The sequence below is a fragment of the Mesorhizobium sp. M0854 genome, from assembly GCF_040319815.1.
Classification (GTDB): domain Bacteria; phylum Pseudomonadota; class Alphaproteobacteria; order Rhizobiales; family Rhizobiaceae; genus Mesorhizobium.
In genome coordinates, this window is record NZ_JAMYOL010000008.1 from 115,344 (window position 1) to 168,679 (window position 53,336).

66 protein-coding genes and 7 pseudogenes (1 of these 73 only partly in view) are annotated in these 53,336 nt (G+C 60.5%); 40 read left to right on the plus strand and 33 right to left on the minus strand.

Going from position 1 to position 53,336, the window contains the following annotated elements; genetic code table 11:
• Window position 1: 1 nt before the first annotated feature.
• Window positions 2-331: an ATP-dependent DNA ligase gene (locus NKH99_RS15250; RefSeq protein WP_353014545.1), complete on the minus strand. Its 330-nt coding sequence runs from the start codon at window positions 329-331 to the stop codon at window positions 2-4.
• Between the two features lie 138 nt (window positions 332-469).
• Between NKH99_RS15250 and NKH99_RS15255 the strand changes: the two genes are divergently transcribed.
• From NKH99_RS15255 to NKH99_RS15270, 4 genes are all read left to right on the plus strand, one after another.
• On the plus strand, window positions 470-787 hold the full coding sequence (locus tag NKH99_RS15255; protein ID WP_353014547.1) for a hypothetical protein: 318 nt from the start codon (window positions 470-472) through the stop codon (window positions 785-787).
• 642 nt (window positions 788-1,429) lie between these two features.
• Window positions 1,430-1,693 (plus strand): hypothetical protein, encoded by a 264-nt coding sequence (locus NKH99_RS15260; RefSeq protein ID WP_352775019.1) that lies wholly within the window; start codon window positions 1,430-1,432, stop codon window positions 1,691-1,693.
• Window positions 1,694-1,949: 256 nt separating this feature from the next.
• The gene (locus NKH99_RS15265) at window positions 1,950-2,204 is read left to right on the plus strand and encodes a DUF982 domain-containing protein (protein ID WP_352473196.1); all 255 of its coding nucleotides are present in this window, start codon (window positions 1,950-1,952) and stop codon (window positions 2,202-2,204) included.
• A gap of 104 nt (window positions 2,205-2,308) precedes the next feature.
• A complete protein-coding gene (locus NKH99_RS15270; RefSeq protein ID WP_353014549.1) occupies window positions 2,309-2,497 on the plus strand; it encodes a hypothetical protein in 189 nt (62 codons plus the stop codon).
• 41 nt (window positions 2,498-2,538) lie between these two features.
• Here the strand turns inward: NKH99_RS15270 and NKH99_RS15275 are convergent, their stop codons facing one another.
• From NKH99_RS15275 to NKH99_RS15310, 8 genes and pseudogenes are all read right to left on the minus strand, one after another.
• Window positions 2,539-2,994, minus strand: a complete 456-nt coding sequence (locus tag NKH99_RS15275; RefSeq protein WP_352775014.1) for a Ros/MucR family transcriptional regulator — start codon at window positions 2,992-2,994, stop codon at window positions 2,539-2,541.
• A gap of 168 nt (window positions 2,995-3,162) precedes the next feature.
• A pseudogene (locus NKH99_RS15280) lies at window positions 3,163-3,373 on the minus strand (biotin/lipoyl-containing protein); the annotation flags it as partial.
• A gap of 33 nt (window positions 3,374-3,406) precedes the next feature.
• Window positions 3,407-3,544, minus strand: coding sequence for a DUF982 domain-containing protein (locus NKH99_RS15285; protein ID WP_352775011.1), 138 nt, complete (start codon window positions 3,542-3,544; stop codon window positions 3,407-3,409).
• A 1,118-nt stretch (window positions 3,545-4,662) separates the two neighbouring features.
• Complete coding sequence (locus tag NKH99_RS15290; protein ID WP_502900054.1) at window positions 4,663-4,791, minus strand: DUF982 domain-containing protein; 129 nt, start codon at window positions 4,789-4,791, stop codon at window positions 4,663-4,665.
• Window positions 4,778-5,056 carry a hypothetical protein gene (locus NKH99_RS15295; protein WP_353014553.1) on the minus strand — a complete coding sequence of 93 codons (279 nt, stop codon included), beginning with the start codon at window positions 5,054-5,056 and terminating at the stop codon, window positions 4,778-4,780. Before NKH99_RS15295 ends, NKH99_RS15290 begins: the two co-directional genes overlap by 14 nt.
• 19 nt (window positions 5,057-5,075) lie before the next feature.
• Window positions 5,076-5,363 carry a hypothetical protein gene (locus tag NKH99_RS15300; protein WP_353014555.1) on the minus strand — a complete coding sequence of 96 codons (288 nt, stop codon included), beginning with the start codon at window positions 5,361-5,363 and terminating at the stop codon, window positions 5,076-5,078.
• Window positions 5,364-5,580: 217 nt separating this feature from the next.
• A complete protein-coding gene (locus NKH99_RS15305) occupies window positions 5,581-5,814 on the minus strand; it encodes a hypothetical protein (RefSeq protein WP_352772477.1) in 234 nt (77 codons plus the stop codon).
• 69 nt (window positions 5,815-5,883) lie between these two features.
• Window positions 5,884-6,144, minus strand: coding sequence for a hypothetical protein (locus tag NKH99_RS15310; RefSeq protein WP_352472936.1), 261 nt, complete (start codon window positions 6,142-6,144; stop codon window positions 5,884-5,886).
• Between the two features lie 202 nt (window positions 6,145-6,346).
• Between NKH99_RS15310 and NKH99_RS15315 the strand changes: the two genes are divergently transcribed.
• The 8 genes from NKH99_RS15315 (at window position 6,347) to NKH99_RS15350 (ending at window position 14,307) form a co-directional block, all read left to right on the plus strand.
• Window positions 6,347-6,499: a DUF6894 family protein gene (locus NKH99_RS15315; RefSeq protein WP_352472937.1), complete on the plus strand. Its 153-nt coding sequence runs from the start codon at window positions 6,347-6,349 to the stop codon at window positions 6,497-6,499.
• Window positions 6,500-6,635: 136 nt separating this feature from the next.
• On the plus strand, window positions 6,636-7,850 hold the full coding sequence (locus NKH99_RS15320) for an ROK family transcriptional regulator (RefSeq protein ID WP_353014558.1): 1,215 nt from the start codon (window positions 6,636-6,638) through the stop codon (window positions 7,848-7,850).
• Window positions 7,847-9,106, plus strand: coding sequence for a M20 family metallopeptidase (locus NKH99_RS15325; protein WP_353014560.1), 1,260 nt, complete (start codon window positions 7,847-7,849; stop codon window positions 9,104-9,106). Before NKH99_RS15320 ends, NKH99_RS15325 begins: the two co-directional genes overlap by 4 nt.
• Window positions 9,107-9,139: 33 nt before the next feature.
• Window positions 9,140-10,201 (plus strand): substrate-binding domain-containing protein, encoded by a 1,062-nt coding sequence (locus tag NKH99_RS15330; RefSeq protein WP_352472940.1) that lies wholly within the window; start codon window positions 9,140-9,142, stop codon window positions 10,199-10,201.
• Window positions 10,202-10,261: 60 nt separating this feature from the next.
• Entirely contained in the window at window positions 10,262-11,323 is a 1,062-nt protein-coding gene (locus tag NKH99_RS15335) for a substrate-binding domain-containing protein (RefSeq protein ID WP_353014562.1), read from the plus strand.
• A 35-nt stretch (window positions 11,324-11,358) separates the two neighbouring features.
• Window positions 11,359-12,333, plus strand: coding sequence for an ABC transporter permease (locus NKH99_RS15340; protein WP_352472942.1), 975 nt, complete (start codon window positions 11,359-11,361; stop codon window positions 12,331-12,333).
• A 12-nt stretch (window positions 12,334-12,345) separates the two neighbouring features.
• Window positions 12,346-13,545 (plus strand): alanine racemase, encoded by a 1,200-nt coding sequence (locus NKH99_RS15345; RefSeq protein ID WP_352472943.1) that lies wholly within the window; start codon window positions 12,346-12,348, stop codon window positions 13,543-13,545.
• Between the two features lie 9 nt (window positions 13,546-13,554).
• Window positions 13,555-14,307: an ATP-binding cassette domain-containing protein gene (locus tag NKH99_RS15350; protein WP_352458022.1), complete on the plus strand. Its 753-nt coding sequence runs from the start codon at window positions 13,555-13,557 to the stop codon at window positions 14,305-14,307.
• 104 nt (window positions 14,308-14,411) lie between these two features.
• Here NKH99_RS15350 and NKH99_RS15355 read toward each other — a convergent pair whose 3' ends face one another.
• Entirely contained in the window at window positions 14,412-16,802 is a 2,391-nt protein-coding gene (locus NKH99_RS15355) for a thiamine pyrophosphate-binding protein (protein WP_353014565.1), read from the minus strand.
• A 128-nt stretch (window positions 16,803-16,930) separates the two neighbouring features.
• Between NKH99_RS15355 and NKH99_RS15360 the strand changes: the two genes are divergently transcribed.
• Both NKH99_RS15360 and NKH99_RS15365 read left to right on the plus strand, forming a co-directional pair.
• Window positions 16,931-17,404 (plus strand): Lrp/AsnC family transcriptional regulator, encoded by a 474-nt coding sequence (locus NKH99_RS15360; RefSeq protein WP_352772505.1) that lies wholly within the window; start codon window positions 16,931-16,933, stop codon window positions 17,402-17,404.
• Window positions 17,401-17,601 carry a hypothetical protein gene (locus NKH99_RS15365; protein ID WP_353014567.1) on the plus strand — a complete coding sequence of 67 codons (201 nt, stop codon included), beginning with the start codon at window positions 17,401-17,403 and terminating at the stop codon, window positions 17,599-17,601. The genes NKH99_RS15360 and NKH99_RS15365 overlap by 4 nt, the downstream gene beginning before the upstream one ends.
• A gap of 447 nt (window positions 17,602-18,048) precedes the next feature.
• Here the strand turns inward: NKH99_RS15365 and NKH99_RS15370 are convergent, their stop codons facing one another.
• Complete coding sequence (locus NKH99_RS15370; RefSeq protein ID WP_353014675.1) at window positions 18,049-18,222, minus strand: hypothetical protein; 174 nt, start codon at window positions 18,220-18,222, stop codon at window positions 18,049-18,051.
• 265 nt (window positions 18,223-18,487) lie between these two features.
• Window positions 18,488-18,896: pseudogene (locus NKH99_RS15375) on the minus strand (ATP-binding protein); the annotation flags it as partial.
• A 68-nt stretch (window positions 18,897-18,964) separates the two neighbouring features.
• Here NKH99_RS15375 and NKH99_RS15380 point away from each other — a divergent pair.
• The 4 genes from NKH99_RS15380 to NKH99_RS15395 all read left to right on the plus strand — a co-directional run bounded on the left by NKH99_RS15380 (window position 18,965) and on the right by NKH99_RS15395 (window position 20,764).
• A complete protein-coding gene (locus NKH99_RS15380; protein ID WP_353014569.1) occupies window positions 18,965-19,261 on the plus strand; it encodes a hypothetical protein in 297 nt (98 codons plus the stop codon).
• Complete coding sequence (locus tag NKH99_RS15385; RefSeq protein ID WP_353014571.1) at window positions 19,251-19,841, plus strand: type II toxin-antitoxin system VapC family toxin; 591 nt, start codon at window positions 19,251-19,253, stop codon at window positions 19,839-19,841. Before NKH99_RS15380 ends, NKH99_RS15385 begins: the two co-directional genes overlap by 11 nt.
• Window positions 19,842-19,961: 120 nt before the next feature.
• Window positions 19,962-20,279: an ArsR/SmtB family transcription factor gene (locus NKH99_RS15390; protein ID WP_353014665.1), complete on the plus strand. Its 318-nt coding sequence runs from the start codon at window positions 19,962-19,964 to the stop codon at window positions 20,277-20,279.
• Window positions 20,276-20,764, plus strand: a complete 489-nt coding sequence (locus tag NKH99_RS15395) for an SRPBCC family protein (protein WP_353014573.1) — start codon at window positions 20,276-20,278, stop codon at window positions 20,762-20,764. Before NKH99_RS15390 ends, NKH99_RS15395 begins: the two co-directional genes overlap by 4 nt.
• A gap of 937 nt (window positions 20,765-21,701) precedes the next feature.
• Here the strand turns inward: NKH99_RS15395 and NKH99_RS15400 are convergent.
• Window positions 21,702-22,001: a DUF1236 domain-containing protein gene (locus NKH99_RS15400; protein WP_352503690.1), complete on the minus strand. Its 300-nt coding sequence runs from the start codon at window positions 21,999-22,001 to the stop codon at window positions 21,702-21,704.
• Between the two features lie 297 nt (window positions 22,002-22,298).
• Here NKH99_RS15400 and NKH99_RS15405 point away from each other — a divergent pair, with 297 nt between their 5' ends.
• Window positions 22,299-22,439 (plus strand): hypothetical protein, encoded by a 141-nt coding sequence (locus NKH99_RS15405; RefSeq protein ID WP_353014575.1) that lies wholly within the window; start codon window positions 22,299-22,301, stop codon window positions 22,437-22,439.
• A 609-nt stretch (window positions 22,440-23,048) separates the two neighbouring features.
• Entirely contained in the window at window positions 23,049-23,258 is a 210-nt protein-coding gene (locus NKH99_RS15410) for a hypothetical protein (protein ID WP_353014577.1), read from the plus strand.
• Window positions 23,259-23,759: 501 nt separating this feature from the next.
• On the opposite strand, the gene NKH99_RS15415 is transcribed toward NKH99_RS15410, so the two are convergent.
• Window positions 23,760-24,023 carry a BrnA antitoxin family protein gene (locus NKH99_RS15415; protein WP_352472951.1) on the minus strand — a complete coding sequence of 88 codons (264 nt, stop codon included), beginning with the start codon at window positions 24,021-24,023 and terminating at the stop codon, window positions 23,760-23,762.
• A 476-nt stretch (window positions 24,024-24,499) separates the two neighbouring features.
• Window positions 24,500-24,712: a cold-shock protein gene (locus tag NKH99_RS15420; RefSeq protein WP_031194806.1), complete on the minus strand. Its 213-nt coding sequence runs from the start codon at window positions 24,710-24,712 to the stop codon at window positions 24,500-24,502.
• 515 nt (window positions 24,713-25,227) lie between these two features.
• On the opposite strand from NKH99_RS15420, the gene NKH99_RS15425 reads away from it, so the two are divergent.
• Window positions 25,228-26,100: a ferritin-like domain-containing protein gene (locus NKH99_RS15425; protein ID WP_352835307.1), complete on the plus strand. Its 873-nt coding sequence runs from the start codon at window positions 25,228-25,230 to the stop codon at window positions 26,098-26,100.
• Window positions 26,101-26,462: 362 nt separating this feature from the next.
• Here NKH99_RS15425 and soxR read toward each other — a convergent pair whose 3' ends face one another.
• The gene (gene soxR, locus NKH99_RS15430; protein ID WP_352472953.1) at window positions 26,463-26,897 is read right to left on the minus strand and encodes a redox-sensitive transcriptional activator SoxR; all 435 of its coding nucleotides are present in this window, start codon (window positions 26,895-26,897) and stop codon (window positions 26,463-26,465) included.
• 85 nt (window positions 26,898-26,982) lie between these two features.
• Here soxR and NKH99_RS15435 point away from each other — a divergent pair, with 85 nt between their 5' ends.
• The 4 genes and pseudogenes from NKH99_RS15435 to NKH99_RS15450 all read left to right on the plus strand — a co-directional run.
• Window positions 26,983-27,705 carry an SDR family NAD(P)-dependent oxidoreductase gene (locus NKH99_RS15435; RefSeq protein ID WP_353014579.1) on the plus strand — a complete coding sequence of 241 codons (723 nt, stop codon included), beginning with the start codon at window positions 26,983-26,985 and terminating at the stop codon, window positions 27,703-27,705.
• Window positions 27,702-28,823 carry an S-adenosylmethionine:tRNA ribosyltransferase-isomerase gene (locus NKH99_RS15440; protein WP_353014581.1) on the plus strand — a complete coding sequence of 374 codons (1,122 nt, stop codon included), beginning with the start codon at window positions 27,702-27,704 and terminating at the stop codon, window positions 28,821-28,823. Before NKH99_RS15435 ends, NKH99_RS15440 begins: the two co-directional genes overlap by 4 nt.
• Window positions 28,772-29,305 (plus strand): annotated as a pseudogene (locus tag NKH99_RS15445) (type IV secretory system conjugative DNA transfer family protein); the annotation flags it as partial. The gene NKH99_RS15440 and the pseudogene NKH99_RS15445, both read left to right, overlap by 52 nt.
• 10 nt (window positions 29,306-29,315) lie before the next feature.
• Window positions 29,316-29,432 (plus strand): annotated as a pseudogene (locus NKH99_RS15450) (CopG family transcriptional regulator); the annotation flags it as partial.
• A gap of 432 nt (window positions 29,433-29,864) precedes the next feature.
• Here the strand turns inward: NKH99_RS15450 and NKH99_RS15455 are convergent.
• Window positions 29,865-30,509: pseudogene (locus NKH99_RS15455) on the minus strand (OB-fold nucleic acid binding domain-containing protein); the annotation flags it as partial.
• On the opposite strand from NKH99_RS15455, the pseudogene NKH99_RS15460 reads away from it, so the two are divergent.
• From NKH99_RS15460 to NKH99_RS15475, 4 genes and pseudogenes are all read left to right on the plus strand, one after another.
• A pseudogene (locus NKH99_RS15460) lies at window positions 30,510-30,623 on the plus strand (elongation factor P); the annotation flags it as partial.
• A gap of 232 nt (window positions 30,624-30,855) precedes the next feature.
• A complete protein-coding gene (locus NKH99_RS15465) occupies window positions 30,856-31,896 on the plus strand; it encodes a glycosyltransferase family 2 protein (protein WP_353014667.1) in 1,041 nt (346 codons plus the stop codon).
• Complete coding sequence (locus tag NKH99_RS15470) at window positions 31,871-32,563, plus strand: class I SAM-dependent methyltransferase (protein ID WP_353014583.1); 693 nt, start codon at window positions 31,871-31,873, stop codon at window positions 32,561-32,563. The genes NKH99_RS15465 and NKH99_RS15470 overlap by 26 nt, the downstream gene beginning before the upstream one ends.
• Window positions 32,541-32,996, plus strand: a complete 456-nt coding sequence (locus tag NKH99_RS15475; RefSeq protein ID WP_353014585.1) for a GtrA family protein — start codon at window positions 32,541-32,543, stop codon at window positions 32,994-32,996. The genes NKH99_RS15470 and NKH99_RS15475 overlap by 23 nt, the downstream gene beginning before the upstream one ends.
• On the opposite strand, the gene NKH99_RS15480 is transcribed toward NKH99_RS15475, so the two are convergent.
• The 4 genes and pseudogenes from NKH99_RS15480 to NKH99_RS15495 all read right to left on the minus strand — a co-directional run.
• Window positions 32,993-33,625 carry a hypothetical protein gene (locus NKH99_RS15480; protein ID WP_353014587.1) on the minus strand — a complete coding sequence of 211 codons (633 nt, stop codon included), beginning with the start codon at window positions 33,623-33,625 and terminating at the stop codon, window positions 32,993-32,995. The genes NKH99_RS15475 and NKH99_RS15480 overlap by 4 nt on opposite strands.
• A complete protein-coding gene (locus NKH99_RS15485; RefSeq protein WP_353014589.1) occupies window positions 33,612-34,769 on the minus strand; it encodes a putative hexosyltransferase in 1,158 nt (385 codons plus the stop codon). Before NKH99_RS15485 ends, NKH99_RS15480 begins: the two co-directional genes overlap by 14 nt.
• 101 nt (window positions 34,770-34,870) lie before the next feature.
• Window positions 34,871-34,963, minus strand: coding sequence for a hypothetical protein (locus NKH99_RS15490; RefSeq protein ID WP_353014591.1), 93 nt, complete (start codon window positions 34,961-34,963; stop codon window positions 34,871-34,873).
• Between the two features lie 2 nt (window positions 34,964-34,965).
• Window positions 34,966-35,085, minus strand: a pseudogene (locus tag NKH99_RS15495) (phosphatidate cytidylyltransferase); the annotation flags it as partial.
• Between the two features lie 25 nt (window positions 35,086-35,110).
• Between NKH99_RS15495 and NKH99_RS15500 the strand changes: the two are divergent.
• Genes NKH99_RS15500 through NKH99_RS15510 form a run of 3 tightly spaced genes read left to right on the plus strand, consistent with a single transcriptional unit; the run spans window position 35,111 to window position 36,503 of the window.
• A complete protein-coding gene (locus tag NKH99_RS15500; RefSeq protein ID WP_353014669.1) occupies window positions 35,111-35,359 on the plus strand; it encodes a DUF6074 family protein in 249 nt (82 codons plus the stop codon).
• A 60-nt stretch (window positions 35,360-35,419) separates the two neighbouring features.
• Window positions 35,420-36,025 carry a cupin domain-containing protein gene (locus NKH99_RS15505; RefSeq protein WP_353014593.1) on the plus strand — a complete coding sequence of 202 codons (606 nt, stop codon included), beginning with the start codon at window positions 35,420-35,422 and terminating at the stop codon, window positions 36,023-36,025.
• Window positions 36,015-36,503 carry a hypothetical protein gene (locus NKH99_RS15510; protein WP_352503494.1) on the plus strand — a complete coding sequence of 163 codons (489 nt, stop codon included), beginning with the start codon at window positions 36,015-36,017 and terminating at the stop codon, window positions 36,501-36,503. Before NKH99_RS15505 ends, NKH99_RS15510 begins: the two co-directional genes overlap by 11 nt.
• A 219-nt stretch (window positions 36,504-36,722) precedes the next feature.
• On the opposite strand, the gene NKH99_RS15515 is transcribed toward NKH99_RS15510, so the two are convergent.
• Together NKH99_RS15515 and NKH99_RS15520 are read right to left on the minus strand one after the other, a co-directional pair.
• The gene (locus NKH99_RS15515; RefSeq protein WP_353014595.1) at window positions 36,723-40,148 is read right to left on the minus strand and encodes an acyl-[ACP]--phospholipid O-acyltransferase; all 3,426 of its coding nucleotides are present in this window, start codon (window positions 40,146-40,148) and stop codon (window positions 36,723-36,725) included.
• Window positions 40,149-41,041: 893 nt separating this feature from the next.
• Window positions 41,042-41,386 carry a hypothetical protein gene (locus tag NKH99_RS15520; RefSeq protein WP_353014597.1) on the minus strand — a complete coding sequence of 115 codons (345 nt, stop codon included), beginning with the start codon at window positions 41,384-41,386 and terminating at the stop codon, window positions 41,042-41,044.
• 209 nt (window positions 41,387-41,595) lie between these two features.
• Between NKH99_RS15520 and NKH99_RS15525 the strand changes: the two genes are divergently transcribed.
• The 4 genes from NKH99_RS15525 (at window position 41,596) to NKH99_RS15540 (ending at window position 43,870) form a co-directional block, all read left to right on the plus strand.
• A complete protein-coding gene (locus tag NKH99_RS15525) occupies window positions 41,596-41,772 on the plus strand; it encodes a hypothetical protein (RefSeq protein ID WP_353014599.1) in 177 nt (58 codons plus the stop codon).
• A gap of 94 nt (window positions 41,773-41,866) precedes the next feature.
• Window positions 41,867-42,142, plus strand: coding sequence for a hypothetical protein (locus NKH99_RS15530; protein WP_353014601.1), 276 nt, complete (start codon window positions 41,867-41,869; stop codon window positions 42,140-42,142).
• A 275-nt stretch (window positions 42,143-42,417) separates the two neighbouring features.
• On the plus strand, window positions 42,418-42,927 hold the full coding sequence (locus NKH99_RS15535; protein WP_352612666.1) for a ferritin-like domain-containing protein: 510 nt from the start codon (window positions 42,418-42,420) through the stop codon (window positions 42,925-42,927).
• Between the two features lie 568 nt (window positions 42,928-43,495).
• A complete protein-coding gene (locus tag NKH99_RS15540) occupies window positions 43,496-43,870 on the plus strand; it encodes a hypothetical protein (protein ID WP_353014603.1) in 375 nt (124 codons plus the stop codon).
• A gap of 261 nt (window positions 43,871-44,131) precedes the next feature.
• Here the strand turns inward: NKH99_RS15540 and NKH99_RS15545 are convergent, their stop codons facing one another.
• Window positions 44,132-44,530, minus strand: a complete 399-nt coding sequence (locus NKH99_RS15545) for a hypothetical protein (RefSeq protein ID WP_353014605.1) — start codon at window positions 44,528-44,530, stop codon at window positions 44,132-44,134.
• Window positions 44,531-44,787: 257 nt separating this feature from the next.
• Between NKH99_RS15545 and NKH99_RS15550 the strand changes: the two genes are divergently transcribed.
• Window positions 44,788-46,374, plus strand: coding sequence for a serine hydrolase (locus NKH99_RS15550; protein WP_353014607.1), 1,587 nt, complete (start codon window positions 44,788-44,790; stop codon window positions 46,372-46,374).
• 627 nt (window positions 46,375-47,001) lie between these two features.
• On the opposite strand, the gene NKH99_RS15555 is transcribed toward NKH99_RS15550, so the two are convergent.
• The 8 genes from NKH99_RS15555 to NKH99_RS15590 all read right to left on the minus strand — a co-directional run bounded on the left by NKH99_RS15555 (window position 47,002) and on the right by NKH99_RS15590 (window position 51,209).
• Complete coding sequence (locus NKH99_RS15555; protein WP_353014609.1) at window positions 47,002-47,685, minus strand: XRE family transcriptional regulator; 684 nt, start codon at window positions 47,683-47,685, stop codon at window positions 47,002-47,004.
• A gap of 85 nt (window positions 47,686-47,770) precedes the next feature.
• Entirely contained in the window at window positions 47,771-47,941 is a 171-nt protein-coding gene (locus NKH99_RS15560) for a helix-turn-helix domain-containing protein (RefSeq protein WP_353014611.1), read from the minus strand.
• Window positions 47,896-48,582, minus strand: a complete 687-nt coding sequence (locus tag NKH99_RS15565; RefSeq protein ID WP_353014613.1) for a DUF1612 domain-containing protein — start codon at window positions 48,580-48,582, stop codon at window positions 47,896-47,898. Before NKH99_RS15565 ends, NKH99_RS15560 begins: the two co-directional genes overlap by 46 nt.
• A 261-nt stretch (window positions 48,583-48,843) precedes the next feature.
• Window positions 48,844-49,050 carry a hypothetical protein gene (locus NKH99_RS15570; RefSeq protein ID WP_352503486.1) on the minus strand — a complete coding sequence of 69 codons (207 nt, stop codon included), beginning with the start codon at window positions 49,048-49,050 and terminating at the stop codon, window positions 48,844-48,846.
• Window positions 49,047-49,310 (minus strand): hypothetical protein, encoded by a 264-nt coding sequence (locus NKH99_RS15575; RefSeq protein ID WP_353014615.1) that lies wholly within the window; start codon window positions 49,308-49,310, stop codon window positions 49,047-49,049. Before NKH99_RS15575 ends, NKH99_RS15570 begins: the two co-directional genes overlap by 4 nt.
• Before the next feature lie 36 nt (window positions 49,311-49,346).
• Window positions 49,347-49,574, minus strand: a complete 228-nt coding sequence (locus tag NKH99_RS15580; protein ID WP_353014616.1) for a hypothetical protein — start codon at window positions 49,572-49,574, stop codon at window positions 49,347-49,349.
• A 179-nt stretch (window positions 49,575-49,753) separates the two neighbouring features.
• A complete protein-coding gene (locus tag NKH99_RS15585) occupies window positions 49,754-50,386 on the minus strand; it encodes an acyl-homoserine-lactone synthase (protein ID WP_353014617.1) in 633 nt (210 codons plus the stop codon).
• Between the two features lie 73 nt (window positions 50,387-50,459).
• A complete protein-coding gene (locus tag NKH99_RS15590; protein ID WP_353014618.1) occupies window positions 50,460-51,209 on the minus strand; it encodes an autoinducer binding domain-containing protein in 750 nt (249 codons plus the stop codon).
• A gap of 130 nt (window positions 51,210-51,339) precedes the next feature.
• On the opposite strand from NKH99_RS15590, the gene NKH99_RS15595 reads away from it, so the two are divergent.
• On the plus strand, window positions 51,340-51,555 hold the full coding sequence (locus tag NKH99_RS15595; RefSeq protein WP_023679380.1) for a helix-turn-helix domain-containing protein: 216 nt from the start codon (window positions 51,340-51,342) through the stop codon (window positions 51,553-51,555).
• Window positions 51,556-51,583: 28 nt separating this feature from the next.
• Here NKH99_RS15595 and NKH99_RS15600 read toward each other — a convergent pair whose 3' ends face one another.
• Window positions 51,584-51,886 carry a helix-turn-helix domain-containing protein gene (locus NKH99_RS15600; protein WP_353014619.1) on the minus strand — a complete coding sequence of 101 codons (303 nt, stop codon included), beginning with the start codon at window positions 51,884-51,886 and terminating at the stop codon, window positions 51,584-51,586.
• Window positions 51,887-52,008: 122 nt separating this feature from the next.
• Between NKH99_RS15600 and NKH99_RS15605 the strand changes: the two genes are divergently transcribed.
• The gene (locus tag NKH99_RS15605) at window positions 52,009-52,782 is read left to right on the plus strand and encodes an IclR family transcriptional regulator (protein ID WP_353014620.1); all 774 of its coding nucleotides are present in this window, start codon (window positions 52,009-52,011) and stop codon (window positions 52,780-52,782) included.
• Window positions 52,772-53,336: the start of a M24 family metallopeptidase gene (locus tag NKH99_RS15610; RefSeq protein ID WP_353014621.1), read on the plus strand. 629 nt of this gene lie beyond the right edge of the window; 565 of the gene's 1,194 nt are visible here — the first part of the coding sequence; it begins with the start codon at window positions 52,772-52,774; its stop codon lies beyond the right edge, outside the window. The genes NKH99_RS15605 and NKH99_RS15610 overlap by 11 nt, the downstream gene beginning before the upstream one ends.

Genomic DNA, 53,336 nt, shown 5'->3' on the forward strand with positions numbered 1-53,336 from the left:
TTCAAAAATTCGTCCGGGTGATCGGATAATTGGGTCGCGCGAAGAACTCCGGACGCCCCGTGGTGCCAAACACTGTTGCTTCGCCGTCGATGATTGCCCGCTTTGCGTTCAATTCAGCCGCAGTCCGGACGATTGGGCTGTATCTGTCAGTCCAGTCGAAGCCGTTTCGTGTGCAGGTCTGCACCTTACCCCGTTGGATGATCAACTGCGTGCGATACCCATCATATTTGATGTCGTGAAACCACCCTTGGCCCTTGGGCGGCTTCTCGACCAGGGTGGGCATTTGGAACTCAATAAATGACAGCCGGCCAACGCCAGGCTCGGTGAGCATGCGCCGGCACTCCACACAGTATGATTTGAATCAATATCGCTGGTTCGAATCGGTTCCGAAACAAGGTGCACGCTGGCGGCGTTGGCATTTTCCACATATTAGCAATCCCTTGACTGTCGTCAAAGCCGCTCCAGAATCATGGGCATGGCTTGGGAAATTGCGGACATCAATATCGGCGATGAGGTGGCGATCACCGTGACGGTGCTGAAGCTGCTGGACGACGGAAGAGCTAGTGTCAGCATCCCGTCCTATGGTTTTCCGCATTCAGTCCCTGCTCCTAAAAGATCCAAACCAGGTGACGAGCTACAGCTGACCGGCGAGGTCACGCGGGTCGACGAGGAAAATCGAAAGGTGACGGTGAAAGCTGGCGGCCTAATCACCGTGGATGCCGATACGATCACCGACTGGACGCCTGTTCGCCGCAAAAAGATGTCGCGTAGAGATGGGGCGGATTAGCGAACGCAGATCAAAGCATGGATGCCGATGATAATCCGCAAGGCCTGGCCGCCCTGCTCTGGTGCGCATGGCATCGAGGACACCTGCCCGGCCGGCGTGCTGCCAATCGAGGAAGCTGCCTTGCCCAGCTGGCGCACTGTACGAAAATTACCAACTTCGTTAGCCGGGAACAAGCACTCTACATCAAACGTTTTTGCGAGACTGAACTCTCCTCCTCCGGCCTAGCTGTAGCGGCCCGCTGCTCTGTACGGGCAGCGGGCCTGAGGGGTCGCACATGCCGCAGCGCCTGCGTACCAATCGCACCTGCCTTAGTCCCCATGATTTAGCTATTTGCCAGCGCGTTTTCGATCGAATTTGCGCAGACGAACACCTCGACCCTTTAAGCCAACAGGGCGAAATCCTGGCGGAAACGGTAGTGGCGACTTTTCGAAATGCTCACACTGACGAGAGCGGACTGCTGAAGGCAGTCAGGTCTCGTCGCCGAAATTGAGCAGCAAAATTTCACCCGGCAACCCGCTCCACAGTGTAGATAGTGTTCCGCGACCTGACGAGTGCCACGCGCACAGACTCCTTAAAACGGTGCCCTGCACGCACACCGCCCGAGTCTCGAACGCGACTCAATCCTCGTGATAGGTTCCCCCCATGTCTGATCATATTCTGCCCGGTCAAAAGAAGCCCAAGCTAATCGTCGTCGTGGCGTTCGATCGAGGCGAGGACGGCGAACTGTTTCCCGCCTTTGGTCCGGCCGATCAGCAAAGCGAGGAACGCGCCATTCGCACCGGTCAGGCGCTCGCAGGGAAGCACGTTGGCGTAATAGCATGGAGCCGCGACGCCGACCCGGCCGTTGGCGACTACGGTCCGCCGACCGTGCTATTCACCAGCGGCGACGTGCCGGATATGGAGTAAATTCAGCCCGAGATTCCATTTCGCGGTGTTCGGCGAACTCCCCTTCACTGGGTATTCGTGGGTCATTTATTGGGTAACGCCGCTCTTGGCGATTCGCTCCTCGAAAGTCGGGGCCAAGCCCGACATGCTGAAGCACTGGGCAGCGTCCATCGCGGCGGCAGCTTCTGGCCAAGCGCATGCCTTCTGCCACTTGCCGACGTTTGATGTGGCGCAAAGGATCTGCAGAAGCTAACATAGCTTGTTCTTGGAGGCTGTCGTGCGTACGAGACGTTTCAGAAAGCCCGTCGTCGTTCAACCCGGCCGGATCGATCGCGACAGAGTTGTTGCGTCCGTATCCGACGCGGCCGAAGTTCTGCTGAGGGATTGGCCGAGGCCGGCGGGCAAGTCGCGGCTCGCCGCAATCGAAGCATGCCTTGCCGTAATCCGTGGAGAAAAACCACCAAGAATAGCGCGCCAGGCGTTCATCGCTGCTGCCAAGGAGGCTAGGATATTGCTCGCGGAAGAAATTTAGGCTTATCCAGCACCCTGAAGCACGGAGCGCTGCTGGATTCAGCGGCTTTGTTGCTTGTGGCATCGGCAGAGGGCGACGTATCGATGTAGTGGGATTTTTTCGATATGATTCGATTGTGTGTCGAGGGCGACGATGTATCGGCTTGCCTTGTCGATCGCACATTGATCGACCTCTCCTGCCCGTCAGGATACGAGGACGTGAAGACGCAAGCCGTGCTGAAGCTTGTGTTGTGGCGTGAGCGGCGCTTACTGAACCGCGAAGCCAGGCAGCTCATTCCCAGCCAGGCCACCTAGACCATCTAGACCCGACGGCATGGCCCGAACGTCGTGCACTGTCAGGCTTTGCCCTTGCGCTTTGCTGGTGCTTTTTTCGGCGGCGTTTTGTCAACCGCCTTGCGGCCGAGACCGGCAGCTTTGGCAAGTGCAGACCGCTGAGCCGCATAGCTGGGCGCTACCATAGGATAGTCCCACGCCAAACCCCACTTGGCTCTGTACTCATCAGGTGTCATGCCAAGCAAGCCCAGGTGGCGCTTCATCGACTTGAACTTGCGCCCGTTCTCAAGGCTTATAATGTATTCGGGAAAGATCGACTTCTTAGGATTTACCGCGGGCGTAAGTATTGGCGATGGTGCAGCGACCGGCTCAGCCAGGCCAGACAACGCAGAATTGACACTAGCGATCAAATTCGGCAGATCCGCCACGGGCGTTGCGTTGCTCTGGACATAGGCTGCGACGATGTCTGCTGTCATCCCTAGCAAATCAGCCCTTCGCTGCCCAATTGCTTCATCCATCAAAATCGTTCCCGTGTTGATCTCCGGCGTTCCTATTTGGAAAATTCGGCCTGCGCAATTGCAAACAACGATTATTTGACGTTAGATTACTCCAAGGCCGACTTTGCTGGTCATCCCCTGCGACATGGGTGTGTGCGGCCAATTTCCCTTCAGGTGTAGCACCCTCATTCACCCGAATGCGATCAGCAGATCGTTGGCATTATCTGGTCCCCCGGCCTTGATCTGGACTTCGGCGATGGTCCTGTCGCGCTCGGCATGCAGCGCCGTTCCATCTCATCGCTTCGATCGACACCAGCACATCGCCGGCCTTCACCGCTTGGACTGCAGCGACCGAGAGCGCCGAGACGACGCTAGGCATCGGCGCGCCGACACGCGGACACAGCCCAGGATGACAACGTGTGTTCGGGAGATGTCAGGCGTTCAAGATTTTCGCTTCCTTGGTGGCGCTGAGAAATGCCACGCGGGCAATCTCCGGGGCCTTATCGCCGCCGAGCACCTTCATGCAGGCCATGGCTGCTGGGTGCGGCGCCCAGTTTCTCCAATGGGCCAATCATAACGCATCAGCTCAGGCCGGCGTTTAGCCGCTTAACCAATTCCATAGGTATAGAGGCTGAGATTATTCAGGGGTGATCGCTGAAAATTCAGAGATACTGGCCGGCAACGCAAAGTGGCTAACTGTTGCATTTTTGGGCGGGGGCAATTGCCCCGCTTGCCAGCCTACCTTGTATGCAATTGCTAGCCTTTTTCCCACGGCTAGAGCGACCCGGCCCCCTATCTTTCGCCTGAGTTAAAGCTGAGGCAGCAACGCTTTTTTCTGCTTTCGTTGATTTGGGATTGCTAAGAATCTTGGACGCCGCGCTTGCGACGCCCGTGGTCGTGGTTTCGTTTTTTGCCATTTTTCTCCCCACCTAGTTGATGCGTGAGGACAATGATCCCGCATTTGCTCTGAGTCGATTCGGCGCTTCTTTCGCCTGCGGAGAAACTTTCATGCCCTCTGCTAGGCTTCACCAATCCGAAAGCCAGCTTCCTTCTTCAGCAGAAGGCCCCAAGCTAATTGTTGTCACCACCTTCGACCCGCGATGAGAACGGCGACTTCCACGCAGCCTATGGGCCAGCCGAGCAGCAGACCTAAGACCGAGCGATAAAGGACCGCCAAAGCTCTGGCGACGAAACATACCGTGACATTGCGGGGTCGCGTGATGCTAACCCGGCGCTGGGCGAATACGGCGAGCCAACGACACTCATTGGTTCGGGGCGACGTGCCCGACATGGAGTGACGATTAGGCCGGTATCCCAACGCTCCCCTGAAATTCTCCTCAGGGTGTAGTCGAGGGGCACAGGGACACAGGAGACCTAACCAGAGGAGCGTAACACCCCTCCTCCTTGGCAGCAGCCTCGAAAGCCTGACGGACCTCTTCCACACGGTCCTGAAGGGCTTCTACGCTTGCACAGCCTTCCTCCACTTAGGTCCCATCTTGGTCCACTTCATAAGTTCCTCGGCGGCACCCTCGACATTGTTGCACCCGTAGGTGGCCCAACGTCGGTCGGTCTTGACGTACACCGGAGGGGAGAAGCAATGGGTTGCCACGGGCGGAAATTAGAGGGGACTTCCTCAGTAACCAGCTTCCGGTCGCGAGTTTTGATAAACTTTCCAATCACCAGCTCTAATCAGAGGCGCGACCGTAACGTCCCCTCCACCTCGGCAGCAGCCAGGAATGCCTTACGAGCCTCCTCAGGTTCCCTCTCGTCGAATATCTCGGCCATACAAACGCGCACCGCGAGGTCACCAAGGGCCACGCTTCGTCCACTTCGTCAGCTCCTCGCCGGCCGTCTCGGCGTTGTTGACGTGGTGGATGATCCCGGGACGCTCGGTCTTGAGGACCGGAGGGGAGAACCAATGGGTTGTAGGGCGAGGAATTTCGTCGGCCGATTCTTGCTTCCGCAGCTCAAACTCTTCTGAAAGCTCCCGCGCCAGTGCGGCAAGCGTCGGTGTCAGAGTTGGTTCGCCCACAAACCTTAGGAGCCTGCGCAGCTTCCGGCAGTAGCCTTCCGAACTGATCATCCCCCGGAAGGCACGTCCCCTACGCAGCATGGCCATAAGGGTCACTGAAGGTTCCTTCTGGTTCGTCGAAGGCCATAGAAGCCCGCGCTGCCAAAGTGGTGGCGCTCCAATCAGCCTCGACCTGCTCTCGCCGCTCAAGCTCCTGCAACAATGCAGCAAGGGACGCCGGCAGTTTCTCGTCGACTTCGAGACCAAGCCTGTTGCGGAGCAGCTGACGATTATCTTCTGAGCTGATCAGCCGTTGAAAGGCTGTCGCTGCTGTTGGTCGTGCCGGCATAACGTCGTTCCCACATTCGGTCTGAAACACTTTCGTTGCGAAAGGGTTCCGAAGGGGATGCGAATAATTTGGTGGGTGCGCGCGCGAAGTTCCCCGCGCCCCTCTCGATCCCGGCTGCCCTCGCATTGTCGCAGCCATGCCTGTCGCCGGTTTCAGTCTTCACGAACACCGGAGGGACGAACCAATGGGTTGCCATGAGGGGTAAGTAGGGCGGCACGAACCCGCCGACCATCCGAATCATGGTAGGTCATGCTCGGTCCCTTCTCGGCAGGGAGCGGGCAACAAACCGAAGGTGTTCATAGAGAACGGCCTCGTCGAACTCGCCGTCCGAGAAGAGTGCCATTGCGCTCACGCTCAGGCGCTCCGCCTGCTCGCTTCCTACTGGAATGCCTTGCTCGGCGCATACACGATCAAAGACCTGCTTCAACAGAATCAGGTCGCCAGGATAGGCAGTACCACTAGTTGAGCTGCTGCTGGTCATAGGCTGTCACCATTGGGGCGGACGCGCGGTGGGCTCTCCTGCCAGAGCCGAATGCCCAAACCCTAACCTTCAAGTCGCGCGACTCAGAGCAGTTGAAACTACAGCCGCTTCCGTTCCCGGCAGTTCGAACAGCATGGGCAGGTGGCGACACTCGGCTTCGTCCACGATCAGCTCCTCGATAGTCGCGATGGAAAGATGGCTTTTGAGGCGCAGCCGGACAACCGCCGCCAGTTTGTGAACGGGCACTGGCACCGCCCCCGTGTGATCGTCTAGCAAACTATTGATCTCAGCAACTACCTTTGGATCGACGGCGTGGGGCAATGGCAGCATGAGAGCGTTCCTTTCGGAAGTAACTCTAGGCGGATCATGGCGATGAGTCTGGCCGCGTACGTTTTTAACCAAATGTCGCGGACATCATCGGAGGTCAGTCCACGGTCGTTAGCGGCTGCGTGCATTAGAGCGGCGGGGCGCCGGCTGCATAGCCAATCGTGAAGCAAGATGAACCTTTCCTGCGTTTATTGTGTTTGTAGGGATGCCTCGCTTTTTCTTCGACTTCACCGATACCGGGCAAGTCTTCCCCGACGTCAAAGGCACCGATCTGCCAGACCTCGAAGCTGCAAAACAAGAGGCGGTAAGAGCCTTGGTCGAAATCACCAAAGATAAGCTGCCGCAATTGGTGCGGTGACTATCAACCTCCTGCATGGCCCCGTGGCCTCGCATATGCGTCGGCGGCCCGCCGGTGAAGAGCCTAAGCGGCCAGTTGACGGCCGTCGAAAATGACTATTAAGTTCGGTCATAGAACGAATTAATCGGAGCTGCTGTTGAACGACCTGCCGCGCATTTCTCGTCAGTTCTCCCAGCGCTCCGTCATGGAGGCGATCGTGCAAGGTGGGCCGATCTCGCGCGCTTCGATCGCAAAGCAGACCGGCTTGTCCAAGCAGACAATCTCCGAGATCGTCAGGGCACTCGAGCAGGAAGGCTGGGTGCAGGAGACAGGGCGCACGAGCGGACATGTCGGACGCACGGCTGTCACTTACGAACTCGTATATGACGCGGCCTACATCGCGGCCGTCGACCTCGGCGGCGCCAAAGTCCGGGTCGCCCTCACCGATCTTGCCTGCCAGATATTCGCGGAGGAAACGGCGCCGACCGATCCTCGGGGCGGACAGTTCATCGTCGACCAGATCGTGGATCTTGCGCTTCGGGCGGCCGAGAGGAACCGAATCTCGCGCACAAAGATAAGGCTGGCGGTGATTGGTGTTCCCGGTGCACCCGACAAGAAGACGGGCCGCGTCCTGCTTGCCCCGAATGTTGCCGGCTTTGGCACGATGAATGTCGTCCGCGCTTTCGAGCAGGCATTCGGGTTTCATGTGATGATCGAGAACGATGTCAATCTGGCGGTGCTCGGCGAGAACTGGCAGGGGTGCGGCCGCGGTATCGACAATCTCGCCTTCATAGCGCTGGGTACTGGTATCGGCAGCGGCCTCATGGTTGGAGGCAATCTGGTGCGGGGCGCCAGCAATGCAGCCGGCGAGATGGGCTTTTTGCCGATTGGCGCCGATCCTTTCGCGCCGACATCGTTGCGCGCCGGCGCTTTCGAGCGCGTGGTCGCAACCAACGCCATGGTTGAACGCTACGCAACGCTGACGGGCAACATCGTCAACGTGCCGACGATTTTCCACAGTGCATCGGCTGGAGACAGGCATGCCGCGACGGTACTCGACGAAACCGCGCGCTACCTCGCACAAGGCATTGTGGCCATAGCGGCAATTGCCAATCCGCAAAAGGTCGTCCTCGGCGGCTCGATCGGGCTGCGGCCGGAAATCCTGTTGCGCGTTAGGGACCTGCTGCCGCGCTGCTTCCCCTACCCTATCGCCGTTGAGGCCAGCGAACTCGGGTCGCGGGCAGCGCTCATCGGCGCTGCCGCGATCGGGCTCGGCCAGTTGCACAACACACTGTTCGGCGTCGACGCGCCCGACGGACGCATTTCGCTTCCCCCAGCCAGTTCGGCCGTGCTGCGCGAGGCCACGCTATGACTGTCTCAAAGGACATCACCACTCGCTTGCGCGCGGCCCTCGATTGCGACGCAGCGGTTGAGCTTCTGCAGGGGGCAATCGGCCGCGAAAGCATAACCGGTCACGAAGAAAACTTTGTCGCCTTCCTTGAAGACCGGATGCGCGTGCTTGGCTTGAGCGGAATTCGGCGCGCGGAATTCGCGCCCGGCCGGCCCAACCTCTGGGGTGAGCGCAAAGGTGCCGGCACCGGCAAGCGGCTGCTCTTCATCGGCCACACCGATACGGTCCATGTCGAGGGCTGGCGCGAGCACTGGACTGGCACCGCCAAGCAGGATCCGTTTGCCGCGCCAATGATCGACGGGCAGATCTGGGGCCGCGGCGCCGGCGACCTCAAGGCCGGCATCTGCTCCGCGCTGTCGGCACTCTTTCTGCTCGACTCCGCCGACATCCAACTGGCCGGCGACGTTGCCTTTGCCTTCGTCGGCGACGAGGAGAGCGGCCAGCCTGGAACCGGCGTCTCCGCCGGCATCAAGGACTTCGTCGGCCGCATCGAGAGAGGCGAAGTCGTGGCGCCCGATTTCGTCGTCTATGTGGAGCCTACCCGCCTTTCGGTTTATCCGGCCCAAATTGGCTTCTTCATTACCGATATCACCATCACCGGACGATCAGCCTATTTCGGCGTACCCGAACTCGGCAAGGATGCCTTGCGTGCAAGCCACGCCGTCATGAGCGCGCTGTGGAAGCATTCGGAAGATGTTGCAACAAGAGCCGAGCACCCGCTGATTGGGCGTGGCTTCCTGCTGATCACCGGCCTTGCGGGCGGCGGCTACATCGCGGTGCCCGAACGCTGCACGTTGTCGCTGATCCGCAAGCTGTTACCCGGCGAGTCGCTGGACGAGGCCGCCGCCGAAATCGAGGCAGTGGTGCGCGGCGCCATCGCCGATCCCGAAATCATGTTGGCGTTCGCCTATCCGGCCGGTCGCGATCATCCGCTCGGGGGTAACGCCGCCGAGATTGCACCTGACAGGCCGGAGGTCGGCGCTCTTGCTGCCGCCATGGCCCGATCGATGGCTGGTCGCGGCGCCATCGAAGGCGCGCCATTCTGGTCAGAGTCATCATTTTTCACCAACCGGCTCGGCATCCCCGCCGTGTACTGCGCGCCAGGCGATATTCGCAACTGCCACACCTTCAACGAACACGTCGATGTCGAGGAATATCTGGCCGGCGTCATCGGCTTCGCCCGGTTCATGGTGGAGTATTGCGGCGTTACGGAATGAAGGACAACTGAGAGCGAAAATGGGAGAACTATCATGCTGATAGACAGACTTGTTGCTACAGCACTTGCAGGTAGCCTGATGCTCATGGCCGGTGGAGCCGGCGCACAGACAGTGGGACCGAGCGGCGAGACGGCGACACCCAGCGCCGAGGTTAGATTGTCGGATGCAGACCTGGCCGCAGTAAAGGAGAAGGGCTACAAGGCCGCGCTGCTGTGGCACACCTCCTCCGACTTCACCAATGCGGTCACGTCCGGTGCCAAGGATGAATTTGCCCGTGCCGGCATTCAAATCGTCGCCACCACCGACGCGGGCTTTGACGCCGCGCGCCAGCGCAGCGACATCGAAACCGCGCTCGCGGCGAAGCCAAACGTCATCCTGTCACTGCCCCTCGATCCGGTCACTTCGGCCGAGGCGTTCCGTCAGGCGCTCACCGACGGCACCAAGCTGGTATTCCTTTCCAATCTGCCGAAAGGCTACAAGCACGGAACCGACTATGCAGCCATCGTCACTGACGACCTGTTCCAGATGGGCAAGCAGGCGGCCGATGCACTGGCCAAGGCGCTCGATGGAAAGGGCAAGGTCGGCTACATCTTCCACGACGCCAGTTACTATGTGACGAACCAGCGCGACCAGGCTTTCAAGACAACGATCGAGAAGGATTATCCCGGCATCAAGATCGTCGCCGAGCAGGGGATCTCCGATCCGGCGCGGGCAGAAGAGCTGGCCAGCGCGATGCTCGTGCAGCATCCCGATCTTGACGGCATCTACGTCACCTGGGCCGAACCGGCCGACGGCGTGCTGTCGGCCTTGCGGGCAAGCGGAAACACCAAGACCAAGATTGTCACGCTCGACCTCGCCGAACCGGTGGCGCTCGATATGGTCAAGGGCGGCAATGTGACCGCACTGGTGGCCGACAAGGCCTATGAGCTCGGCCGCGCCATGGCCGCTGTCGGCGTCAAGGCGCTGCTCGGCCAGGAGACCCCGGCCTTCGTCGTTGCCCCGGCGCTTACCGTGACCAAGCAGAACGTTGCGCAGGGCTGGAAGGATTCGTTGAACCGCGACGCGCCGCAATCGGTGCTCGACGCGGCCAAATGACAGGGCAATGCCCGGCGGCCAATCAGGGCCGCCGACATCATAAAAACAAGGGGAACCGACATGCGCATAGCAATTGGAATGTTGTCGGCACTGGTAGCACTCGTCGCTGCCAACGCCTTCGCAGCCGAGGGCACCACCACGGGACCGAACGGGGAAAAGCCGACGCCGGCAAAGAGCGTCGTGCTCACACCAGCTGAGGAGCAGCAGATCAAGGACGGCAAATACACCGCCGCGCTGGTCTGGCATGAGATGAGCGAATACACCAACGCGGTGAACAGCGGCGCCCAGGACGAGTTGAAGCGGCTCAGCATCACGGTCGTCGCTCAGACCGACGCCGGCTTTGATGCGGCCCGTCAGAAATCCGACGTCGAGACAGTACTCGCCAAAAGGCCCTCTATTATACTGTCCCTACCGGTCGATCCCGCAAGTGCGGCCACCGTCTATGATCCTGCGCGCCAGGCCGGCGTGAAATTGGGATTCGTCGACAATTCGCCGGCAGGCTACGTTCACGGCAAGGATTATGTGACCATCGTTTCGGACGACCTTTTCCAGATGGGCAACAAGGCCGGGATCGCAATGGCCGACGCGCTCGGCAAGCAGGGCAAGGTCGGCTACATCTTTCACGATGCCGATTTCTACGTCACCAACCAGCGTGACGGAGCATTCAAGCACACGATCGAGCAGGACTATCCCGACATGAAGATCGTGGCCGAGGCCGGAATGGCCGACCCCGCGCGCAGCGAGGAAATCGCGCAGGCGATGATCACACAGCACCCGGACCTCGACGGTATCTACGTCACCTGGGCTGAGCCGGCGCTTAGCGTGCTGTCCACATTGCGGGCGGCCGGCAACAGCCACACCAAGATCGTCACGCTCGACCTGAACGAACCGGCGGCACTGGACATGGTGAAAGGCGGCAACGTTGCGGCACTCATCGCAGACGAAGCCTACGACATCGGCGTGACGCTGGCGCGCGCCACGGCCGCCTCGTTGATCGGCAAGAAGGCCGCGCCGTTCATCGTGGTCGATTCCCTCGCCGTCACCAAGGACACTGTCAAGGACGGGTGGAAGCGATCCCTCAACAAGGACGTGCCCGCGACCATCGCGGCCGCCCTGAAGTAGCGGCAGACGACGGCGCCCCGCCGGAGGAAGTGAGAATGTCGAGTATCAACACCAGCCCCGGCCGGGCAGCGAGCTTGGTCAGCCGCTTCAACCTGCAGCAATATGTCGTCTATCTCGGATTTCTGGCGATCTTTCTGTTCTTCGCGATCGTACTGAAGGACAGCGGTTTTCTGACGGTCCGCAACCTGTCGAACATCGTGCTGCAGACGGCACCAGTGACGATCATGGCGATCGGCCTTGTCTTTGTCATGTCGGCGGGCGAGATTGATCTTTCGATAGGTTCGATCGTTGCCGTGGCAGCCCTTGCAGCCGCGGTGGCGATAAACGCCTACGGCTTGTTGGCTGGGGTGCTGGCCGGCCTCGGCGCCGGCCTTCTGATCGGCCTGCTCAACGGCGCTCTCGTGGCTTACGTCAAGTTGCCTTCATTCCTGGTAACGCTGGCGACGCTCGGGCTGTTTGCCGGCGTATCTCGCTCCATGACCGATTTGCGGTCGATCCCGGTCACCAACGACGCCTTCACCGGTTTCTTCGGCTCGGGTTCTTTGCTGGGTGTTCCGTCTTTGATCTGGTGGACGGTAATTGCCGTTGCGATCGCGCATCTCATCTTTCGCGAGACGCGCTTCGGCGCCCATGTGCTGGCCACCGGCGACAACAGCCGTGCCGCCAGTGTTTCCGGCATCAGCGTGGCGCAGATAAGGCTTGCCGTTCTGACCACAAGCGGCGGGCTCGCCGGCCTTGCCGGGCTGCTCTATGCGGGCCGGCTGCAGGCTGCGAAATACACGCTCGGCGAAACCGACCTTATGACGGTGATAGCGGCCGTCATTGTCGGCGGAACCCTGCTTAACGGCGGCAAGGGATCGATTGTCGGTGCGCTGGTGGGCTCGCTGATGATGGGCATGCTGAACAACGGCCTCATCCTGATGGGCCTGTCCGTCTCCGACCAAATGATCGTGCGCGGCTTGATCATTCTTGCGGCCGTCGCCGTATCGCTGCGCGAAAAGTCCCGTTGAAGGAGTTTTGTCATGTTCCTCGATGTTCTGCGGCGCCGCAATCCGAGCTTTATAGAAAGCGCCATGCGCCTGCACCAGGAAGGAAAGCTGCCGGCTAATTCCTATGTGCTCGACCTCGATGCCGTCGAAAGCAATGCCCGGGTCCTGAAGCGCGAGGCCGACCGGTTCGGCCTGAAGATTTTCGCCATGACCAAGCAGGTCGGCCGCGCCAGTTCGTTCTGCCATGCGCTCAAGCGTGGCGGCATCGATCAGGCCGTCGCCGTCGACATGGCCTGCGCGCGGGCAACGCACAGAGCAGGCCTGAGGCTCGGTCATCTTGGCCACCTGCAGCAGATCGCAAGGCACGAGGCCAATGCGGCGGCCAAAACGTTCAGGCCGGACTATTGGACCGTCTTCAACGACACCAAGGCTGAAGAAGCCGCTGCCGGCGCAAGGCTCGCCGGGTACACGCAAAACCTGCTTGCCCGCATCCGCGCCGATGGTGACGTTTTCTACCGCGGCCACGAAGGTGGTTTTGAGGCGGCTGATATCGCCGCGGTCGCCGAAAAACTGGATGGTCTCGACGGCGGACGGTTCGCTGGCATCACCACCTTCCCGGCGCTGTTGTTCGACCAGACCACGCGAACGGTCCTGCCGACACACAATCTGGCGACACTGGGCAGAGCTGCCGAAGCGCTCGCCAAGTCCGGTCGCAGCGACATAGAGGTGAACGCGCCCGGCACAACGTCGAGTGTCCTGCTTGGCGCGCTGGCCGAAGCCGGCGCCACGCAATGTGAACCGGGCAATGGCTTGGCCGGCACCACTGCGCTGCACGTCATGGAAGATCTGCCGGAGCTCCCTGCCGTTCTGTATTTGACCGAGGTCTCGCATTTGTCTGGCGGCAAAGCCTACTGCCTGGGTGGCGGCTTCTATATCGATCCGATCTTTCCGGACTATGAGGTGAAGGCAATCGTGTCCGCAGAACCCACCACGGCCGCCGCCGCGCTCAGAAGCGTCGAGGTGCCGCCGCCTGCGGCAATCGACTATTACGCAATGATTGACGCTAGCGGCGCCAATGCGCCACGCTCCGGCGACACGGCGGTGTTCGGCTTTCGCGGCCAGGCGTTCGTGACCCGCGCCTACGTGGTCGGCATCTCCGGTGTCTCAAAGGGGGCGCCCCAAGTCGAAACGATCGAAAACGGTTTTGGCGAAACCGCTGCCTGGCCTGTCTAGGAGCAAGTGATGAACGCGACCACGACCGGCACGCCCCCTGTTTTGCAGCTGCGCGACATCCGCAAGAATTTCGGTGGCCTCACGGCAATCGAAAATTTCTCGCTCGAGCTCTATCCCGGCGAGATAGTGGCGTTGGTCGGCGATAACGGTGCCGGCAAGTCGACGCTGGTCAAGATCGTGACGGGGGTGCATGCTCCGACATCCGGGACGATCATCATCGAGGGGCAGGCGGTGGCAATGTCGAGCGCCACCATGGCGCGCGCGCACGGCATTGAGGTGGTCTATCAGGACTTGGCGCTCGCCGATCAGCAGACCGTCTACATGAACATGTTTCTTGGCCGCGAGCCGGTGAACCGCTTCGGCCTGCTCGACCGACGCCGGATGATCGACGACACCGAAAAGCTGGTGAAGGATCTCGACGTTCGCATTCCATCGGCTCACGCCACCATCCGCGATCTCTCGGGCGGCCAGCGCCAGGGCGTGGCGATTGCGCGCGCCACGCACTGGGCAAGCAAGCTGATCCTGCTCGACGAGCCAACCGCCGCGCTCGGCGTTGCCGAGACCGCCAAGGTCGAGACGATTGTTCTGTCGCTGAAGCAGCGCAACATTGGCGTGCTGATCATCAGCCACAGCCTCGACCAGGTGTTCAGGCTCTCAGATCGGATCTGTGTTCTGCGACGTGGCAAACAGATCGGCGTGCGCAAGACCAGCGAGACCGACAAGAACGAGATCGTCGCCATGATCACCGGGCTTCAGCACTAGCCCGGTCCGACAGAGGCGCGCCGTTCAGACATTGCGTTACCCGAGCAGCGAGTGGCATGATTTCAGATCCACGATCAGGCCTCGGCCACAGAATGTCGTCAGCATCAATCCAGCGCGCGCAGATGGCGGATGGGGCGCCCACCAGCAATCCGGTCGGCGGCTGTGGCTATGGAATTGGCGTCGATGCCGAAGTGGCGGTAAAGGTCGCCGATAGTCCCTGACTGGCCAAAATGCTCGACGCCGAGACTGCGCGTGCGATGGCCGTACACCGAACCCAGCCAGCCGAGTACCGCCGGATGACCATCGGTGACGGAGACGATGGTGCAATGCGCAGGGAGATCGGCAAACAGCCTTTCGATATGACTCCTGGCGTGAACGAGGCCGCGTTCGCGCGCGCGACTTGCCGCTGTCCAGCCTGCGTTCAAGCGATCGGCCGAAGTCACGGCCAAAAGACCGACGTCGCGACGGTCCTCTGCCATCATGCCGATAGCTTCGATGGCCTCCGGCGCAACCGCGCCGGTATAGGCAACAATCACTTCGGCATTGGGACCCGGAGCCCGCAGCCAGTAGCCCCCGTCGATGATGTCCTGCTCGAGCTGTGGCATCATGGGACGAATGATCTGCTCGACCGGGCGCGTCGAGAGCCGCAGATAGACCGAGCCGCCGGTCTCGTCGCGCAGCCAGGTGCGCTCCGACTGCACGGCGTCGCCGTCGCGCTGCATATAATCCAGCGCAAAGCGCATGATGACGGCGAGCTCGTCGACGAAGGCCGGCTCGTAGGCCGCAAGCCCGTCCTGTGCCATCCCGATCAACGGTGTGGCGATCGACTGATGCGCCCCACCTTCCGGAGCCAATGTGACCCCGGATGGCGTGGCGACCAGCAGGAAGCGCGCATCCTGATAGCAGGCATAGTTGAGCGCATCGAGACCGCGCTGGATGAACGGATCGTAGAGCGTGCCGATCGGCAGCAGCCGTTTGCCGAAAATCGAATGCGACAGCCCAAGTGCCGACAGCAGGATGAACAGATTGTTCTCGGCGATGCCGAGTTCGATGTGCTGGCCGGAGGGGCCGAATTCCCATTTCTGCGCCGAGGCGATGCGTTCGCTGCGGAAAGTGTCGGCGAGTGACTGACGCGCGAACAGGCCGCGCCGGTTGACCCAGGGGCCGAGATTGGTCGAAACCGTGACGTCGGGCGATGCCGTCACGATCGCGTCGGCGAGCGGCCCGCCAGCCCGCGCAATCTCGTCCAGAATTCTGCCGAAGCCGACCTGCGTGGAGACGCTGCCTTTGGCTTCCGCGACGAGACGACCAGGGACCACGATGCGCTGGGCGTGCCGGCGCCGCTGGCCCTTTGCCGCGAACGGAACGGCGTCGAGGAATCGTTGCAGCTCCAGATCCCCAGCAGCCAATCCCTCGAACGCGTCCCACTCCCGCCCGTCGCCGACCGACATCGAGGCACGAAGGACCGCCATCTGATCGCTGGTCATCAGGCCGGCGTGGTTGTCCTTGTGGCCGGCGAGCGGCAGGCCGAAGCCCTTGATCGTATATGCAATGAAGCATGTCGGTCGATCGTTGCCGCGTGCTGTCCCGAAGGCCTCGATCAGGCATGGCAGGTCGTGGCCGCCGAGATTGGTCATCAGCGCGGCGAGCTCGGCATCGGAGCGCCGGTCGAGAAGCGATGCCAGGCCCGGCTTGTCTCCGATGTCGGCGACCAGGCGCTTGCGCCAGGCGCCGCCGCCTTGAAACGTCAGCGCCGAATAGAGCTGGTTCGGGCAGGCCTCGATCCAGGCCTTTAGCGCCTCGCCGCCGGGTTCGGTGAAAGAGGCTTCGAGCAGCGAGCCATATTTCAGGATCACGACGTCCCAGCCGAAATTCCGGAAAATGTTTTCGAAGCGTTCCCAAAGGCCTTCGCGAATCACGGCATCGAGGCTCTGTCGGTTGTAGTCGACGATCCACCAGCAGTTGCGCAGGCCGTGTTTCCACCCTTCGAGCAGCGCCTCGAAGATGTTGCCTTCGTCCATCTCGGCATCGCCGATCAGCGCCACCATGCGGCCCTCGGGCATGCTTTCGTCGCGGGCGCCGAGATAATCCTGCACAAGCGAGGCAAACAGTGTCTGCGCGACGCCGAGGCCAACCGAGCCGGTGGAGAAATCGACGTCGTCGACATCCTTGGTCCGCGACGGATAGCTTTGCGCGCCACCGAAGGCGCGAAACCCTTCGAGCTTCTCCCTCGTCTGATTGCCCAGAAGATACTGGACGGCGTGAAACACTGGCGAGGCATGCGGCTTTACCGCGACGCGGTCGTGTGGCCTCAGCACCGAGAAATAAAGCGCGGTCATGATCGTCACCAGCGACGCCGAGGATGCCTGGTGTCCGCCAACCTTCAAGCCGTCCGTATTTTCCCGCAGGTGATTGGCGTTATGGATCATCCATGTCGACAGCCAGAGCACCTTTTTCTCCAGTGCCGAAAGTGCCTCCAGTTTTTGTTTGTCCATGCTGCAAGACTCCCGGTTGCGATGTCTCAATCATAGGGCTGAGCAAAAACCAATTGTCGCTAAACTTGCATGAGATTGGCAGCTGCGTTAGCTGATTGTGCCAATATCAGCCAATGGAGTAACGTTCGATGCCAAAAAGTCGACTGGACAATATCGACCGAAAGATCATTGCCGCGCTGCAGGTCGATGGCAGGATGACGGCGCAGCAGCTTGCCGAGCGGGTCGGCCTTTCGGCCTCGCCCTGCGCCCGCCGGGTCCGCCTGATGGAGGACATGGGGGTGATCACCGGCTATGCCGCCCTGATCGACCAGGACATGGTCGATCTGCCGATCTCGGTGTTTGCCTCGATCAAGCTTGAGCGCCAGCGCGAGAGCGAGCTGAAGCGGTTCAACGCGGCAATCGCGCGCTGGCCGGAGGTGGTCGATTGCTATCTGATGACTGGCCAGCGCGATTATCTGCTGCGTGTCGTGGTGCGCGACCTGCACGCCTATGAGCGCTTCCTGAAGGAAAAGCTGACGCGGCTCGATGGCGTCTCCTCGATCGAGTCCAGCTTCGCGCTTGCCCAGATCAAGCGATCGAACCGGTTGCCGGTAGAGGCATGATTTTTTTCGGACGGACCCGCGTGTCGCAGGTCTTGCAGCAAGTAGGCAATATGGGTTCGGTACGCCTCAACACTGGCTATGATTTCTGGTGTTTCCGCCGGCTGCAATTGGATTTTATGCGTCATGGTTGCGGCGAGAATCGACTGCCTTCCGGCGCATCAGCCGCCGCCGCGCGGATTGCTCAAGAACCTGGCTGACCGCCAAAGCCAACCAGGCCGCAATGGCGCGGGACGTCCACCATTTGGCGGTCTCTTCCGGGAAAACCGGTCAGAGGCGATCAGAAAGCGCCGGTGCCGCTCGACATAGCGCGCCATGGCACTGGAGGGGTCTGCAGATTTTGCGCAACGAAGAACGCCGTCTCTTTCCGGTGCGACGTCTGACGCTTGGCAGGAATGGTCGGCGGCACTGCGTCATTAGCATTGGATTCTCCTCGACAAACCGCGGGAGTCTGGGCGCTGTGCTTTTGCTTTGTCATCCTGGTGTACCGACCTGAACGGGTGGCGTCAGCATTAGAAGCGATACCGAGCGAACTATAAGTGACGGGTTTTGGCTGCCGCTATAAAGTTGTGTGAAATTTTGTCAGCTTTGCGCGACCGGAATAGCTGGACGACATCCGACGCCGCAGCTCGGACCATGCAGGCGAACTAACGAATTCGTTCCGGGAAAATCCCGGCTGCCGGCTGGGTCAGGCCTGCGTGACGGTACCCAACTCTGAGAAAACTGCCCCGTAGCGCAGCTGCTGGGTTGGCCAGTTCCCAGAGCGTCAAATCGCCGTCGCCGTCGGCTTTGTCGCAATGGCCGGAATGAATATTGGGCATGCCAAGACCTCCCGCGGGTTGGACCGGCGAGAGCAGCGGCGTGCGCTGCTAGGCCGAACGTTGGGAACCCACGCGGAGTGAGCCAGCCGCACAGGCTTCGCACGGGCTGCCCAGCTTGGAGCTTTCGGCTTGCCGGCGGAGGATGGGAATGCGTTCCCCGACACCGTGGCACTCGCCGTCCTTTCGCGGTGTGCTTCTGACGGCCAGGCCGTTTACTTTCAGTTTGCAGCCTCAACTCATCCCACGCCGCAGCAGCCAACTTCGTAAGCTCGTGAATTGTAACGCCGGGAACAACAGCCTTGGCGATCTCGCACAGGTGCTGGTGATGCATCAGATAAATCACCTGGCCAGCGCTTGCCATCTGACCAAACAACCTGAAAAACCTCCTCGGACCGGAAATGGTCGAAGGTCTCCACGATTTCGTCGGCAATGAATGGCGCAGAGGGTCGAAACTGGGCGAACTCGTAATATCCGGCAAGCCGCAGGGCCAGGTAGAGCTGAAAACGCGCACCCGTTGAGAGCGCGTCGGCGACCTTGGACTGCCCGTCGCTGCAATGCGATGAGGACTTCTCCGCCCTTCACGGGTTGGGTCGCAAGCCCCGAATACTGGCCCGCGTGATGAGTGCGAAAGCGTCAGACGCCCGCCTCGTCATCCCGGAGCGATGGTCCCGACGGCCAGCGGCTACTAAGCCTTGCCCTGCGTTCAACGCAATCTATATTCTGTTCAACACAGGAGGTTCTCATGGCTGCGCAGACACGGACGGCTGCAGAAAGCGAAGCAACGGTCGCATCGACCCGCAATAAACTTGTACTGGAGCAAGCGAAAGCCGCCGGCCTCCTCGGCGCCGCGAAGAATACCCGTCTTTCGGGGCGGATGCCCTCGGAGTTGATCGAGGCGGCCAAGAAGCGCGCCCATGTCACCTCGGATACGGAGCTGTTGGAACTGGCGCTGTCGCGCCTGGCCCTCGAAGATGACTTTGGCGCCCGCCTGGTCGGGCGTAAGGGCAGCATCCCGGCGGACATAGATCTTGGGGTTTGATCTTTCCGAAACCCTCCGAGCGCTAAAGCCCCAAATGCACAACGGAACGCTGAAGCGCAGGGCCGACGACGATCTCCCATGGGTTGCTGACGAACCTGCGATCGGGGGACCGCTGTTTCTGGATACGAGCGTCTATCTGGATGTCCTGCAGGGACGATCGCCGGTTGAAGTCGATACGCTGCTTACTTATCGCCGATGCCACCATTCCGCTGTCTGCCTGTTTGAGCTGACCCAAGCCTTTGGTCGGCTGGACCCTAAGCATGCCTCCACAAAAGCTGTCCTCGAGACGATTGAAGCCACGGTAGAGGACATTCCGGACCACCGACTTCATGCACCGGACGATGCGATCTGGGGACAGGCCGGGATCTTGGCTGGCTTGCTCTTCCGGCTGAGCAATCTGCCCAAGAGGGAGGGGCACGAGCGCCGCTTCCTAAATGACGCCCTCGTGTTCCTGCAGGCGCGTCAGTTGGGTGCGAGCGTGCTGACCGGCAACGTCCGCGATTTTGATTTCCTCACCCAGGTTCTGCCGACGGGACGGATCATCCTCTATCGAGCTCCGCCGGAACGGCGGTCATCATGAACGTCACGGTTGGTCCTCCTGTCGACTGTGAGCGACCATCCCTGTCCGAAAGGGATCGCTCTACGTTCACCCGGATTATCGAGGTTGACAGTGCCGGCCCATCGATTTAAGTTCGCGTTAGTGTCCACTAACGCGAAACACTGGACAGCGCTCGGAGACTCGACGAGGCGCACGATATTCGAATTGTTGGTCGAACAGCCTTGTTCGGTCAGCGGACTTGCTCGTGTGCTGCCTGTAACCAGGCCGGCGGTCTCTCAGCACTTGAAAGTACTCAAGGATGCCGGGCTTGTGGCCGACACGCGCTCAGGCAAGGAACGAATATACCGTATCGATCCGGACGGCCTAGCAAGTCTGCGCGCGGAAATCGATCAGTTCTGGAGCAAGACCCTGGCGAGCTACAAACTGGCCGTCGAGCACCCAAAGAAGGACCAGCCATGAGCAAGCTTCCTGCAACCGCGCCCGTAAGGCATTTCGTCGTTGTCGAGGCACCTATCGCGCGTGCCTTCAAGGTCTTCACCGAGGATTTCGGGAAATTCAAACCTCGCGAGCACAATCTTCTTGCCGTACCGATCGCAGAGACGATCTTCGAACCCTGGGTCGGGGGCCACGTTTACGATCGCGGCGTGGACGGCAGCGAATGCCGCTGGGCTCGTGTGTTGGCTTACAATCCCCCCAGCCGGCTGATTCTGAGCTGGGACATCAGCCCTCGGTGGCAGATTGAGAGCGACCTGAACAAAACCAGCGAATGGGAAGTCCGGTTCACGGCTGAGACGGAGAACCGAACCCGGGTTGAGATCGAGCACCGGAATCTCGAACTCCATGGCGAAGGCTGGGAGGGCGTGCGCGGGGGGGTTGATAGCGATCAAGGCTGGCCGCTGTACCTGCGGCGGTTCCAGGGCCTTTTCCCCGGTGCGGCGGCCTGACCCGTCCGCGCCCTTGCGAGCATGACTCGCAAGCACCGTCTGGTCCACTGCGATTCCAGGGAGTGGAGACAACATGGAAGTCTATTGGTTAAGTCTTCTCGGCGTGCTCGCGCTCTGCTTGCTATCGGTAGTGTTGGCAGTCTACTCGGGTTCGTCCAGAGGTTTGCAGGAGCGCTGGCAGGACCGGTAGTCCCGGCAGACGACGACAACCGGCGCTATAGGATCGACCGGGTTCACATGAATTCGGTCGAGGCACTGGCGCCCTTGATCGTGCCCGCAGTGCCAGCGATGATGGTTGGTCTTGGAGCGGCCAGTTTGGCGACATTGGTCTAGACCCACCTGGCGATACGCCTCCTCCACCTGGGAATCTACCTGCGTGGTGGAAACGCCGCCAAGGGGGTAGTGTCAGGACGATCTTGTACGTCTCTCTGGCGCGCTGCTCACGTTGGCCCTCATCGTTTTGACTGGACGGGCAGCACTCAACTGACGTTCGCCACTCCTTGGAGCCCACAGTTCACGACTCAAAGCAGCGATCCCCACCCGACCCTTAGTCTTCCGCGTGCCGATCTCAGGCGAATGCCGCCTTGCCCGCTCGGACTCGACGCCCAGCAGTTCGAACTCACTTTCGGGCCTGCAAAACTACCTCGCTCCCGGCGGGGGAATGGCCAAGTGCGCGTGCTTCTGGAAGATGCCAATCTTATCGGGATACGTAATCCGGACCTCGCGTCCGCATTCCTCGCACTTGTAATGGGAAACGACCTGAAACCAGCTGCCGTTCCTGACGACGGCGAAGTTGCAATGCGGGCATTGGAAAGTCAGACCGACGGAGGATAGACTGGGAGAGAGGGACATTGCAGCGCCTCGCATTCTGGAGAGCTCATGCTTGGCTTCCCGCCGCACCCTTCGGCACGGCGGGCGGTCTTCTCAGACGTTCAGGTTACTGGATGACTTTCACGATTTTACGTGTGCCCGGGTCAACGACAACAGTCCGGTTGTCAACGACGACGTAGCGATATTTGACGTTGGGGACTTCATGAAGCTCGACGCTGTCCGGGAGCGTCGAGCCGACATTCAACTCTACCCCAGGGACTTTCACCGAAGCGAGCGGCTGCTTTTTCACATATTCCTTGATGACGGTTTCCTGCTGCGGGTCAATGACCACGTCCTGGGCGGCGGCGGCACCGACACCGGCCAGCAGCAGAAATCCTGCCGCTGCGGTGGAAAGATGCATTCTCATAGCTATCTCCTTGTGGGCTCGTGGGCGCAAAACATAGCGCCAAAGCGCCCCAAACCTGCAGCTTCTCTAGACGTTCCAAACGGAGCCTTAAGGCTGGCCTTGCGTAGGGACCTAAGTCTGATTCGCTGCGCGCAATGGCCCCGGAACTGCGTCTGTTTGTACTCGGTGCGGTCCCTCAAGGGAGGAGCCTATGGAGAACAGTGTTCACAAAGCTCGCTGGCCGCTTGCACCGGTTTTCGCCACCTCCATCACGTTGTTGGTGATTGGAATAGTCGCGAGCTGATGGCATAGCCAGAAATGACGCTCAAACAGTCCCAGAAATTGTATCTGCGCAGCTACGGCTCCTTCCTGCGCTGGTGGGGTCCGCCCGCCAAATCGAGGAGTGGCGGGCGGATTTCTCATTCGCAGCTGCTGAGTGAACAGGAAAACGGAAATTGACTAGAACGAGGCAACCAAGCCTACGTCGACTGGGGCCTCTTTTCGATCGATGCGTTTTTGAGGTGGAACGTTTCGCGCGGGAAAATTGCATTTCGCCAAGTCAAAAGATCGGCAACGACCACCAGGCCCTCACCAAGGCAGTGAAAAGCTGCGAGATCACCATTGAAAAACCCGCCGCACTCCAACCAAGAGTTGGGGATTGCATATCCGGCCGCATGTTCGCTTTTTGCACACCGTTGACGCGTGCATCCTGACGGGCACTACATTTGATCCATCGGCTTCTACAGCGACGGTCTTCTGAAGCTTGGGGGGTTAAAATGCCTTTCAGACGAGCCGGTCTATACCCATCCGATCAGGACCTTTGCCAACGCGTTTTCGACCAACTCTGCATTGAGGAGAAGATCGCCCGGTCCTCCCAAGCTGGCCAAATGCTCGCAATGCAAATAGTTGCCGCTTTCGAGAGACAGGCTCGAACGACACCAATCTGCTCGAGCTCGTGAGAGCGAAACGTAGCATTCTTCGCCCCAAAAATTTCCCAGCCGCTACTCCATAGCGGGGGGAAAGATAAGCGTTACGAAGACGCCTCGGGACGCATATTCGCACCTCAGCTTGTTCCACGACATCACCTTGCCAGGCGCCGTTTTGCTTCTGGAGCCCCATGATCTCATGGTGCCGCTCGACGATCAGACCACGGCAGCGAGGATTCCTCCTTGCCTCGTACTTGATGTGGAGGCTGAGCCATTGGCGCTCGCGTACTTTGCCGAACGCTGGTGTTTCTCCAGCCCGGCGGATGAGGCAGCCGTTTTTCGCCGCTGGTGAGTTCATTGATGGACTTGGAGAACTCGTCAAAATGCTGACGAGCTCGAGCGAACGCCGCATGAATCCGACCTCGCGCTGCCACTAGATCGGTGTGCGGCTAGCGGCCAAAGGCTCAAACCGTGCGGCTGTGTCCGTGCTGCCAGAATCGATCTTCGCCAACCGCGATCTCGCCTCGGCCACGGGTCGTTGCGCAGCCTGTATCCTGCTGCACAGCGCGAGATTGATGCCGACACCGCAGCCTTTATCCAACATTTCATTTGCACGTTCCAAGAAGCGTTCGGCCCGGTTAACCCCGAACGCAGCGGCGAGTCGAGGTGAATGTCGGCCGTGTGTACGAATCGAAATGCCATTCGGGTCTCCGCGCGGAGCATAGAGGGGTTCGGTCGCGGCTCGATGAAAAAATTCCAGGATATGCGTTGTCAGTTGTCCAAAAGATTCGCAATCGCTTACGCTTATGCTTCCGTCCAACTCCATCTGCGTCGCCGCTATGCACCGTGCCGATCAGTAGTCGTCCGATCGTTTGTCATCGGCATTGGTCGGTTCTTTGGAGATAGCGCGCCGCAACGTGTCGTTGATCCGATCCTGCCAGCCCGGTCCATCTTCCTGGAAGTGGTCCAGCACGGCCCTATCGATCCTGATCGAAACAAGCTCTCTGATGTTTGGAGCCGACGGTTCGCGAACCGGCGCCGCCGGCTTTTTGATCGGCTTGAAGGCGGCTTCAGCGGCCGACATCGGATTTGTGGGTCGGCGTGGAGGATTTGCCATTTGATGATCCTGACTGGTCATAATGCTTGTCGAGCGGTTCAGTGCGAATGCGCATCATAATCATGTACCGCAGCCCACCGACAAAAAGCAAAAGGCCGGACTGTTGAGCCCGGCCAAGTATGAAGGCAGCTTAAACCTCCAAAGCGGAACGCGCCGGACGAATGGCAGGAGAATCCGATGCGATGTCAGGCTATCCCCAATCACATTGCTGTGGGATGCAACAAGTCTAAGTGCTCTGCGGGGCAACGCCACGTGGCCAACTCCTACGCTGGAGGACGCAAACGCGAAAAACGCAGGGGGCTTCCCGCCTTCCGTTGCCCGACAAGCTGGTTCACACGATCGTTTCTGATGCGTTGCAGCAATCTGCTGCCCAGGTCTCTCCATCACACCAAGCTCGCGCGCTTTTTACACGGCGGGGTCAGTACATTCGTGACTTGCCGCGCTCCTGCGGCTTTCGCCAGGGCGCGCGAGAGAAATCAACCTGCTTTGCGGAGATTGCCAGCAGAAGACTTGCCGGTACGTCGGTCCTGCTCGATGTCGTAGTTGATCTTTTGGCCCTCAACGAGGTTCGACAAACCAGCGCGCTCGACGGCGGAGATGTGAACAAAAACGTCCTGACCGCCATCGTCGGGTTGGATAAACCCAAACCCTTTAGTGCTGTTGAACCACTTCACGGTTCCAGTTGCCATGTGCATATACTCCTTGTGACTTCCGAGCGTGTTTGATCGACGAAGAGGCCAGACCGGTTGATAAATAGACGCAGCAAAAGCGAGAAATCGCAAGGCCCGGATGGATCGACCAGAATACCAACTTCTCTCGGATGGCCCACTCGTCTCACAAGTCGACAGGAATTTTCCTTTCCGGCCTGAAGCTCCTCCAGTCATCCTTGCTGTCCTGGGTTATCACGGCCCGCTCGTTTCCCTCCGGCCCTTAGCTTGCCGACTTGCGTTTCGAGTTCTTGGTCGACCGTGCTGACGCGGGCACTATCCGGCTCATAATGTGTCACCTCAATGTCTACAGTCGAGGCTTGGTCACAAATAGTCGATGCCAACTCCGACGTTACGCGCCCAAAAAGCCATTGATCCGGAGCACGACCCCTGCAAAGTCCGACCTTTAAAGGAACATTTCGCCTATGGCGGAGTTGGGCGCGTGGCCCGTGATCGGACGCCAACAGATGATGCCGGCGGGCTTTTGGGAGGAAGCCATGATACGTGCCATCCCTTCACTCCACCTTTCCCGTCGCCGCGCATTGCAATTTGGGCTGGGAGCCAGCCTCGCCGCCACGACGGGCCTGGCGCCGGTTTCGCGCGCCTATGCCAAGGAGGAAGTGCAGGACGAGGACATCTTCCGCTTTGCGCTCAACCTGGAATACATGGAGGCCGAATACTACCTTCGCGGCACCACCGGGAAAGGCATCGACGCCGCCGATGCCGGTTCGAAACCCGGCGATGTCGTCGGCGGAAAGAAAGTGTCCTTCGAGACACCCGCCATCGGCGAATTCATGCAAGAGGTTGCTGAAAACGAACTCGCGCATGTCCGGTTCTACCGCAAGACGCTTGCAAAGAACGCAGTCGACAGGCCGGCCATCGATTTCGATGCGGGGTTCAAGGCGGTTGCGGAGGCAGCGGGCCTCGGGCGGGACTTCGATCCCTTCGGCAACGAAACGAACTTCGTTCTCGGCGGCATGCTGTTCGAGGATGTCGGCGTCACCGCCTATGCCGGTGCCGCGACGGTTCTGAAGAACAAGGAGTTTCTCGCCGCCGCCGCCGGCATATTGGCGGTCGAGGCCTACCACATGGGAATGGCGCGCTCCACACTGTACCGGAAGGGAGAGAAAGCCTGGAAGGCCGCCAATGCCGTCTCGGACGCACGAGACAAGATCGACGGGCCGGAAGACAAGGACCAGGGCATCCAGGTGAACGGCAAGGCCAATTTCGTTCCCTCGACGCCCGACGCCATCGCGTTCACCAGGACGCCGAAGGAAGTGCTGCGGATCGTCTATCTCACCGATAAGGACGGCGTGAGCAAGGGCGGCTTCTATCCGGAAGGAATGAACGGCACCCTGAAGAGCACCTGAGCCGCTCGCGCCAGGCGATCGGATCGCCGGAAGAGATGCAGCGGGCCTGCGGCCGGCACTGCTGGTACGGCTGCGCGACGATCACGAATCAAATCCGCCGCAGGAGTCTTGCGCTCCCGGTTGTCCATCCTAATGATGCCACCCCCGCGGAGCGGGAGCCTTCCATCGCGTCGATTTTGAGCAGCTATTGTTCTGACCCCTTGTTGACCGCGATTTTGAGACAAATGCAGGAGCTGTCCGGTTCAGCGCGATTCCTGAATTAACATCAGGGCCGCCGCGCCCTGACCTTACCGGGCAGCGTCTCGCACTTGGCGAAGTCTTGCGCTGTCGAGTTCTGCAATAGCGACAGGCACGCTGCCAAATCACCCCAGCCAATACCTCGGCCCCGGCCCCTTGCGTCCTGCCATATCGGCAGGGTTCGCAAGGCTACACCGGTCCATCGACAGGCAGCCGCAACCGATGCACTCGGTAAGTCCCGACCTCAGGCGCTGCAACTCGGCGATGCGCTGGTCTATGCGCTTGGTCCACTGGCCCGACAACCGCGACCAATCCCGACGCGACGGCACGCGATCGGCTGGCAACTTGGCAAGCTCGGCGCCGATCTCCTCAAGCGTCAGCCCAATTCGCTGCGCGAAGACGATGAAGGCGATTCGGCGCAGCACGGATCGCGGGTAGCGTCTGTGTCCCGAGCCGGCCCGCTCGGACGCGATCAGCCCGCGCTCCTCGTAGAAGCGCAGGGCCGATGAGGCGACGCCGCTGCGCCGTGACACGTCGGTGATGGTCAGCATGGAATCCATGCATGAACGAAAGCACAATTCCCGCTTGACTTCAAGTTAACTTGAACTTGTAGCAAGAGGCATACGGATCAAGGGAGCACTGGCAATGCAGACGAATATCGAACTTCAGGGACTTCGCGTGGCGGTCACGGGCGGCACGTCCGGCCTCGGACTGGCGCTTGTGCGGCAGCTTGCCGCACAGAGTGCGTGCGTCGCCTTCGTCGCCCGCACCGCCGCGAACGTCGCACGCATCGCTGACGAGACGGGCGCGCACGGCATTGTCGGCGACGTCGGCAAGAAAGAGGACACTTACTCGATTGCGCTACAGGTAACCGCGAGCCTCGGCGGGCTCGACGTCCTGATCAACAATGCCTCGAGCCTCGGCCCTGTCCCTCTGGCGCTCCTCGCCGATACTGAGTGCGAGGAGCTGGAAACGGCGCTCGCGGTCAACCTGGTCGGCGCGTTCCGGCTGACGAAGGCTCTTTTCGGTGCGCTTGCGGCGTCCGCGCGCGGCGGCCGTGGCGCGCTGGTGATCAACCTTTCCAGCGACGCCGCGGTGAACGCCTATCCCGGCTGGGGAGCATACGGCGCGAGCAAGGCCGCTCTTGCCCATCTGACAGCGATTTGGGACGAGGAGGCGAAAGCAGACGGCATCCGGCTCCTCGCGCTTGACCCCGGCGATATGGACACCCCACTGCACGCGCTCGCGATCCCTGATGCTGATCCGGCGACCTTGAAGCGCCCCGAGCAGGCAGCTGCCGAGATCATCGAAAAGATGCTCGACGCGTTGCCGGTCCGCTCTACGCTTCTGGCCGGAGCACATGGATGATTGCCGCCGATCGTCCCGATCGGCGCTCCGCCAGGCTGTTCGTCGTCCAGGCGGACGGCACGATGCGCGACCTGCCGCGAGCTGGACTCGCGACGCTGTTCAACCCCGGCGATCTGGTCGTCGCCAATGACGCCGCGACCTTGCCTGCCAGCTTGCACGGCACGCATGTCCCAAGCGGTGAGGCGATCGAGATCCGCCTGGCGGGCTGGCTATCACTTCCCGATCCAACCCGATTCGTGGCGATTGCCTTCGGCTCGGGCGATCACCGCACGCGCACGGAAGACCGGCTGCCTCCACCTCCGCTGTCACTAGGCGATCGCCTCCGGCTCGGCTCGCTTGACGCCGTCGTCGAGCGCCTTCTCGACCATCCACGCCTTCTCGAGTTGCACTTCCCAGGCAATCGCGCAGCGGTGCTTGCAGGACTGGCGCAGCACGGCCGGCCGATCCAATACGCGCATGTTCCCGAGCCGTTGGCACTGTGGGATGTTTGGACGAAGATTGCCGCCGGGCCGGTCGCGTTCGAGGCGCCATCGGCAGGCTTCGCGCTCGACTGGCGCACGCTCCAAGCCTGGCGTCGGCACGATGTTGGCTTTGCAACACTCACGCATGCTGCGGGCGTCTCTTCTACCGGCGATCCCGCGCTCGACTCGCGCCTTCCCTTCGACGAGCCATACCGCATCCCTGGGCACACCGCGGCGCAGGTCGCGTGGGCGAAGCTGCGCGGCAGCCGCATCATTGCGATCGGCACGAGCGTAGTGCGCGCACTTGAGGCAGCCGCCAATCCCGGCGGCAATGTGCGTGCCGGAAATGGCATTGCGACAGGGCGCATCGCGCGGGGCACGCGGCTTCGCGTGGTCGATGCGGTTCTCACGGGCGTCCACCAGCCCGGCGAAAGCCATTTCGAGCTCCTGCGCGCCTTTGCCGACGATGCTCTGCTCGCCAAGGCCTCCGCGGCCTTCATCGCGTATCGATACCGCGCGCATGAATTCGGTGATTCCATGCTGCTCAATCGCCAACCGCTGCTTCTATCGCGCGAACGGAACCGCGCCGAGGTGCTCCCGAGAGCGCCATGCGCAACTATGCGGGCCATCGGCTCTCGCCCCGGCTTGGCCATCTGATGGTGTCGCGCTCCGAGACCGCCAGACCGTTGCTGACCCGGGCGAGATCATGCAGCTCCCGCCCGCCGACGAGATCGTCATGGTGGCGGGCACGCCGCCGATCCGCGCGAAGAAGGCACGCTACGAGGATCGCCGTTTCATCGGATCATGGCGCCGCCGGTGCTTACCAGGCCGGCACAGCCCGGGCACGGACGACTGGAGCCCGGCTGCCGCTTCGGGCCAGGCCGGCGAGCATCGTGTCGGCCGACGCAGCCGGCGCCGCAGACATCGGCGACGAAGATCCAACGGGATCGGAACGGCGTCAACAGCCCGAGCTGAACCGCGCCGCGCCGGTGGAGAAGAGGGCGCCGATCGAGAACGATTTCGACGGCGGCTTCGATGACGAGGCCGATGACGACACTGCGCGGATCAGCCGCGGCAACCAGATTATGCAGGGCATGGCCCGCCAGGTCTCGCTCGATCCGAACGAGGGCATGGAGCTGCGAGGCGCCCGTGGCCAATCCGTCGAAGAAGCAGCGCCTGTCGGTCTGTCTCGAACCCGAGGTGATGAAGGCGCTCGCGGCCCACGCGGCACGACGTGACCAATCGCGCACGCTGATTGCAGAGGCGGCCGCGCATGGCGCAGTTTCGAGGATTAATCTTGTGCCTCGGCCGATCTTCGCCCTGATGCGCGCCGCAGGACGGCTCGGGCCTGCAATCCCCGACAGCTGTGCGGAGTGGCGGGCCGAGCGCACCGCCACACTCGACGCAAAATTGAAAGGCCGATGGCGATGCGACCAGTCAAGGCCCGTCCGGGTCAGCAATCGGATGTCGCTCCCCTCGATGCGCGCATGCATCCGGTACCCGTCATACTTGATCTCGTGAAGCCAATCGGGGCCGTCGGGCGCTTCGTCGACCAGGCGCGTCAGCTGAGGCTCGATCCATTTCGGCGGATGCGTTTTATTCGGCCTGAGGGATCCACCGTCTTCCGCGTCAAATGGAGGTAAAGCGTCGTCATGCGGGCCAGACTACCACATGATGACGATATATCCGCTGCAGCTTCTATCGGAAATCCCGCGTCTTCACCTTGATGCCGTCGATGTGCTCGTATGGATCGACGATGTTTCGGCCCTTCGGCAGGCTCCGCGGATCGACACCCGGCGCGCCGTGATGGGCTTCGTCACCGCGGCCATGCGGCACGGGAAACGGCGTCTCGCGGTTTCCCAGGCTGGCCAGCTCGGCTGACAGGTCGGTCAACTGATGGGAGACGAGATGCACCACCTCCCCTTCCCGCTGGATGCGGCCGCGCACGCCGAGCATGGCCGACGAAAGAAGCACGCGACGGAATTTCTCGAATACCTTGACCCAGACGACGACGTTGGCGGCGCCCGTCTCATCCTCCACGGTGAGGAACATGAGGCCTTTGGCCGAGCCTGGCCGTTGCCGGACCAGAACCAGGCCGGCAGCCTCGAGCCAGCTTCTGTCTCGCCTGCATGGCCTCCTGACAGGTCACGATGCTGCGCCGGCGAAGATCGGCACGCAGAAACGCCGGATGGCTGCGCAAGGTCAGCCCGACATGGCCATAATCCTCGACAACGTCGCGGCCGGCCGTCATGGGCCTGAGCGCAACAACACGCTGGTGGATCTCGGGCAAGTCTTCTTCTCACGGCAAGCAGCGGCCGCAAACAGCGGCAGAGGTTCGTCGCGAAACCGGCAACGCTGTCCAACGGCGTGCGCACCCTGGTACCGCTATACATCAGCGCCGGCACCCGCGTCGTGCTGATGACTGCCGATGGCGCCTACGTGGAGCGCGCGAAGGAGGGCGTGCAGCGATCTTCAGGGCGGTCAAACAGCTTTGTGCTGGCGTATCGCCAGACGAACCTCGCTGGCGACCTATCGAGTTCGCGCCTCGGTGCGGACGCTCATCTCTCACTGAGAACCGGCATTTAATCAAGAACTCGCTAAATTAGCAGTTTCTTGCACACCTTTGGAACTTTGTAGCTTTCGTTACATTTTCAACCGCATGCGAGACTCTGTGGTCCACGGCCCTGGAATGACGGTGAACAGATCACCGCCTCGCTACTCGCTCGTCCTGCCCATATACAATGAAGAACAGGTGCTGCCTCGGCTGATCGAGCGGATCAGTTCGCTTATCGACCGGCTGGACGGCGAAACCGAGACCATCTTCGTCGATGACGGAAGCCTCGATGGAAGCGTCGAATACCTCCAAAAAGTGGTTGCCGCCGAGCCGCGCTTTCGGCTGATCGAATTTTCCCGCAATTTCGGCCACCAAGTGGCGATTACCGCCGGTATGGATGCCGCTGCGGGCGATGCCGTCATCGTCATGGATGCCGACCTGCAGGATCCGCCGGAAGTCGTTCTCGATCTGGTGGCCAAGTGGAAGGAAGGCTTCGAGATCGTCTATGCCCGCCGGGTCAAGCGCGAGGGCGAATCCTGGTTCAAGCGCTTTACGGCAAGTCTTTTCTATCGCCTGCTGGAGAAAATGACGTCGGTCGATATTCCGCGCGACGTCGGCGACTTCCGCCTGGTCGGCCGCAAGCCGCTGGAAACCTTCAAGCGTATGCCCGAACATGACCGCTTCGTCAGGGGCATGTTCGGCTGGATGGGCTTCAAGCAAACGACCGTGCCATTTGAGCGCCACGCGCGAACCCTGGGCCAGACCAAATACCCATTCTGGAAGATGGTGCACCTTGCGGTTCACGGCATCGTCAGTTTCTCCGAGAAGCCCTTACGCCTGGCGCTCTGGGGCGGATTGGCCATTTCCGCGCTTGCGGTGATCTTTGGCGCCTATGCCATCTTTGCCTCGTTTTTTGAAACCGGCATCATTGCCGAGTGGACATCCACGGTGGTGATCGTGTCGCTCCTGTGCGGCATCAATCTTTTCATGACCGGTGTGGTCGGGCTCTACGTTGGCAGCATCCACGCCGAGGTGAAACGCCGCCCGCTTTATGTGATTAATCGGCTCACCGGCTTCGACGAGGCGATGCGTACCGTCTCTGGTGAGCGCCGCCTATCGTTTCACAAGCCCAGGAGTGGAGTCCCCGCCAATGGCCGAACTCTTCGACAGCTATAATTCCAACTATGGCGAGGCGGTCGAAGGGTCCATCCGGTTTTCCGGACTCAGGCACGACTTCTTCCTTGTCGCCAAGGCGGACCTGCTGCGGCGTCTGGTGGTCGAGCGAAAGCTTCGGCAGGATGGGTCGGCTGTAAGGGCGCTGGATGTCGGCTGCGGCGTCGGTTCGCTCCACCGCTATCTCGACGGCGCTTTCGACAGCCTCGATGGCTGCGACGTCTCGCAAGACTCGATTTTGCGCGCCAGCCAACACAATCCGCGTGTGGCCTACAGGACCTGCAGCACGCAGGGGCTGCCTTATGAGGACGGCACGTTCGATCTGGCTTTCGCCAGTTGCGTCGTCCATCACGTTCCGCCCTCCTCCTGGCTCGATTTCTTCCTGAAAATGCGGCGCGTCGTGCGGCCAGGCGGGGTCGCCTGCATCATCGAGCACAATCCCTATAATCCCCTGACGCGTCTTGCGGTGTTGCGGTGTCCGTTCGACCACGACGCGGTCCTCCTCAACGCTGCCAACGCAGCGTCCCTCTTTCGGGAGACCGGGTTCCGGGACATCCGATCCGAGCATTTCCTGCTGCTGCCGTCGGCAAGGCCTTTCGCCAGAAGAGTCGAGCGCGCGCTCGCGTCGCTGCCGCTTGGAGCGCAGTATGCCTGCAGTGCGCAAGTCTGAGGGCCCCTCGACCAGCGACGCCGGCCTGAAACTGCTGGTGCGTTTCGGGTCGGTCGGCATCGCTGCAACGATCCTATATGCAGTGATGGCCACCGCTTTGGTCGAATGGCAACGGTTCGGCCTCTCGCCGGTCGGTGCCTCGCTCGCAGCTTATACCGCTGCCGCCCTGTTTTCTTATCTCGCGCATAAGTTCGTGACCTTCGCGTCGAGCGGATCGCATCGATCGGAGGCTCCGCGTTTTCTCTTGCTGACGGCAACCGGCTTCGTGGTGGCTTACGCGGCGCCGGCGCTTTTGACTGCGAAACTCAGTCTGCCGCCGACCATTGCCATCCTGGTTACATGCTTGCTTGTTCCAGCGGTCAATCTCCTCATGCTCGACCGCTGGGTTTTTGCGCAGCGAAGACGCGGCCAGCAGCGTGATCGCCCGCCCTAATCCGCGTCAATGGAATCGAGCCGGAGCGACAACAATTTGATGGAGCGCTTATAGATGTTGCTGGCGGCAGGAGTTTGCGGAATGCCGTCGAGGTAGTCGAAGGCGATGTCAAGTGTCTTGGCCTTGGCGAGGGCCGCCGGTGGAATGACGAACGATACCGTGCGTGGCTCTTTGCCGGACAGCGTCACCGCATGCACCCGAACGCCGTTCACCGAGATCACAACCCTTTGCATGATCTGGGGCGGACGAATGACGGCGGCCATTTGCAGCGTGGCAGTCAGACCGTCGCGAAGCGGCGGTATGTCCAGGCGAAGCCGCGAGGTCTCGCCCAGCGAATGGGTGCCGTCGGCTACCGGCCCCGACCAGCCACAGACCATCATGCCGGTTGCCTTTTTGGCTCCGTCGGACCGGAACGACACCGTCTCGCCAAGTGTGTAGCTGCCGACCGCATCGCGATTGAGGCAGGTCGTCGTCCGGCCGATGTAATAGGCGCGATAGTCGGAATTGACGTCTGGATTGAGAGCAAGCGCAAGGATGATGATTTCTGCCCCGGCCAGAACCGCCGCCAGCGTGTAGCCGCCAAGCGAGGCCGCGCGCCGATGCGGGCCCGGAGTGCTAGACCAGGGCAAGATAGCCCCCGATCCACGCGACGGTCATGAAATAGCAGGCGCCCAGGAAGAGACCCAGAGCCGCAAGAAAAGTCAGCTTCGACGCCGACAACAACGTGGTCAGCAACATTGTCAGAGGCGCAAGCCCAATGACGTATCTGACCATCGAGGCCAGGTTGGTGATCAGCGGCAGGATGATGCAGCAGGCGCAGAACAACGCGGCGCCATATTGCCTGCGAACCGCCAGAACCGCCGATAGCGCCAGTCCTATGAGTGCGGCGAGCGCGCTCCATTGCGGCGCCGTAGGCAGCCATCCAGTCGTCGGAACGGCCGAGAGTCCATCCCATATGAAGGCGAGCGGATTGCCCGCCACACGTCCAAACGCGCGCTGGACGTGCAGGAAGGCAAAGCCGTCCCCGACCGTCAGATAGAGGAACAGGATGTAGGCGAACAAGCCGGCAGGCGAGATGAGAATTGCAACGAGCAGATCCGGTCGGCCAAGCACCCAACGTGGGAAAGAAAGCGCCGATCCGCCCTTTGCGCGGTAATCCCTGAACATCTGAATGACGGTCGCAAATACAACAAGCACTCCGACGAGCCTGGTTGCCGACAGCAGAGCCGATGACAGCCCCGCGGCCAGATAGCTGGAGCGTTTGAGTGCCAGAAAAACGCACGACGTCAGGAGCACGAAAAGAGGTTCGGTCAGGAAAGTCGTAAAATGAAAGGAGAACGGGCCGCTGAGCAGAAAGGCGCAATATAGCACATAAGCGCGCATGTTCTTCTCGAGCAGCGGCCACGCCACCAGACAGGCCGCGTAGCTGCACGCAACCGATGTGATCGACGCGAGCAGTATCGTCGGCAAAGGGAAAACAGACCGGATTGCCGCCACCAGCATCGGATAGAGCGGAAAGAAGCCCCAGCGTCCGACATTGCTCTGGTTTGGAATGGGAAAGCGCTCATAACCGTGTTCGGAAATGTCGACATACCACGCGCAATCCCACCGGCAGAGCGCCTGGGCATAGGCTGCGAAGCCTGGTTCCGCCGAGATCGAGGCAAATGCCGCATAGCGAATGGCCAGTCCACCGACGACGAATAGCAGCGGCACCACCACGACCGCAATAAAGTGGCCACCGGCGTTCGGACGCGCGACAGCTTCGAGCGCCACAATCTGCCTCCACCCGTTCAAGTGACTGGCGCCACTCAAAGCTAGATGACGCGCGCCCGGGCGAATTCAAGGCATGCAACGCGGCTCAGATGGCGATAGAGCTACGCCGCGCTTCTGAGCCAGACCAGCATCTCGCCGGGGTCGCGATTGTCCCAGGCAAAGTACGGCACGGCGGTGAGTTTCGCTTCCGCCACCGCGCCAGGAGATGCCGGCCGAACAGCTTGCCGAAGATAAATTGCAGCACGTCGCTGCCTTGCACGGTGATGATCAGGAAAGCGATCAGCAACAGGTTGCGGCCTTCGAAGCCTGGGCGATCCGGGTGAGGTGATCGATCATTCAACATAAGCGCGTTTCCGCTGAATCGGCGGCGGAAATTGGTCGAAGGTATCGCCCGGGTCCTAGAATCCGAAAACCTGGAGGACGCGAATGCCTTCTGGCGCAGCACCGCCAAGACAATTCTCGTCAACTCCGGCAGGCACAAGCTGAGCGGCCGACATGCGGGCGCTTCTCTGAGTTTCAGTTCTCCTCGCGGGCCGCAGCTTAATAGCGGCCATTCGGCAAAAGGAACAAAGTGCGGTGTCGCTGGTTGAGATTTGTTGAGACCAGAGCGGAGGCTTTCCCCGCTGTCTCATCCAGCGCAAGGATTCGCCGTGGGCATTCTCGAGAGCCTGAAGAAAGCTACCGAGCAGGCGACGGGTATCGCGCGACCGAGAAAGCAAGAACTCGCCGAATTTGTGAAGATGAAGAAGCCACTCGAATTTCGGTTCAAGGATGACGGCCTCGTGCCGAACCACCCCTTCTGGCCGTTTGTCGTCTATCGCGGCGCCGTAAGGTCGGTGGAACAATTTGATTCCGCAGCCGTGCTGGAAGAGCTTTTCGAGGCCAATGGCTGGAGTAGCGGCTGGCGGGACGGCATCTACCACTACGTCCATTACCATTCCCGCAAAAATAAAGTGCTTGGGGTTGCGGGCGGAACCGGCAAGGTTCGGTTCGGGGGCAACAGCGGACGTACATTGTCCTGGAAGGCCGGCGATATGGCAGTTCTTCCGGCCGGCACCGGTCACCACTGTTTCTCCGAGTCTGCTGGTTTCCTGGTGGTCGGCGCTTATCCCGCATCCGACGCTTATGACGAATGCACAACAGCCCAGGAACATGAGCGGGCATTACGAACGATTCCCAAGTTGGCCGTCAACGCAAGGATCCGGTCTATGGGAGCAAAGCGCCGCTGGTGTCAGTGTGGGAAAAATGAAGCTTGAAGATGAAGTCCGCCACGTTTCCGAAGACTTGGACGATGATGTACTGAGTGACGCTGTGCGGGCGCTGCATCGTCGGGTGAAGATCGTTCATGATTTCGATATCCCCTACATTGCTGGATACAGCAAAGATGGCAGGACGATTTATATCGATCGCCATATGCCTCGCACTATGGATTGGAAATCGGCCAAGGTCCGGCTTGCCCCATTTCTGCTAACGCACGAAATCGTTGAAAAGGCGCTCCTAGACGAACTCGGGCTTCATTATCTGCACGCGCATCAAATCGCTCTTCGAGCCGAACGCGATGCAGTGAAGGCGGCGGGTGTTGGCTGGTCCGCTTACCAGGCCTTCAACAAAAAGAACGAAAAACCGATCTCCGAAGAGAAGCTCAAGAAGATCCCCAAGGATCTTGACCTGACGCCCTACCGCGACATGAGTGACTTTTCAACGCTCGAGCGTCTGCTGAAGGCGCAACGATAGCGGACAAGCCAATGGTCCTCGCTTGCCAGTTCTATGACCGCCGCCTCGACAGTTCAGCATCGACGAGCTCGCGGCACATGTGCAAATGAGCGCATCGACCCTGCACCATCGTTTTCGCCAGCTGCAGCTCGTTCGCATGGCGCTGCGTGCACCGAACTGTCGCGGCGGTCCCGTGTTCTCAACCGAGATACACAAAAGCTACCCGTAAAAGCGAGTCGTTCAAGCCGCTTGGGTTTTCATGTCTTCGCCGCTCACCATTTTGGTCACAGCGGAGAAATCGAGCTTGCCTGAGCCGAGGACAGGCACTTTCGCAATGACGCGCACTTCGGCCGGCACCATCAGGTCCATGGCGCCGTTGGCCCTGGCGAAGGCCAGGAATTCGGCACGCGTGGCGTTGACAGCCTCGGTAATGAGGACCAGCTTTTCGCCCTTGCGCGCATCTGGCACGGCGGCGACTGCCGAGAGCGAGCCTTTCCACAATTCGCCCGCCAGTGCCTCGACGGCGGCCAACGAAACCATCTCGCCACCGATCTTGGCAAAGCGCTTCGCGCGGCCTCGAATGGTGATGAAGCCGACGTCGTCGACGGCGACCACGTCACCGGTGTCATGCCAGCCGTCTTCGAGCGGCTCGAGCACGCCCGGCTTCTCGGTGCGCAGATAGCCCGCCATGACATTGGGCCCGCGCACGAAAAGCCGTCCGCCATCCTCGACGCCAGGCACCGGGTCCAGGCGGTACTCCATACCCGGCATGATTTTGCCGACACTGCCGGAGCGGTTGTACATCGGCGTGTTGATGGAGATCACGGGCGCGGTTTCGGTCACGCCATAGCCTTCGAGGATGCGCAGGCCGAACTTTTCCATATAGGTCGCGCGCGTAGAAGCCTTGACCGGTTCCGCGCCGGCAAAGCAATAGCGCACTGAGCGGAAGTCGTAAGGGTGTGCCGTACGCGCATAGCCGCTGAGGAACGTATCGGTGCCGAAGATGATCGTCGCGTTCGATGCGTAGACCAACTCCGGCACCATCCGATAGTGCAGCGGGGAGGGATAGAAATAGACCGGCACGCCCGAGATCAGCGGCAGCACCGTACCTGCTGTCATGCCGAACGAGTGGAAGATCGGCAGCACGTTGAAGACCTTGTCGCCCGAATGGAAGTCGATACGCGAGGCGGCCTGGGCGGCATTAGCCAGGATGTTGCGATGGGTGAGCACCACGCCCTTAGGCGTGCCTTCGGAACCTGAGGTGAACAGGATCACCGCCGGTTGGCCGGGCTTGCGGGCGACCCGGGGTGTATTTTTGCGCAAAAGGCCGAGCAGCTTGTCCTTGAGGCCAATGGTGGCCCTCAGATCATCAAGCCACACAATATCGACCGAGCGGCCGAGTTCCTCGACCACGGCGCCAAGTTTCGCTTGTTCGACAAAGGTGCGTGAAGTCAGCACCGTGCGCACCTCGGCGGCCTTGCAAGCGGAGAGGATGTTGGCCGCACCGGCAGTGAAGTTCATCATCGCCGGAACCTTGCCGGCGGACATGACGCCGAGCAGCGTCGCACAGGCGCCGTTGGCATTGGGCAGCATGATGCCGAGCGTCTGCTGGCCGGCATAGAGGTTCTTGAATTTCTCTCCAAGCACGGCGGCGGCTGTCAGCAGCTTGCCGTAGCTCAGCGAACCGGTGGCGGGGTCCTGCACGGCCAGTTGCTTCATGCCGCGTTCGCTCGCCGTCTGGATGATCTTCTCCAGCACAGTCTTGTCGATGTCCTGGGTGCGGAAGACGAGATCCGACATGACCTGGTAGAGGGCAGCACCCGCCGCTGCGCGGCGCTTCCGGCCCTTGAGATCCGGCGGTACTTCAAGTTTGGCCGGTTCTAGTATCGTCACCCTGACCTTTGGGAACAGCTGGCGGCGCACATGCAGCGAACTCAGCCGCGAAAAATAGCTCTTCTCCAGGCCGTCGATGCGCACTGGCACGATCATCGAGCCGGTCTTGTCGGCCACCATGGCGCCACCGTCATAGACCTTCATTAGGCCGCCGGTCACGGTGATCCGGCCTTCGGGGAAGATGACAAGCGGATCGCCGCCTTGCACGGCCTTGATAAGCGTGCGGGTCGACATCGGCTTGGCCGGATTGAGCGGCAGGGCGCGCGCAAGTTTCATGAACGGCTTCATCCACCAGGCTTGGGCGATGGTGTAGTCGATGGCAAACACCGGCTCCTCATCCGTCAGCGTCAAAGCCAATGGGCCGTCGAGGAAACTGACATGGTTGAGCGCCAGGATGGGTGCCGGGCCCGCCGCCTTAAGGTTTTCCAGCCCCTCCACCTCCAGACGATGGAAGGCTCGGAACAGAATGGAAACGAAGTCGCGGAAGGCGTTGGTTGGCAGATATCTCAGCATCAGCCAGGCGGCGACCACGTTGAGTGCGGCGAGGCCGAACAGGATACCTCCAGTGGAGACGCCCACTGCTTGAATCGCGGCGACAAGTATGCCGCCCACCGTCATAAAGCCTGCATTGACGATGCTCACCGCGGCGACGACGCGAGCGCGGCTGGCTTCGGGCGCCCAGGCTTGTACGGCGGCGAAGGTTGGTACGACAAGAAAGGCGCTGGCAATAGCCATGCCGGCAAGGTCGATCGCAACATGGACCGTATTTGGCCCGGCGAAGAATATTGCGAGCGTTTCGGCCCCGATCGAAGGCTGCATGCTCCAGATGGTCCAGGCCAGGTCCAAGCCGAACAGTGCCATCAACGCAGTGCCAACCGGGGCTGGCAAGAGCACGATGCGGCCCTGCGACATCCATGCGGCTATGGCAGAGCCAATGGCGATCGACACGGCGAACACCGCTAGATAGGCGGTGACAGCGATTTCTCCGCCACCGAGCGAATCCTTGACCAATGTAGGCAGGATCGAAAGGACAATGGCCCCGATCAGCCAGAACCACGACGTCATCAGTCCGGCGCGCCAGATCCGCTTGTCGGCACGCAAACCGTTCACCTGTCGCCAGGTCGAGCGAAAGATGTTTTTGTCGATGACTAGGTCGGGAGCCGCAGAACCGGTGGACGGGATGTAGCGGCTGACAAACCAACAGGCCACGGCAAGGATCATCATGATCGGCCCGAACACCGAGACGCCAATGCCATCGGCCGAGACGACGCCTCCGGCGATAGTGCCGCCGAGGATGGCGGCGAAGGTTGCCGATTCGATCCAGGCATTGGCGCGGGGCAATTCCTTGCGCTCGAGATGATCCGGCAGGATGCCGTACTTGATCGGTCCGAACAGTGCCGAGATGATGCCGAACATGAGCAACGCGATCATCAGCACCGGGATCGACGACAGGGTGATTCCAACGACAGCGACAGCCGCAGCGGCGATCTCGGTGAATTTCAGCCGACGGGCGATGAGCGCCTTGTCGAACCGGTCGGCGATCTCGCCACCAACGGCGGACAGGAGCAGGAAAGGAGCCATGAAGACGGCACCCGCCAGCGTAACCAGTGATGCAGCCTTGTCCGCCGCCAGGGTGAACAGAATAAGGAACACCAGCGTGTTCTTGAGGAAATTGTCGTTGAAGGCGGAAAGGAACTGCGTCCAGAAGAGAGGCGCAAAGCGCCGTGACCTCATCAGATGGCTAGTCGTATGGCCGTTCGTGGCGATTTCCATTGGGGCGGCTTCCATTGGGCAAGACCGTTGAAGATCGTGGCCGTATCGATCAGCGGTCTTGCGCGGTTTGAGCTTCTTGTAGTGGGAACCCGGTTACACTTCGTTACTGCGGCTCAATTCGATCAGCGGCTTTTGGGTTTGGGGTCTTCTAGCCGCTTCATGCGGCTCGCCTCTTCTGCGTCTCGCAGGGTCTTGGTGATGGTGATCGAGGTATGCACGAGCCTGATCGCCGCCATCGGGCAGAACCCCTTGGCGGCAAAGCTTGCTCCATGAAATTGATGGCGCCGTCATTATCGAAGCGGCGATGGCGAAATTGGCATGGTGAATGTTTGCAGGCGCTTGAACCCTTGGGAGCATAGCTGTTGAAGGTCATCGATATTATCTTTTGGTTTCAGGTGAGGTTGCGCCGGCGTTTGTCTGTCTCCAGGCCGGATACAATCAAGCGGTCTTGCGACGGTCCGGACGAACGCAGCGTCAGCGCTGCTCCGCAGCAGCGGGCTGCAGACGGCGGTCGCCAGCCAGTTTGAGGCGCAGTTGCCGCAACCACTCGCCATCCTCTCCGAGCGGATCGCAGGACAGCTACGCGATTCTGAGCACTGCCAAATCGGCCTAATTTTCCACTGCCGAATGGACGATGAGACGCGTAAGCGAGTTTCCGGACCGGAAGCTATGCGTTGGGTTGCCCAAACGATGCAGAGGCGCTGCTGTGTTGGCGCGACACGCTCGACCGCAGGTGCGGACGGCATAAGAATTTTGGAGAGGCCCGTGCTGACTGGGGATTGCGCCGGTATTGACGACGCGCGAAGACTGGGTCGATATCTGGGCGAAGGCAGCCCCTGCGACGCAACTTCATACCGGAGAATGGAGGCCGCGCTGGGAGGTTGTTGCTTCGGCTACCAACTCAAAGTGATTGTCCGGGAGAGTTCGGCGATGTCGCCATAGATCATCGAACCTGTGACGAGAAAACATTTATCACCGAGGACTTCGAAGAGTGAGCTTGCCGCTGTACAAACCGGCAGGTTCTTCGAATTGGCATACGTGCCGAGGGTCGCGGTTTCGACCTTACGGTGGGTCGCGGTTTCGACCTTACGGTCCTTGGCTTCGGCACAGCCGACACTGATCGCGAGGATTGCGATAGCAACGAGAGTCGTCTTGCTCATATTTTGCCCCTGGAGCCAGCTCTTGTCGGGTAAGTCGCGCGACGCATCAAAGTAGCACCGGCCCACGAACGGCTTCATCCATCGATTGGAGCAAAGCGGGCTCATCCCTAATTAGCAATATCTTGAGTAAGGCGCCGAGCGCACCGGACTCATGGAACGGCGCGCGGAATTTCCATTCGTGACGAGGTGGCGATCCCGGCCGCCTTCGCAAACGGGTCACTCAGCACTGCGTAAACGTCTCGATTCCGAGCTATAGCTTTCCGCATTCGATCATCGATCATACCAAGGTGAAGAAGGGGCGGCAGATCGAGCTTACCGGAGAGATCACTCGCGTAGACGAGGAAGGCGGCAGGGTGACTGTCGATCTGGGACCGCTGGTGACGATCGACATCGACAAGGTCAGGCTGGTCGAGAAGTACTGGACGCCAAAGCGCAAGAAGCCGCTGCGCGACATGGTGGATTAGCTCGCGGACCGCCGCTTATCCACGCGACATCGGTACCACTCAAACGAATGGCAATTTTCTGTCTGAATGCGTTTAGGGTCCACGGAGACCACGCATGGCTATCGCGCGGGAGACAGGTGACTCCCCGTTTCAAGGCTTCGAGATGCTACGAGCACCGAAAAGTCAGTTCCTTAAACCAAAAGATCGGGCGATCTGCCAGCGGGTTGTCGACCAAGTAACCGCCGATGCCAAATGGTACAGCACCCCGATGGACGGTCAGATTCTGGCCTCGACCACGCTGAATCTCTTTCAATCAGGGGTCGTAAACGAAACGAATTTGCTGGCACATGTTCGCGCGCGGCGCCACGACTTCACTAAACTGACAGGCTAGATCCTTCGCCCTCCCAGTGCCAGTTGGACTTTGTAATGGGACGCAGCGGGGAAGCACGTGTGGTTGATCGGCGCGTCTCGCGTCCATGGCCCGTTTTCCTGGGGCCGATCTTCCGCGATCTTGGCCCTCACCCGCATTGCTGAGGATTTCGTGAGGTGAATTGAGATCCGCCGACGGCGCGGATTCTCTGGGAGGATCAAGCCTGTTCCGCGGCTTTGCTCCGGAACAATGTCTTCTTCTGAAAGTTTTTCCTTAAATAGCAAAGGAGATTCGAAATGTCAGAAAGCCGGGAATGGTTTGTCCAATGGCTTAGAGACGCTCATGCCATGGAAGAGCAGGCAGAAACGATGTTGAACGGGCAGTTGAGCCGTATCGAGAACTATCCCGAACTGAGCGACCGGATCCGACAGCACCTCGACGAGACCAAGCAGCAGGCTGCCCGGCTGAAGACTTGTCTAGATCAGATGGACGAGGGTTCATCCATGATGAAGGATGCTGGCGGTAAGCTGACGGCGATGGCGCAATCGCTGAGCGGCGTCTTCGCTGGAGACGAGGTGATGAAAGGATCGCTCGCGAGCTACACGTTCGAGCACATGGAAATCGCCTCCTACACGATCCTGATTGCCGCCGCTCGATCGCTCGGCGAAACCGAGGTTCTTCGGGCTTGCGAAGAGAATCTGCAAGAGGAAGTCGCGATGGCGGATTGGCTGAAATCCCGTCTTCCCTCCACGACCGAGCAGTTCCTTGTGCGGGCCGAAGCCGACAGTGACAGCGCCAAGCGGTGAGCGGGTGGGACGCAGTCATCGTGAACTGGGTGACGGGGACTCGTCCGCCAGCGCGTCCCCTTCGTGAAGGCTGGACGACGAACACGCCTGGCTGTAGCAGGCGGTTGTCGAGTTGCGCATTTCCAGAAATTGCTACGACGAGTGATGCTAACATTGCGGCGTCGTGACTTTGAGAGTTGAAGCGTTCGTCTGCGCAAGCCTGGTCGAATACGCATTGCAATAGCCAAGATCGGAAGGGCTAGTGCAGCGCTCGGCGAGATCAAGCTTGAGGGGGCGTGTTAAAACGTTCGAAACGAGGTCGCGATAGCGGAATGCCCGAGAACACTCATCCCTGATCACTGAGCAGCGCGTGCGCGGGCAACGGCAGCGCCAAGCCGGATGGAAGAAAGTTCGTCCCGACAGCGGCAGGGCGCACCAGCGACGGGGAGAGGTTTCTGTCAGCGTTCCACTCAGCCCAGCCCAACGAGGGAACTTACATGGCGCGACGCGGCGTATCTGATGCCTCCGACGGGGCGTTCGGCGGCAATTCAGGCATTCATGATGCTCAAATCTCGCGTGGAAGCTTGCCATGGTCATCCGTCGAGAAGCGGGCTCTGCCCTGCCTGACAGCTACGACACCGAGCGTCGGCCCCTTATTCACGGCACCCTCGCACAAGCACTCGCGCGGCTTCAGAAATGGTTCAAAGATCCGGCAAAAAGCCTGCCTCCGCAGGTCGATCTGGTCGAGGGATTGCGAGGCCGTCAGGTAGCGCTGGCCCAACACAACGCCTTCCGCAGTCATCGTGAACACCGCAGCCGGGGCGTTGGCGCTGGCCTCGCTTGTTGCGCAGGTTTCGCCATCCACCCGCACCTCGAACACCCGTCCGTGCACCCGAAACTCAAATGTCTCGCCCAGCCGTGCCCGTTCGGGCCGGAACCGTGGAAGTCCATTATGCCGACCTGACCTTGCCTTTCACGAGGCGGTCACCGCGCGGCGTCTTTTGGCGAAAGGCGTCGCGAAGTTGATACTCGCAAAATCGTCTAAATCGCGCTCGCGAACTGGTCGATGCAGCGACTAGAAGACGGCAGCTGCCGCCGTAGAAATGCGAGCAGTTTCAAATCGAAGGGTGGCCGATGGCGCTTGCTCCGCGGTGTCGACTCCATCAGGCTTTGAAGCTAGCGATCCTGGCGGTGTCTGCCTTCGAAACATCCGGCAATCTGGCGTTCACTTGACGCCAAGGGCGTCCTTGAGTTCTGCCAATTTTTTCATGCAGCCTTGCTCGTCGCCAGCTTGGGACATCTTGTGAGCTTCCGCCATTAGCTGGCTAGGATGTTCGGCATTCTGGGCGCTACGGTTGCCAGTCACTTGCTCCTGATGAGGTGTGGTTGGCTTCACATTTCCCGCCGTTGATCCGGTGATTTCAGGATTACCCCCCTGCTGCTTGCCGGCCATGACCTCCTCTTGGTGCTTCGTCGCCGGGATGCCTGATTTATTTGGGCTCGCGCCCGTTTCGGCGGTGATGACGTTCGGCTCAAGCACTTTCAACTCTTGGCCGCAGTCGGCAAAGGCCGGCGACGCGAAAGCAAGTACGAGCGCCGACGCACTTACTATTCGTATAAACATGTGAACCTCCGATAGGCTTTTCCGTATGTCGAGGAAACGGCCACATATCCAAAGAGTTCCTGGTGGGGCCGGTCCATAACACGGTAATGAGGATATATTCCTCATCGACCTTGATAGTGATCCCACAGGTGCTTTCGCATGTCGCCCTGAAGCCGCCCAGCACGGAGGTTAAACATATCATTGGAAAATACCGCAACCATCTTTCATCTTGCCGCGTATGGTCCGATCATCTGCCGGTGTAAGTTTGAGGACATGCAATGAAGAAGGTCGCTGCTCTCCTGGTACTTTCCCTCGTTACCATGCTGCCCGCCGTGGCAGCCGCGCAGTCCTACGTGCCGGAGCTTGGGCCATCGCCGCCGCAGGATGCTATGCAGCTGTATCCCGGCGGTGTCGAGAAGGCGCTGGCCGCGCTGCCGGACATCGTCAAGAAAGTCAAGGAAGCATCCGACGTTCCCGGCTTCGCCGTGGCGGTGGTGCATGGCGGCAAAATGGTCTTTGACGAGGGATATGGCCTTCGCGACAACCGGGACGACACTTCTAAGGTCAGCAGCACCACCATTTTCCAGGTCGCCTCGGTGTCGAAGTCGATCTCGGCCACGGTGGCCGCGATCGCCATGACGAAGGACCACAGCTTCGACTGGGATACCCCGGTCGGCAAGGTCTGGGACGGCTTTCGCCTCGATCTCGACTATGTCTCGGGCAACGCCACCATCGGCGATTTCTTCGCCCATCGCTCGGGCCTGCCAATGGCGGCGGGCGACGAACTCGAGGATCTCGGCTTCCAGCGCAAGCAGATCGTCGGGAGCCTGTGGATGGTGCCGCTCGATCCCTTCCGCATCTCCTATCACTACGCCAATTTCGGCACGACGATCGGCGCCGAGGCAGTGGCCCACGCCGAGAAACAGCCTTGGGAGCCGCTGGCCAAGAGCCTGTTGTTCGATCCGCTCGGCATGCGCTCGAGCAGCTATCGGCACGAGGACTTCATTGCCGCCGGCAAGAACCGCGCCCTGCTGCATGCGCGCGTGGCGGAGAATGTGTTCGAGCCGCTCTATGACCGCGACCCCGACCAGCAGGCGCCGGCGGGCGGCGTCTCCTCCAGCGCCCAGGATCTTGCCAAGTGGATGATCCTGCTGCTTGGCGACGGCACCTATAGCGGCCAGCCCATGATCGACCCGAAGATCCTGCAGCCCGCCATCACACCGCAGAGCGTGACCTACCGCGGCGAGACGCCCGATACGCGGGCCAGCTCCTATGGCTACGGCTTCAATGTGGGGGTGAACGCCAATGGGCGCACCACCATGGGCCATTCCGGCGCCTTCCTGCTCGGCGCCGGCACCACCTTCCAGATCTTGCCCTCGGCCGATGTCGGCATCGTCGTGCTCACCAACGGCTCCCCCGTCGGCGCCGCCGAGGCGGTCGCCGCCAGCTTCATGGACATCGTGCAATATGGCCTGGTCACCCGCGACTGGTATCCCTACATCAAGCCGCGGTTCATGGCCTACTACAAGCCGGTGGGCGACCTCGTAGGCAAGGACAAGCCGACGAACCCCGCCAACGCGCGCAGTCCATCCTTCTACGAGGGCCAATATACGAGCAACTATTTCGACACCGCCACCGTGCGGGCCGATGGCGGCAAGCTGATGCTCGAACTCGGCCCCAAGCCCATGCAGTTCACGCTCGAGCACTGGGACGGCGACACCTACGCCCTCACGCCCCGCGGAGAAAACGCGCCGACCGGCTCGCTGTCATCGGTGAAGTTCGTTGGTTCCCCCGGCGGCATTCGCGCGCGGGTGATGACGGTGGACTATCTCAATGAGAACGGGTTGGGGCATTTTCAGAGGTAGGGGTGGGGCGTCGGGTGCTCCATGCAACCCACCCTGAAATCCTCCAGAACCTGAGCCAGTCCTCGCGCGCCGAGAAGCGCCACGACACGCCTCACCTGAAGCTTCCGTACCGCCGATCCTAAACGGCAAGGTTGGTTGCACCATTGAGGCGCGTGATGGATAGATGATACCGTCAGGCTGGGACGAGCGTTCGTGAAAGCCGCCGACCATCGGCGCCGGAGGTTCTGACGCTATGCCCGAATGACATCAGTTGGAACACCGATTCTGACGGCGTTGTCACCTTTGAGATCAACAACTCGAAGCGAGGCTGTGGTCGCGATCTCCGCATAGGGCCGTCGGGTCAGTTCCACCTCCTCTATTGGAAGATCGTCAAGGATTGCTTCGCGGCGGTCGCGGAGCACGGTCTCGAGGGAAGCACACCTTCAGAGAGTCACCGAGGTACAGAACGCCAAACCGGTTGGCGTCAAGACGGCGTCGAGGATCGCTGAACCGGCTCGGCGACTTCCCGTACCCCAATGGATCAGGATAGGTGCTCCAGTAGATCCGACCGAACGTCCGACCGCGCGGTATGGTCTCGATTTCGAGCTTTGCACGCCCAAAATCGGGTGGAGGTGGAACGCTGGGCATTCAGTCGAAATCGCCCCTGGCCATGCCTTCCGCCGCGGCCAAAACCGAGGCGTCATCGCCTTGTTGAAGGGCTCGAAGGCCGGTCCGGCCATCGAGGGCGCCATGGCGCGACACCAGAAATCGATAGACGGCCCAGGCACTGTTGCCCAACATGGCATGCAGCCCCGGCAATGCTTTGAAGGGACGACCGTCCTTGTCGAGTTGCCAGACAGGAAAGCGGAAACCGCGTTTGGCGCCATCGATGCCGAGCACCTGCCCACTCTGCCGCCTGGCGTTGACGGTCACGCGCGACGTGCCGAGCAGTCTGGCAAAGGCTTCCGCGCTCAGCATCTCCTCGCCGGCGACAATTTCGGCGACACGCTTGTGGCCACGCGCGCGCGCTCTGGCAAGAGCCGCCTCGAGTTCGGCATCGGGCATGCCCGTGTCCTCGACGGGAAACCCATCCGAAGCGATCGGTTGCTCTTCGACCGGCGTGATCGTCTGCGCATCGGCGGCCGGATCGACCTCTACCCGGAACGATACGCGATGGCCGATCTTGCGGCTGCGTGCAATCGCTTCCTGATAGCGTTCGAGCAATACCTTCTTGAAGTCTGCCTGTGCCGGCAGCTTTGTGGTGAAGCTCAGGGCGGCGACTCCCGCATGCGATGCGGTCCCGCTATGATTGATGCGTTTTGGAGCGGCCATGATGACAACCTGTTGCTGTCATCAATATAGCTACAGAGCGCAAGTTCGTAAAGTTCGATAATTCCGTAGAGTTCGTGTAGTCGTTTCAGCCAGCTACATCACACGACGCCCCATGCCCGAAACCTTCCCCCTCCCTATGATCTCGCGCTGCCCAAGCTCGCCGACCAGATTGAGCGCCCCCTGTTTTTGTCACCTTTAGCCGCTCCTGGATCATGCCTCCCGAGACAAGTGGCCGCGACAGCACGAGTTCGACCACGTCGGACAGTTTGGAGCTGGCGCGGCGGTCGCGGAGTTTCGCTCCATCTGGCTTTTCGCCATCAACAGCCGGTCGTGCTCCTTCAGCCCCACGAGTGCGGCGTCATGGATCGCATCGAGGGAGGCCAGCAACCGGTCACTGCGATTGTGTGCTCGCCGACGCTCGCGCGGAATGTTTTTGGCACCGAGATGCCGGCAGGCGAGATGGTTGGCGGCAAGACCTTCCTGCCGCAGCAGCGCGGCAATCAGCAGTGGCCCAAGCCATGCGGCAAGCTGCAGCACCTCGATGTTGTAGGACCAGGCCTTAAGCAGGATTGCACCGCGCAGAACGATGGGCTGATCGCTCGTCCCGGCAATCACGGCCTGCCATTCGGCCAGCCGTTCTTCTTTATTCCAGTCGAGATCGTAGATCAGGCCGTTTTGCGGCTCCGGCCGGTCACGTCGACCAGGCACGTCTGCGCCGCTGAGGATCTTTGATGAGCGTGCCAAGACAGCATCGATCTCGGCAAACTCCTCAGCCAGAAGCTCGTCCTCAATATCGTCCCGAACATCGGCTTCAACTACGCTGTTCCAGCCCCCCGCCTTCCCGGTTTTTTTGTTCCGCCGCCGGCAGGGCGCCACCCCTGGGCCGGCCAGCGCCAAAAAACCGTCGCGGCTGAGCGCCCAGTCCGGTCGGTGACGTGGTTGCGATCCCGGCCGCGGTACGGAGGGGTCACCGACGACCGTATCAGCGATACACGCACTTCCTTAGCAGGCGGCCCAGCAGCTTGGGTTAGGGGGCCGCTGGGCCTGACCAGCGAGCCTTCGGGAATGCCCGACTGGCTGGTTAGTACATTAGATAAATGTAATGTAATCGAACAATGTGAACGAAGTACTCGGCGGTAAGAAATTGACTGGCACGATTCACTTACCGCGCGCTTTTGCCTTGGGTTCTGGCGAGCTTTCGGACGGGTTTGCAGCCAATTTTGCAGATCGCCGATCTGTTACCCACAGGGCCTTTTTCCTCGCCACCAAATCGTCACGATCGCCCTCAGGGGTCGCTCGGCTATGCATGGCAGCTATGGCGAAGTCGGCTCTGTTGGTTCGATAGTCTTCTTTTTGGACAGTCATCGTTTTCTCCCAGTTTCATAGCCCCTCTTTTGCCCTTGCGGGGAGATTAACTGCCTGTGCATTACGCGAGTCAATCGATGGAACGACCACTCCGCAGTCGCGAGGGCGGGAAGCAAGCCGACAATTTTAACGTTGGAGCGGCTTACAGAGTGCCGGCAACACAGCCGCCCTTTTCGTCGGGCTGCGTTGATCGCGTCCATGTTGCCCTTCAGCTCGCCGATCTTGGCTTCACCTGCCTTGATGTCTGTGTTGTCGATCATGGCGATCGAGCACTGCCGCACCGCGACCCTTGGCGGTCACGTGGAGGCCTGCGAGGATGCGGCCAGTGGGTCCCAAGCCAGTCCGCACGATAACAGCGACGCATCGGGAAATTTGGCCAGGCTCTCAAGAATTGTGTCCGTCGCCTTCACCAGGCCCTCGGGCGTGAACTGCCCAAAAAAAGAAATTGGATCGAAGGAGAAGTCGTACTCTCCAAGATCCGGTGTGTCCTTTTCCCAGACCTTCTTCTTCGATTTCGATGCCAAGGCTGGTACCGCTTGCCCCGCCTGAGCGCGCGCCCGTCTTTGGACACCTCCGCCTTTGAATGGCTGTTATGGCGCGAGGCAGACAGCCGATTTGCACGCGATAGTACATCGCCGCCCTCTGCGAGTGCCAGGCAGCATGTTCGTTCGAGGCGTGACGCCCAAAAGCGGACGGCCCGCGGTCAGGCCAGCCGCTTGAATGGCGTTTCGGCCCAAAGCACAGGCTCGGTTATGCGGTAGAATTGTCGCGTCGCGATCAAGGCTGACGGGCTGACATCAACCATCAGACCGATGATCGTCATATCACCATGTGCGAGCGCAGGCCCAAGCTGCTTCGGATTCCAGCCAATCGATGCGAGGCGGTCGAACCAGTACTCCTCGCACACGATTGTCAGATTGCTGATATGTCGCTGGATACAGAATTCCAAAATTCCGCAGTAGATCACGCCGGCTGCCTGGCAAGGTCGGCCGGGCTCACGAAGATCCCGCGCCACGAAGAACCTGGTCCATTCAAAGATATTGGGTCGGCGCGGAACGCCGCCGTCGGCGAGTTGCGGAAAGGTTTCGCTCATCAGATGGGGCCGAAGGCTCGGCACGAAACGGGATCCGGCAACGACGCCTCTTCCTGGCTGGATACCGAGCAGATGAATCGCTTCTGGAGTATCGAACGCGTCGATCTCGCGACCGTCGGGGCGTCTCAGGTCCTGCCATCCACGTTCATCGACATAGATTTCATGCCGCAGGCGGAAGTAGCTGTCGAGATCCCCTCGATAGGCAAAGCTGTTTGACGCGTCGACGACATGGACCTGAATCATTGCGGTTCCTCGAGATGGAACCCCATCCGACCACGCGACGATTGCCCGGGAAATACCCAGATCTGGGGATGGATCAAAGTTCGATTTCGTGCCTGCGAAACGCCTCGACGATCGCGTGCACAACGTTGGCGGTACTGAGCTTCTGCTTGATGTTGCGCAGGTGGGTCGTCACAGTGTTTTCCGAGATGCCAAGTATTCGGGAAACCTCCCACGCGGTCTTTCCTCCCGCGACCCACTGCAGGATTTCACGCTCTCGTTGGGAAAGCTTTTGTCTCGGCCGCCTGCGCGAGTTATCAACGAGGCGTTCGGCAGCCGAATAGGCATGGCGCGCAAGGGCATGAATGGTGCAGCGCACCGTCGGCGCCAAATCAATTTCATTTCCGGCAACCGTTACACAGGCCGGATCGCCAAACGCGGGCTGGATCGGGATACAGATCCCGTCGCAAAGCCCAAACTCTTTCGCTTCATCCATCACCCTCGTGGCATTTCGGTCCGTCAAGCCATGATGGACGTCCCGCCAGAGGAAGGGGCCGATCGCACCACGGCACACAGCAACACAAGGGTCATGGCGATAGTGTCCGGCAGCCATATAGCGGTCGTACCATTCCTGCGGCCAACCGTTGACAAGGATGTGTCCATCCAGTGATCCGGTGTCCTGGCGTGGCAATTCGGTGACGAGACAGGCTGCGTAGCCGTGACATTCGATGCTCTTGCGCAGTTGCCGAATGATCTCGGGGGCGCTGGTTGCACGGTCAATCTGCGCGGTTGCTTCAAAGATTTGTATTAGCTGGTCCTGTAAGACGCCCCCGTGAACCGCCGCCATTGTAGGCCCTTTCAATGTACTGAGACAAAGAAAACAAAATAAATAACTTAGGTCCGACCGCAACGTCCGTCATGACTTTTGACTACTATAGTAGGTGGCACTAAAGGGCGCGTTCTGACTGCCTCGCCGCATGAGGCTGAGGTCTGTTTTTGCTCGCAATCTGAGGTTGCTTCGCCAGGGCACCGGCTTATCGCAGGAGCAGCTCGCGGACCTTGCCGGCCTCGACCGCAACTATGTCGGCAAGCTCGAGCGGGAGGAAAACTCACCGACCGTCGACACCCTGGAGGTACTGGCGTTGGCATTGCAAGTTGACGTGGAGCAGCTCATCCGTCGAAACTCGCCGTGATGCACTGGTCAGCAGGCCGCCGAGAGCATCAGGATTTTCCCTTGCGCCGCTCACGCGGCGCCACAGCACAATCACCAGCTGAGGCTCGGGCGTTTTTGCCGGGCCGTTTCGTCAGCTCCTCGATGTCGACGCTCAATGCGGTGGCAAGCTTTGCGAGCGACAGGAGTGTGGGATTGCGACGGCCGGCCTCGAGACCACTCAGATAGGCGCGCGTGAATCCTGAACGGAACGACAGTTCCTCTTGAGAGAGGGCCTGTGCGCGCCGAATCCTCTGTACGTTGAGGCCGACAACCAACCGTAGGTCCATGACGGCATGGTCGTCGCTGGGCACACTTTAGGACGACACACTATAATGAACATTCGTCATTGACAGGCGCGGCCATTGCTGCTTTCCTCATCATATTAAGGAACGCCATTCCGAAATAAGGAACGCCAGTGACAGGAAATCTTTCGTTGGAACGTGGGCTTGCGGTTCTCAATGTCCTCAAGGAAGCGGACGAAGCTGTCGGGGTGCGCGAACTCGCCCGCCGGCTTGAGCAGAGCGCTCCCGCCGTGCAGCGAATTCTGAATACCCTGGCAGAGCAGGGCTATGTCGAGCAGTCGCCAGACTCGCGGCGCTACCGGCTGGGTCACTCCGTGCTGGCGCTGGCGCGGAAGGTCCTGGGCAGAGATCGCCTGGTTGGTTTGGCTGAAATCGAACTGCAGGCGCTGGCCGCCGAAGGGTGCTTCAACGCATTCCTCGGTATCAGGCGGGGCAGCTGCGGAATTTATCTCCTGACCGTGCAGAGCAAGAGTCCGGTCGTCATTCGTTCTTCACCTGGCGAGACCTTCCCCTTGCATTCCACCGCGTTGGGCAAGGCGCTCCTGATGGAGCTGAGCGGCGAGGCGGTCATTGCGATTCTTGGACGAGGTCCACTGGAGCAGGTTGCCGTACGCACAGTCACTGATCCGCACAAGCTCGTTGCTCAAATCAGAGCGTCCGAGCCCATTGGTTACACAACATCCCTGGACGAGAACTTTACCGGGCTGATTGCGGTCGGCGCACCGCTTCGCGATGCGTCAGGCACAATCATCGCGGCTATAAGTGCGGCCTACCCCCGCTCAGTGGGACCGCATGTGGAGATCGCTGAGATTGGAGAGGCAGTAATGGCGGCTGCGGCGCGCATTTCCAACGGCCTCGGCTTTCTGGAAGCAAAACAGTCTCGGGATTCCCATCATGCTGCTTAACGAAGCGCGCCTCAAACAATGCATGACGGCAGCCGGGCTTGACGCAATTATAGCGACTGCCCCGGAAAACGTGACCTATATGAGCGGCTTCTGGGCTCTGCCGCAATGGATCCGTCGCGGCCCGCAGGCTTATGTGGTGTGGCCGGCTCCTGACAAGGGCACGCCTGAAATCATCGCCAGCTCCAGCACGCTCGACCTCGTTGCCGATCAGGAACTGTGGGTAAGGAAGGTTCGGCGCTATGGCGATTTTTATGCCGATGTCGGTTCCTCGACCGCCGTGGACCTCGCCAATGAACGGCACCTCCAGCTTCGAGACCTGCCGAGGCATGGCGATGCCATTGCGGCTTTGGTCGCCTCATTGGAAGAGGCCCAGCTCGGCCGTGGGCGGATCGGCATAGACGAGGCGGGGCTCGCGCCAGGATACCAGGAAACCCTTAGAGCCCATTTTCCCAATGCATCGTTCCTACCAGCCACCGCATTGCTTCGCGAGGTTCGTGCCGTAAAAACGGCAGATGAAATCGAACGGCTCGGCCAAGTTGCCCAGATTGCCGAAC

Excerpts from the sequence above, each read along its gene's own strand:
- NKH99_RS15250 (WP_353014545.1), bottom strand. The coding sequence starts at position 331 with ATGCTCACCGAGCCTGGCGTTGGCCGGCTGTCATTTATTGAGTTCCAA.
- NKH99_RS15255 (WP_353014547.1), top strand. The coding sequence starts at position 470 with ATGGGCATGGCTTGGGAAATTGCGGACATCAATATCGGCGATGAGGTG.
- NKH99_RS15260 (WP_352775019.1), top strand. The coding sequence starts at position 1,430 with ATGTCTGATCATATTCTGCCCGGTCAAAAGAAGCCCAAGCTAATCGTC.
- NKH99_RS15270 (WP_353014549.1), top strand. The coding sequence starts at position 2,309 with ATGATTCGATTGTGTGTCGAGGGCGACGATGTATCGGCTTGCCTTGTC.
- NKH99_RS15275 (WP_352775014.1), bottom strand. The coding sequence starts at position 2,994 with ATGGATGAAGCAATTGGGCAGCGAAGGGCTGATTTGCTAGGGATGACA.
- NKH99_RS15295 (WP_353014553.1), bottom strand. The coding sequence starts at position 5,056 with ATGATCAGTTCGGAAGGCTACTGCCGGAAGCTGCGCAGGCTCCTAAGG.
- NKH99_RS15305 (WP_352772477.1), bottom strand. The coding sequence starts at position 5,814 with ATGACCAGCAGCAGCTCAACTAGTGGTACTGCCTATCCTGGCGACCTG.
- NKH99_RS15310 (WP_352472936.1), bottom strand. The coding sequence starts at position 6,144 with ATGCTGCCATTGCCCCACGCCGTCGATCCAAAGGTAGTTGCTGAGATC.
- NKH99_RS15315 (WP_352472937.1), top strand. The coding sequence starts at position 6,347 with ATGCCTCGCTTTTTCTTCGACTTCACCGATACCGGGCAAGTCTTCCCC.
- NKH99_RS15325 (WP_353014560.1), top strand. The coding sequence starts at position 7,847 with ATGACTGTCTCAAAGGACATCACCACTCGCTTGCGCGCGGCCCTCGAT.
- NKH99_RS15330 (WP_352472940.1), top strand. The coding sequence starts at position 9,140 with ATGCTGATAGACAGACTTGTTGCTACAGCACTTGCAGGTAGCCTGATG.
- NKH99_RS15335 (WP_353014562.1), top strand. The coding sequence starts at position 10,262 with ATGCGCATAGCAATTGGAATGTTGTCGGCACTGGTAGCACTCGTCGCT.
- NKH99_RS15340 (WP_352472942.1), top strand. The coding sequence starts at position 11,359 with ATGTCGAGTATCAACACCAGCCCCGGCCGGGCAGCGAGCTTGGTCAGC.
- NKH99_RS15345 (WP_352472943.1), top strand. The coding sequence starts at position 12,346 with ATGTTCCTCGATGTTCTGCGGCGCCGCAATCCGAGCTTTATAGAAAGC.
- NKH99_RS15350 (WP_352458022.1), top strand. The coding sequence starts at position 13,555 with ATGAACGCGACCACGACCGGCACGCCCCCTGTTTTGCAGCTGCGCGAC.
- NKH99_RS15355 (WP_353014565.1), bottom strand. The coding sequence starts at position 16,802 with ATGGACAAACAAAAACTGGAGGCACTTTCGGCACTGGAGAAAAAGGTG.
- NKH99_RS15360 (WP_352772505.1), top strand. The coding sequence starts at position 16,931 with ATGCCAAAAAGTCGACTGGACAATATCGACCGAAAGATCATTGCCGCG.
- NKH99_RS15365 (WP_353014567.1), top strand. The coding sequence starts at position 17,401 with ATGATTTTTTTCGGACGGACCCGCGTGTCGCAGGTCTTGCAGCAAGTA.
- NKH99_RS15370 (WP_353014675.1), bottom strand. The coding sequence starts at position 18,222 with ATGCCCAATATTCATTCCGGCCATTGCGACAAAGCCGACGGCGACGGC.
- NKH99_RS15380 (WP_353014569.1), top strand. The coding sequence starts at position 18,965 with ATGGCTGCGCAGACACGGACGGCTGCAGAAAGCGAAGCAACGGTCGCA.
- NKH99_RS15395 (WP_353014573.1), top strand. The coding sequence starts at position 20,276 with ATGAGCAAGCTTCCTGCAACCGCGCCCGTAAGGCATTTCGTCGTTGTC.
- NKH99_RS15400 (WP_352503690.1), bottom strand. The coding sequence starts at position 22,001 with ATGAGAATGCATCTTTCCACCGCAGCGGCAGGATTTCTGCTGCTGGCC.
- NKH99_RS15405 (WP_353014575.1), top strand. The coding sequence starts at position 22,299 with ATGACGCTCAAACAGTCCCAGAAATTGTATCTGCGCAGCTACGGCTCC.
- NKH99_RS15415 (WP_352472951.1), bottom strand. The coding sequence starts at position 24,023 with ATGGCAAATCCTCCACGCCGACCCACAAATCCGATGTCGGCCGCTGAA.
- NKH99_RS15420 (WP_031194806.1), bottom strand. The coding sequence starts at position 24,712 with ATGGCAACTGGAACCGTGAAGTGGTTCAACAGCACTAAAGGGTTTGGG.
- NKH99_RS15425 (WP_352835307.1), top strand. The coding sequence starts at position 25,228 with ATGATACGTGCCATCCCTTCACTCCACCTTTCCCGTCGCCGCGCATTG.
- soxR (WP_352472953.1), bottom strand. The coding sequence starts at position 26,897 with ATGGATTCCATGCTGACCATCACCGACGTGTCACGGCGCAGCGGCGTC.
- NKH99_RS15435 (WP_353014579.1), top strand. The coding sequence starts at position 26,983 with ATGCAGACGAATATCGAACTTCAGGGACTTCGCGTGGCGGTCACGGGC.
- NKH99_RS15440 (WP_353014581.1), top strand. The coding sequence starts at position 27,702 with ATGATTGCCGCCGATCGTCCCGATCGGCGCTCCGCCAGGCTGTTCGTC.
- NKH99_RS15465 (WP_353014667.1), top strand. The coding sequence starts at position 30,856 with ATGACGGTGAACAGATCACCGCCTCGCTACTCGCTCGTCCTGCCCATA.
- NKH99_RS15470 (WP_353014583.1), top strand. The coding sequence starts at position 31,871 with ATGGCCGAACTCTTCGACAGCTATAATTCCAACTATGGCGAGGCGGTC.
- NKH99_RS15475 (WP_353014585.1), top strand. The coding sequence starts at position 32,541 with ATGCCTGCAGTGCGCAAGTCTGAGGGCCCCTCGACCAGCGACGCCGGC.
- NKH99_RS15510 (WP_352503494.1), top strand. The coding sequence starts at position 36,015 with ATGAAGCTTGAAGATGAAGTCCGCCACGTTTCCGAAGACTTGGACGAT.
- NKH99_RS15515 (WP_353014595.1), bottom strand. The coding sequence starts at position 40,148 with ATGGAAATCGCCACGAACGGCCATACGACTAGCCATCTGATGAGGTCA.
- NKH99_RS15520 (WP_353014597.1), bottom strand. The coding sequence starts at position 41,386 with ATGAAGCCGTTCGTGGGCCGGTGCTACTTTGATGCGTCGCGCGACTTA.
- NKH99_RS15530 (WP_353014601.1), top strand. The coding sequence starts at position 41,867 with ATGGCTATCGCGCGGGAGACAGGTGACTCCCCGTTTCAAGGCTTCGAG.
- NKH99_RS15535 (WP_352612666.1), top strand. The coding sequence starts at position 42,418 with ATGTCAGAAAGCCGGGAATGGTTTGTCCAATGGCTTAGAGACGCTCAT.
- NKH99_RS15540 (WP_353014603.1), top strand. The coding sequence starts at position 43,496 with ATGGTCATCCGTCGAGAAGCGGGCTCTGCCCTGCCTGACAGCTACGAC.
- NKH99_RS15545 (WP_353014605.1), bottom strand. The coding sequence starts at position 44,530 with ATGTTTATACGAATAGTAAGTGCGTCGGCGCTCGTACTTGCTTTCGCG.
- NKH99_RS15550 (WP_353014607.1), top strand. The coding sequence starts at position 44,788 with ATGAAGAAGGTCGCTGCTCTCCTGGTACTTTCCCTCGTTACCATGCTG.
- NKH99_RS15555 (WP_353014609.1), bottom strand. The coding sequence starts at position 47,685 with ATGGCCGCTCCAAAACGCATCAATCATAGCGGGACCGCATCGCATGCG.
- NKH99_RS15570 (WP_352503486.1), bottom strand. The coding sequence starts at position 49,050 with ATGACTGTCCAAAAAGAAGACTATCGAACCAACAGAGCCGACTTCGCC.
- NKH99_RS15575 (WP_353014615.1), bottom strand. The coding sequence starts at position 49,310 with ATGATCGACAACACAGACATCAAGGCAGGTGAAGCCAAGATCGGCGAG.
- NKH99_RS15585 (WP_353014617.1), bottom strand. The coding sequence starts at position 50,386 with ATGATTCAGGTCCATGTCGTCGACGCGTCAAACAGCTTTGCCTATCGA.
- NKH99_RS15590 (WP_353014618.1), bottom strand. The coding sequence starts at position 51,209 with ATGGCGGCGGTTCACGGGGGCGTCTTACAGGACCAGCTAATACAAATC.
- NKH99_RS15595 (WP_023679380.1), top strand. The coding sequence starts at position 51,340 with ATGAGGCTGAGGTCTGTTTTTGCTCGCAATCTGAGGTTGCTTCGCCAG.